Source organism: Myroides sp. WP-1 (genome assembly GCF_014145635.1).
Lineage (GTDB): Bacteria > Bacteroidota > Bacteroidia > Flavobacteriales > Flavobacteriaceae > Flavobacterium.
The window spans coordinates 1-57,671 of the sequence record NZ_JACHTC010000009.1 but is presented as its reverse complement, the minus strand read 5'-3'; the positions used below and the strand labels follow the sequence as shown (position 1 = coordinate 57,671).

49 protein-coding genes and 1 tRNA gene (1 of these 50 running past the window's edge) are annotated in these 57,671 nt (G+C 37.2%); 21 read left to right on the top strand and 29 right to left on the bottom strand.

Features of this window, described 5'->3' with window-relative positions:
• The 4 genes from H4K33_RS09950 to H4K33_RS09935 all read right to left on the bottom strand — a co-directional run.
• Positions 1-1,303: the 5' end (the start) of a PD-(D/E)XK nuclease family protein gene (locus tag H4K33_RS09950; RefSeq protein WP_182648457.1), read on the bottom strand. It extends 1,457 nt beyond the left edge of the window; only the first 1,303 of its 2,760 coding nucleotides appear in the window; it begins with the start codon at positions 1,301-1,303; its stop codon lies off the left edge, out of view.
• A gap of 72 nt (positions 1,304-1,375) precedes the next feature.
• A complete protein-coding gene (locus H4K33_RS09945; protein WP_182648455.1) occupies positions 1,376-2,767 on the bottom strand; it encodes a thrombospondin type 3 repeat-containing protein in 1,392 nt (463 codons plus the stop codon).
• 109 nt (positions 2,768-2,876) lie between these two features.
• Entirely contained in the window at positions 2,877-4,070 is a 1,194-nt protein-coding gene (kbl, locus tag H4K33_RS09940; RefSeq protein WP_182648453.1) for a glycine C-acetyltransferase, read from the bottom strand.
• Positions 4,071-4,102: 32 nt separating this feature from the next.
• Complete coding sequence (locus H4K33_RS09935) at positions 4,103-7,255, bottom strand: exodeoxyribonuclease V subunit beta (protein WP_182648451.1); 3,153 nt, start codon at positions 7,253-7,255, stop codon at positions 4,103-4,105.
• 103 nt (positions 7,256-7,358) lie between these two features.
• On the opposite strand from H4K33_RS09935, the gene H4K33_RS09930 reads away from it, so the two are divergent.
• The gene (locus H4K33_RS09930) at positions 7,359-7,964 is read left to right on the top strand and encodes a superoxide dismutase (RefSeq protein WP_182648449.1); all 606 of its coding nucleotides are present in this window, start codon (positions 7,359-7,361) and stop codon (positions 7,962-7,964) included.
• A 184-nt stretch (positions 7,965-8,148) separates the two neighbouring features.
• Entirely contained in the window at positions 8,149-9,549 is a 1,401-nt protein-coding gene (locus H4K33_RS09925) for a DASS family sodium-coupled anion symporter (RefSeq protein WP_182648447.1), read from the top strand.
• A 49-nt stretch (positions 9,550-9,598) separates the two neighbouring features.
• Here the strand turns inward: H4K33_RS09925 and H4K33_RS09920 are convergent, their stop codons facing one another.
• Complete coding sequence (locus H4K33_RS09920) at positions 9,599-11,497, bottom strand: amidophosphoribosyltransferase (protein ID WP_182648445.1); 1,899 nt, start codon at positions 11,495-11,497, stop codon at positions 9,599-9,601.
• Between the two features lie 64 nt (positions 11,498-11,561).
• Positions 11,562-12,488: a PfkB family carbohydrate kinase gene (locus tag H4K33_RS09915; protein ID WP_182648443.1), complete on the bottom strand. Its 927-nt coding sequence runs from the start codon at positions 12,486-12,488 to the stop codon at positions 11,562-11,564.
• A 320-nt stretch (positions 12,489-12,808) separates the two neighbouring features.
• Between H4K33_RS09915 and H4K33_RS09910 the strand changes: the two genes are divergently transcribed.
• The gene (locus tag H4K33_RS09910) at positions 12,809-16,282 is read left to right on the top strand and encodes a hypothetical protein (protein ID WP_182648442.1); all 3,474 of its coding nucleotides are present in this window, start codon (positions 12,809-12,811) and stop codon (positions 16,280-16,282) included.
• 145 nt (positions 16,283-16,427) lie between these two features.
• On the opposite strand, the gene rnhA is transcribed toward H4K33_RS09910, so the two are convergent.
• Together rnhA and H4K33_RS09900 are read right to left on the bottom strand one after the other, a co-directional pair.
• Positions 16,428-16,904 carry a ribonuclease HI gene (rnhA, locus tag H4K33_RS09905; protein WP_182648440.1) on the bottom strand — a complete coding sequence of 159 codons (477 nt, stop codon included), beginning with the start codon at positions 16,902-16,904 and terminating at the stop codon, positions 16,428-16,430.
• Positions 16,905-17,474: a phosphoribosylglycinamide formyltransferase gene (locus H4K33_RS09900; RefSeq protein WP_182648438.1), complete on the bottom strand. Its 570-nt coding sequence runs from the start codon at positions 17,472-17,474 to the stop codon at positions 16,905-16,907. It abuts the gene before it with no gap.
• A gap of 198 nt (positions 17,475-17,672) precedes the next feature.
• On the opposite strand from H4K33_RS09900, the gene H4K33_RS09895 reads away from it, so the two are divergent.
• The 5 genes from H4K33_RS09895 to pyk all read left to right on the top strand — a co-directional run bounded on the left by H4K33_RS09895 (position 17,673) and on the right by pyk (position 22,143).
• A complete protein-coding gene (locus H4K33_RS09895; protein ID WP_002988156.1) occupies positions 17,673-17,909 on the top strand; it encodes an acyl carrier protein in 237 nt (78 codons plus the stop codon).
• 197 nt (positions 17,910-18,106) lie between these two features.
• Complete coding sequence (fabF, locus tag H4K33_RS09890) at positions 18,107-19,360, top strand: beta-ketoacyl-ACP synthase II (protein ID WP_182648436.1); 1,254 nt, start codon at positions 18,107-18,109, stop codon at positions 19,358-19,360.
• Between the two features lie 13 nt (positions 19,361-19,373).
• On the top strand, positions 19,374-20,120 hold the full coding sequence (rnc, locus tag H4K33_RS09885; protein ID WP_182648434.1) for a ribonuclease III: 747 nt from the start codon (positions 19,374-19,376) through the stop codon (positions 20,118-20,120).
• Between the two features lie 98 nt (positions 20,121-20,218).
• Positions 20,219-20,707 (top strand): IPExxxVDY family protein, encoded by a 489-nt coding sequence (locus tag H4K33_RS09880; protein ID WP_182648432.1) that lies wholly within the window; start codon positions 20,219-20,221, stop codon positions 20,705-20,707.
• Positions 20,708-20,712: 5 nt separating this feature from the next.
• A complete protein-coding gene (gene pyk, locus H4K33_RS09875) occupies positions 20,713-22,143 on the top strand; it encodes a pyruvate kinase (RefSeq protein ID WP_182648430.1) in 1,431 nt (476 codons plus the stop codon).
• Between the two features lie 200 nt (positions 22,144-22,343).
• On the opposite strand, the gene H4K33_RS09870 is transcribed toward pyk, so the two are convergent.
• The 9 genes from H4K33_RS09870 to dinB all read right to left on the bottom strand — a co-directional run bounded on the left by H4K33_RS09870 (position 22,344) and on the right by dinB (position 31,628).
• Positions 22,344-22,994, bottom strand: coding sequence for an HD domain-containing protein (locus tag H4K33_RS09870; protein WP_182648427.1), 651 nt, complete (start codon positions 22,992-22,994; stop codon positions 22,344-22,346).
• A gap of 34 nt (positions 22,995-23,028) precedes the next feature.
• Positions 23,029-24,027, bottom strand: coding sequence for an acyl-ACP desaturase (locus tag H4K33_RS09865; protein ID WP_182648424.1), 999 nt, complete (start codon positions 24,025-24,027; stop codon positions 23,029-23,031).
• 79 nt (positions 24,028-24,106) lie between these two features.
• Positions 24,107-24,838 carry a 1-acyl-sn-glycerol-3-phosphate acyltransferase gene (locus H4K33_RS09860; RefSeq protein ID WP_182648422.1) on the bottom strand — a complete coding sequence of 244 codons (732 nt, stop codon included), beginning with the start codon at positions 24,836-24,838 and terminating at the stop codon, positions 24,107-24,109.
• Positions 24,839-24,907: 69 nt separating this feature from the next.
• Positions 24,908-25,318 carry a BrxA/BrxB family bacilliredoxin gene (locus tag H4K33_RS09855; protein ID WP_182648420.1) on the bottom strand — a complete coding sequence of 137 codons (411 nt, stop codon included), beginning with the start codon at positions 25,316-25,318 and terminating at the stop codon, positions 24,908-24,910.
• A gap of 90 nt (positions 25,319-25,408) precedes the next feature.
• The gene (locus H4K33_RS09850) at positions 25,409-26,524 is read right to left on the bottom strand and encodes a PepSY-associated TM helix domain-containing protein (protein ID WP_370576672.1); all 1,116 of its coding nucleotides are present in this window, start codon (positions 26,522-26,524) and stop codon (positions 25,409-25,411) included.
• A 127-nt stretch (positions 26,525-26,651) separates the two neighbouring features.
• On the bottom strand, positions 26,652-29,090 hold the full coding sequence (locus tag H4K33_RS09845) for a TonB-dependent receptor (RefSeq protein WP_182648416.1): 2,439 nt from the start codon (positions 29,088-29,090) through the stop codon (positions 26,652-26,654).
• 175 nt (positions 29,091-29,265) lie between these two features.
• A complete protein-coding gene (locus tag H4K33_RS09840; protein WP_182648414.1) occupies positions 29,266-29,625 on the bottom strand; it encodes a YraN family protein in 360 nt (119 codons plus the stop codon).
• A 9-nt stretch (positions 29,626-29,634) separates the two neighbouring features.
• Positions 29,635-30,537, bottom strand: a complete 903-nt coding sequence (locus H4K33_RS09835; RefSeq protein WP_182648412.1) for an LD-carboxypeptidase — start codon at positions 30,535-30,537, stop codon at positions 29,635-29,637.
• A 17-nt stretch (positions 30,538-30,554) separates the two neighbouring features.
• Positions 30,555-31,628, bottom strand: a complete 1,074-nt coding sequence (gene dinB, locus H4K33_RS09830; protein WP_182648409.1) for a DNA polymerase IV — start codon at positions 31,626-31,628, stop codon at positions 30,555-30,557.
• Between the two features lie 222 nt (positions 31,629-31,850).
• Between dinB and H4K33_RS09825 the strand changes: the two genes are divergently transcribed.
• Positions 31,851-33,710 carry a monovalent cation:proton antiporter-2 (CPA2) family protein gene (locus tag H4K33_RS09825; RefSeq protein ID WP_182648407.1) on the top strand — a complete coding sequence of 620 codons (1,860 nt, stop codon included), beginning with the start codon at positions 31,851-31,853 and terminating at the stop codon, positions 33,708-33,710.
• 43 nt (positions 33,711-33,753) lie between these two features.
• Here the strand turns inward: H4K33_RS09825 and H4K33_RS09820 are convergent, their stop codons facing one another.
• Complete coding sequence (locus tag H4K33_RS09820) at positions 33,754-35,829, bottom strand: site-specific recombinase (protein WP_182648405.1); 2,076 nt, start codon at positions 35,827-35,829, stop codon at positions 33,754-33,756.
• 80 nt (positions 35,830-35,909) lie between these two features.
• Between H4K33_RS09820 and H4K33_RS09815 the strand changes: the two genes are divergently transcribed.
• Entirely contained in the window at positions 35,910-36,377 is a 468-nt protein-coding gene (locus H4K33_RS09815) for a CYTH domain-containing protein (protein ID WP_182648403.1), read from the top strand.
• A gap of 276 nt (positions 36,378-36,653) precedes the next feature.
• On the opposite strand, the gene H4K33_RS09810 is transcribed toward H4K33_RS09815, so the two are convergent.
• Both H4K33_RS09810 and H4K33_RS09805 read right to left on the bottom strand, forming a co-directional pair.
• Positions 36,654-37,163 (bottom strand): septal ring lytic transglycosylase RlpA family protein, encoded by a 510-nt coding sequence (locus H4K33_RS09810; protein WP_255493647.1) that lies wholly within the window; start codon positions 37,161-37,163, stop codon positions 36,654-36,656.
• 101 nt (positions 37,164-37,264) lie between these two features.
• Positions 37,265-37,690, bottom strand: coding sequence for a hypothetical protein (locus H4K33_RS09805; protein ID WP_182648401.1), 426 nt, complete (start codon positions 37,688-37,690; stop codon positions 37,265-37,267).
• A 247-nt stretch (positions 37,691-37,937) separates the two neighbouring features.
• Between H4K33_RS09805 and H4K33_RS09800 the strand changes: the two genes are divergently transcribed.
• The 5 genes from H4K33_RS09800 (at position 37,938) to H4K33_RS09780 (ending at position 42,762) form a co-directional block, all read left to right on the top strand.
• The gene (locus H4K33_RS09800; protein ID WP_182648399.1) at positions 37,938-38,201 is read left to right on the top strand and encodes a hypothetical protein; all 264 of its coding nucleotides are present in this window, start codon (positions 37,938-37,940) and stop codon (positions 38,199-38,201) included.
• A gap of 2 nt (positions 38,202-38,203) precedes the next feature.
• Positions 38,204-38,797, top strand: a complete 594-nt coding sequence (locus H4K33_RS09795; RefSeq protein ID WP_182648396.1) for an ATP-binding cassette domain-containing protein — start codon at positions 38,204-38,206, stop codon at positions 38,795-38,797.
• A gap of 231 nt (positions 38,798-39,028) precedes the next feature.
• Positions 39,029-39,208, top strand: coding sequence for a hypothetical protein (locus tag H4K33_RS09790; protein ID WP_182648394.1), 180 nt, complete (start codon positions 39,029-39,031; stop codon positions 39,206-39,208).
• Between the two features lie 52 nt (positions 39,209-39,260).
• A complete protein-coding gene (locus H4K33_RS09785; RefSeq protein WP_182648392.1) occupies positions 39,261-40,052 on the top strand; it encodes a GLPGLI family protein in 792 nt (263 codons plus the stop codon).
• A 103-nt stretch (positions 40,053-40,155) separates the two neighbouring features.
• Positions 40,156-42,762: a carboxypeptidase regulatory-like domain-containing protein gene (locus tag H4K33_RS09780; protein WP_255493646.1), complete on the top strand. Its 2,607-nt coding sequence runs from the start codon at positions 40,156-40,158 to the stop codon at positions 42,760-42,762.
• Positions 42,763-42,830: 68 nt separating this feature from the next.
• Here H4K33_RS09780 and H4K33_RS09775 read toward each other — a convergent pair whose 3' ends face one another.
• The 4 genes from H4K33_RS09775 to H4K33_RS09760 all read right to left on the bottom strand — a co-directional run bounded on the left by H4K33_RS09775 (position 42,831) and on the right by H4K33_RS09760 (position 47,972).
• Positions 42,831-44,696, bottom strand: a complete 1,866-nt coding sequence (locus H4K33_RS09775; protein ID WP_182648388.1) for a M56 family metallopeptidase — start codon at positions 44,694-44,696, stop codon at positions 42,831-42,833.
• 25 nt (positions 44,697-44,721) lie between these two features.
• On the bottom strand, positions 44,722-45,084 hold the full coding sequence (locus tag H4K33_RS09770; RefSeq protein WP_182648386.1) for a BlaI/MecI/CopY family transcriptional regulator: 363 nt from the start codon (positions 45,082-45,084) through the stop codon (positions 44,722-44,724).
• Between the two features lie 155 nt (positions 45,085-45,239).
• Entirely contained in the window at positions 45,240-45,707 is a 468-nt protein-coding gene (locus H4K33_RS09765; RefSeq protein ID WP_182648384.1) for a thioredoxin family protein, read from the bottom strand.
• A gap of 12 nt (positions 45,708-45,719) precedes the next feature.
• Positions 45,720-47,972 (bottom strand): TonB-dependent receptor, encoded by a 2,253-nt coding sequence (locus H4K33_RS09760; protein ID WP_182648382.1) that lies wholly within the window; start codon positions 47,970-47,972, stop codon positions 45,720-45,722.
• Positions 47,973-48,074: 102 nt separating this feature from the next.
• On the opposite strand from H4K33_RS09760, the gene H4K33_RS09755 reads away from it, so the two are divergent.
• The 4 genes from H4K33_RS09755 to aspS all read left to right on the top strand — a co-directional run bounded on the left by H4K33_RS09755 (position 48,075) and on the right by aspS (position 52,877).
• A complete protein-coding gene (locus H4K33_RS09755) occupies positions 48,075-48,731 on the top strand; it encodes a metal-dependent transcriptional regulator (protein ID WP_182648380.1) in 657 nt (218 codons plus the stop codon).
• Positions 48,732-48,787: 56 nt separating this feature from the next.
• Positions 48,788-49,852 (top strand): NADH:flavin oxidoreductase/NADH oxidase, encoded by a 1,065-nt coding sequence (locus tag H4K33_RS09750; protein WP_182648378.1) that lies wholly within the window; start codon positions 48,788-48,790, stop codon positions 49,850-49,852.
• A gap of 22 nt (positions 49,853-49,874) precedes the next feature.
• On the top strand, positions 49,875-51,047 hold the full coding sequence (locus H4K33_RS09745; RefSeq protein ID WP_182648376.1) for an MFS transporter: 1,173 nt from the start codon (positions 49,875-49,877) through the stop codon (positions 51,045-51,047).
• A gap of 75 nt (positions 51,048-51,122) precedes the next feature.
• A complete protein-coding gene (gene aspS, locus H4K33_RS09740) occupies positions 51,123-52,877 on the top strand; it encodes an aspartate--tRNA ligase (protein ID WP_182648374.1) in 1,755 nt (584 codons plus the stop codon).
• Positions 52,878-52,908: 31 nt separating this feature from the next.
• On the opposite strand, the gene H4K33_RS09735 is transcribed toward aspS, so the two are convergent.
• The 4 genes from H4K33_RS09735 to H4K33_RS09720 form a co-directional block, all read right to left on the bottom strand.
• Positions 52,909-53,409, bottom strand: a complete 501-nt coding sequence (locus H4K33_RS09735) for a GNAT family N-acetyltransferase (RefSeq protein WP_182648372.1) — start codon at positions 53,407-53,409, stop codon at positions 52,909-52,911.
• 18 nt (positions 53,410-53,427) lie between these two features.
• A complete protein-coding gene (gene pth, locus H4K33_RS09730) occupies positions 53,428-53,994 on the bottom strand; it encodes an aminoacyl-tRNA hydrolase (RefSeq protein WP_182648370.1) in 567 nt (188 codons plus the stop codon).
• Between the two features lie 129 nt (positions 53,995-54,123).
• Positions 54,124-54,732 (bottom strand): 50S ribosomal protein L25/general stress protein Ctc, encoded by a 609-nt coding sequence (locus tag H4K33_RS09725; RefSeq protein ID WP_182648368.1) that lies wholly within the window; start codon positions 54,730-54,732, stop codon positions 54,124-54,126.
• 26 nt (positions 54,733-54,758) lie between these two features.
• Positions 54,759-55,700: a ribose-phosphate pyrophosphokinase gene (locus H4K33_RS09720; RefSeq protein ID WP_182648366.1), complete on the bottom strand. Its 942-nt coding sequence runs from the start codon at positions 55,698-55,700 to the stop codon at positions 54,759-54,761.
• A gap of 159 nt (positions 55,701-55,859) precedes the next feature.
• On the opposite strand from H4K33_RS09720, the gene H4K33_RS09715 reads away from it, so the two are divergent.
• Positions 55,860-55,939 (top strand) — tRNA-Leu (locus H4K33_RS09715).
• A 99-nt stretch (positions 55,940-56,038) separates the two neighbouring features.
• On the opposite strand, the gene H4K33_RS09710 is transcribed toward H4K33_RS09715, so the two are convergent.
• Entirely contained in the window at positions 56,039-56,533 is a 495-nt protein-coding gene (locus H4K33_RS09710) for a DinB family protein (protein ID WP_182648364.1), read from the bottom strand.
• 152 nt (positions 56,534-56,685) lie between these two features.
• Between H4K33_RS09710 and H4K33_RS09705 the strand changes: the two genes are divergently transcribed.
• Positions 56,686-57,168 (top strand): regulatory protein RecX, encoded by a 483-nt coding sequence (locus H4K33_RS09705; protein WP_182648362.1) that lies wholly within the window; start codon positions 56,686-56,688, stop codon positions 57,166-57,168.
• Positions 57,169-57,671: the final 503 nt, after the last annotated feature.

Here is a 57,671-nt window from a genome sequence, read left to right as displayed (position 1 = left end):
GCTTTAAAATCTCTGCTGGTTCCTCGTCTTTCCAAGCCGTAAAAACCAATTTCTTAGCTTCAGTATCACTCGACTTCACCCATGAATCGAAGCGATCGAAAGAGAAAAATGTAAGGTTTTTTTTCTGAATTTCAGTAACCACCTCATCTACCTCAAACAACCCTTCCATCACAGGACTAGTCAATACTTCTAAAACATCTCTATAATAAAACACATATTGCTTTCCTCCTCGGCGAACAGCCGCTAAATGCATCTTAAAAATTTTGTTCAAAAACAATTGTACAGGACTGCTGTTTCCACTATACCCCATTGTTATGTTCAAGCTACTCACGGAGTCAGGAAGACCGTATAAAACTGGTTGTAGTAGATTTTCATCGCCCAATACCACGGCAATTTGATCCAATGCTTGCCCTTCAGCCAAAGCTTGATCGATTACAGCACCAACAATTTTCGCTTGTCCAACACTTTTTGGGGTTTGAATAATTTCAATCTTTTTTTCCTCCGAAAAACGAGTAGAAATCCATTCAAATGGATGTTGTTGATAATAGGGCCAATTTTGTTTAATTCGCCTCAAAAACAAGCCAGCATCGTGATAAGGATCTAGAAGAAATACCTCATCAATATCCCAAAAAACACGCGCTCGTTTTTCCACTAAAAAGTGCTGAATAATCACTTCTTCCGCTGCATTTAACGCATTAAATCCTGCAAAATAATACTGCTTGGGATTGATCTTTAAAAACGCCTGGTGTTGAGCAACAGCCTCGCGATAGATCATCCCTTGATAGCCTATTTTTTTCTCTTTTAAATACGCGTAAAGCGCATTATAATAGATTGGTATCTGTTCCCAAAAATGCAAATAATTTTTGATCAAATCCGTGTGTTGATCAACATTTACTGCCCAGTGGTTGATATCTTCAATATCTTTTAAATAACTAAAGACATGCTGAGGATTCAACAGATAACGATCAACTTCATTAAAATCTTGCAGCAACATCCTTGCCCAATTAACAAAGTAATCAAAGTCTTCTGCTTTATCTCCTACTAGGTCTTTATAAACGTGGTAAAACTCAAACAAGAGTTCGATAGCATCAATCCCCCGAAGTTGGGCGATATCCTGAACTAGCTCTTCAACACTTATAATACTAGGTGCAAAGACACTGCGATCATAAAACTGTTTCAATTGTTCTAGCAAAAAGACCTTGGCTCTTTTATTGGGTAATACGACAACCAAATCATCCATAGAAGAAGGAAAATCCTTCTTTATTTCTTCACTTAACTGATGTAAAAAACGCTGTTGACTCATGTGACTAAAGGTAATAAAAAAAGGGCTTCGAATACTCGAAGCCCTTTTCTATCTTGTGAATATTTCGTTCAATTATTTTTGTAATTGAATTTCAACACGTCTGTTTAACTCACGTCCTTTAACAGTTTTGTTAGAAGCGATTGGGTTTTCAGAACCATAACCTTTAGAAGTTAATCTGTTCGCGTCAACACCTTTCTCGATTAAATAAACTTTAACTGCATTTGCTCTGTTGTCAGATAATGGAACGTTTACTTTGTCAGAACCTGTACTGTCAGTATATCCAGCAATGTGGAATTTAGCAGTTGGGAATTCTTTCATAATTTTCACGATGTTATCTAACACAGTGTAAGAAGCGTCTTGGAATGTAAACTTACCAGTGTGGAATAAGATTGTTTTTCCGTAGTCGTTAAGTTGTTTAACTTGTTCTTCTTTAATTTCAGGACATCCTTTGTTTGAAGCAGGACCAGGAACATCTGGACAGTTGTCTAAATGATCAGGCACTCCGTCTCCATCTCTATCTGGCCAAGGACAACCTTTGTTTTCTTTTGGACCAGGAACTTCTGGACATTCGTCTTTATGATCTGGCACACCATCTCCGTCTGTATCAGGACATCCGTTGAATTCAGCTAAACCAGGAACATCTGGACACTCATCTAAATGATCTGGAATACCATCTCCGTCTGTATCAGGACATCCGTTGAATTCAGCTAAACCAGGAACATCTGGACACTCATCTAAATGATCTGGAATACCATCTCCGTCTGTATCAGGACATCCGTTGAATTCTGGTAAACCTGGTACATCTGGACATTCGTCGTATTTGTCTAAGATTCCATCACCGTCAGTGTCTTTTCCACCAAATTGGAAACGTACACCCACGAAGTGTTGCATGTGTGATGCAACGTCAACATCTGGAGTTCTTGTATCGTCGAATGAATGTTTGTACGTAGATTGGAATGTCAATGCGATGTTTTTAGTAAACCAAAAGTTTAACCCTAAACCTCCATTAACAGTTCCTGTACTTGCATCACCCATAAAAGTGTATCCTCCACCCACTAACACGAATGGATCAACAACTTTTGAGTTTAAAATTTCTTTGAAGCTATACTTAACTTCTGCATCAATTCCGTAGTAAGATAAATCCCCAGGGTTGTACTTGAAGTATCCTTCAGACTCTTCAGAAATGAATTTATCAATTTTATTCACTGATCCTACAACACCTAATGAAAATCCATCACCTAAGTATCTTGATACATTTAAGTAAGAAATTGAAGGTAAAATATTCCAATCTGCTGTTTGGAAATAACCTCCCATTTTGTGTGAAAACCCTTTAGCTGAACTAACTTTAGTGTTTACAGCATTCGCACCAATAGTTACAGCCCACGGATGGTCAGCATCTTGCGCTTGAGTCGAAAGACCCGCACATAGAATTGCCGCTGCAATTAATTTGTTGAGATGTTTCATAACTTTATTTTTCTATTTATTGTAATGTTAAAACAAAAATACAATTATATGTGTAGTTAACAAATTTTATTCTTAACAATTATTGTGAATTACTAAAAAAAGTTAATTATTAAATGACTTTTAATTCCTTACCCACTTCAATAAACGCTTGAATAGCATGATCCAAATGCGCTTGTGTATGCGCTGCAGACAACTGCACGCGAATTCTCGCTTTTCCTTGAGGCACAACAGGATAGAAGAATCCAATCACGTAAACCCCCTTGGTTAATAAGCGATCTGCCATCTCTTGTGACAACTTCGCATCATACAACATCACAGGTACAATTGCCGAGTCTCCATCAACGATATCAAACCCTGCTTTTTTCATTCCTTCTTTGAAATAATTGGTATTCCACTCTAGTTGATCGCGTAATTTAGTGTCTTTTTTCAACAATTCGAACACTTTCAACGAAGCACCAACAATCATTGGAGCTAATGAGTTGGAGAACAAGTAAGGACGTGAACGTTGTCTTAACAACTCAATAATCTCTTTTTTACCTGTTGTATATCCTCCCATAGCACCTCCTAAAGCTTTTCCTAATGTACCTGTAATAATATCTACACGTCCCATTACGTTTTTCGCTTCCATCGTTCCTTTTCCTGTTGCTCCGATAAATCCAGCTGCATGACACTCGTCTACCATCACCAAAGCATCATATTTATCAGCTAAGTCACAAATTTTGTCTAATGGTGCAACTAATCCGTCCATAGAAAATACTCCGTCTGTAACGATAATCTTGAAACGGTGTCCTGCCTCATTAGCTTTTATCAGCTGTTGTTCTAAATCAGCCATATCATTATTTTCATAACGGTAACGAGCAGCTTTACACAAACGAACACCATCAATAATAGAGGCGTGATTTAAACTGTCTGAAATAATTGCATCTTCAGCACCTAATAAAGGTTCAAAAACTCCTCCATTCGCATCAAAAGCTGCTGCGTACAAAATAGTGTCTTCTGTACCGTAAAAATCTGCAATTGTAGCTTCTAATTGCTTGTGAATATCCTGTGTCCCACAAATGAAACGCACAGACGACATTCCAAAACCATGAGTATCCAAAGCGTCTTTTGCCGCTTGTATCACTTCTGGATGTGAGGATAATCCTAAATAGTTATTCGCACAAAAATTCAATACTTTTTCTCCTGTAGAAACTGTAATCTCTGCTCCTTGTGGCGAAGTAATAATTCTCTCTTTTTTAAATAAACCATTGTCTTCAATCGACTTCAACTCTTGTTGTAAATGGTCTTTAATTTTTCCGTACATACTTACTCTTTTTAAGCGTTAACTATACTCTTTTACAAATGTATTATATTTAAATCATCCACTCCCATGTATAAAATAACTTTTTTAACCACTTCATATCCCATGGCTACAAGTGAATCTTCATATTTTGCTAATTGTTTGACATATTTATCCTCTGGCTTCCCCGTTTTATAATCTAGCAAATACGCTTTTTGACCTTTGATAACCACGCGATCGGGAATTAGATTGTGCTGCGTTTTACCAATAATCATACGCTCATTGTATACGACACCATCCGTAAAGAAATCTCGCAAATCTGGGTGAGAAATAATTTGTTGTATCGCTCCCTTAAAGTTATCCTTCTCGCTCTCCACAATCAACCCTTCTTCTAATGCCCGTTCTATCGCTGCATCTACATCGGAATACGTTTGAATAAATGACATAATCTTATGGGTAATATTTCCATAGGCAATAGCTTCTCCTACTTGTGTATCCCACATCAATGCCTCCCGTTCTGCTATTTTAATCGCGTTAAAATCAAAAAGCTGCTCCACACTTCGGATCAACTTGTTCTGATCTACAGTAGATTCACTAGCTATTGACAAACGCTGAGGACTACCAAACTCATACACTTGTTGATCGTCCTGATAAATTCCTTGTTGACGTAAATAGTGAATAAAAAAACGGGACATATTATTTTTATATTCTCCATCTGTTTTCAGATCTCTTGTTGTAATGATATGCAACTGTTCTTCTGCTCTAGTCAAAGCAACATAGAGCACATTGATATTGTCTAGCAATTCTTCCTGTTCTTTCTGTGCATACAGTTCTTCTGCAAGCGCTCCATACTCTTTCACTTCTTTCTTTCCATCTACCAAAGCCTTAGGCAATTCAATTCCCACATCTAGCTCATCAAACTCTACCCATAATTTATCGCGATTCGAACGATCATAATCTTCTTCCGCAAAGGGAAAAATAACCACAGGAAACTCTAATCCTTTAGATTTGTGAATGGTCATCAGCTGAACGGCATTTTTACCTTCTGGCGTTGGAATACTAAACTTGTGGTTGTTGTCTTCCCAATACAAAATGAAATCACCTATCCCATATTGATTTTTTATCGTGCGCTCTAAAACGATATCCATAAAGTACAAGACGTATGAACTTGTCGCTTGTGTGGGAAAGAAAGCTCGAACAATAATTTCAACTGCTTCGTACAGCGATTTTTTTCTGCATTGGTCAAATGAAATGCAAATATCTTTTGTTGCTAACCACTGCTCTAATGCCGCATCTGACGTATAACTCAATCCCTCTTCAATAAAATCATGTACAGCTTCCTGTTTACGTTTATTGGCGATATAGTACAACAGCAGTGTTTTCGATTCTTTGTCTTCCTTATTTCGAATATAGCGCAACACATCCATAATCAGCCGAACTTCTGTTGCGTGACTAATCAAGAGTGAATCCGAAGACAAAATGGGTATTTCTTGTTCCGTTAAATAATTAGCTAACGCGATTCCATGGGCGCGTTTACGCGTTAAAACCACCATATCGCTATAGGAAAATCCCTGCGCCAAACCTGTTTCAATTACGTTTAGCGTCGCTTCGAGATACACTCGCTCCTTGTCAACTTCATTTTCTTTATCCAATAAACTTTCATCCAAAAATTGCAAATTAACATATCCTCCTTCTTTGCTGTTTATTTCTTGGTGACTTTGGTTTTCGTAAATATGCTTGTAATCTTCCTGTGTAAAAAAGCTTGAAATCCCTTTAAAAAAGCTATTGTTGAAGTGAATTACCTCAGCATAGCTTCTGTAGTTTTTACCTAAGACTACAACTTCTTTATCTGGATTAGAAAAGGGATTATCCGTTTTACTCAGTGCGATAAACTGTTCTGCTTTTCCTCCGCGCCAACGATAAATAGATTGTTTGGGATCTCCTACCAACATTAAAGTTCCTTTCACACCAAAATCTTCTCCCGCCAGTGCATTGTCAATCAATGGTACAAGGTTATCCCACTGCATAACAGAAGTATCTTGAAACTCGTCAATAAAGAAATGACGGTATCGTTCTCCTAATCGCTCATAGATAAAAGGAGCAGGTTGATGCTGAATTTCATTATGGATAATTGCATTAAACTGGCTAATAGATAGCATATTTTTTTCTTCTTGAATATGTTGCATTTCAATGCCTAAAATATTCAAGAGAGATAGCGGTGTAATATTTTTTAAAAACGCTTGATAAAACAAGCGCTTGGCAAATAGTTGATAAATAGTTGCTAATTGTTGCAAAACCTCTGGTAAAAGTGCCTCAATCGTATCGCGATCTTTGGCGGCTTTGAGTATAGCTACTTCGTCAAATTCAACGTATTTGCGTTGAGTACTCTTATCTGTATCGTTAATAATAGCCAAGAGGTGATTGGGAAACGTTCCTCGAGAGAAGGATTTCATATCCACCCCTTTACCAATCAACAAATCCCAAATTGCTTTCCCTTTTTCTTGCGTTTCTTTGGTTAGCTCTTCTATTTTTTTGCGCAAATAATCACGGGTAGACACAAAATCACGCAGCGATTTCTGATCAAAAAGAGCAATTTCATCGCGATTGTTTTCATTGAGCAACAAAGCGCCCATTTCTTTCAATTCGCGAGTAATATCCCAACTCTTATCGTTATCGGCTTTATCAATAGAGAAATCAATTAATACTTTCGTTAACTCTTCATCGGTACCTGCTTTAGCAATTACAGAATCAACGGCTTCTTGCAGTAATTCATCCGAATCCAGAGATACTTCAAAACTCATGGGCAGATTCAAATCAAAGGCAAAAGAGCGAATCACTTTATGCGTAAACTTGTCAATCGTCGAAATATCAAAGGAGGCATAATTGTGAATAATATGCTTCATAATACGCGCCGATTTCTCCTTCACTACATGCTCTTTCAACCCCGTTTCTTGCACAATTTGCTCTAGCATCGGTTGAAACTTCTTTTCGGTCTCTTTTTGCGCAAAAGCATATAGGCAAGACAAAATTCGATTTTTCATCTCAGCCACTGCTTTATTGGTAAAGGTAATCGCCAAAATTTTTCGATACGCATCATCTGATCGATCGGCTAGTACGATTTTCAAATATTCTTTTACTAATGTATGTGTTTTTCCTGAACCCGCAGAAGCGTTATATACTGAAAATGAAGCTCTTTCCGCTTTAATCATCGAATTATCCCTTAACGTTTATTAACCCTTAAGATTTTTTATATTCCATAGAAAATCCCTAAATTTGAATAAAAATAACACTAATCTTTAAATAATACGAATTATGGCTTTCGAATTACCACAATTACCTTATGCGTATGACGCATTAGAACCACATATTGACGCACGTACAATGGAAATCCACCATACGAAACACCACAATGCTTATACTACTAACTTAAATGCAGCTATTGCTGGTACTGCGTTAGAAGGAAAAACAATCGAGGAGATTTTAGCAAACCTTGATATGGCTAATGGTGCAGTTCGCAACAACGGTGGAGGTTTCTATAACCACAACTTATTCTGGACTGTAATGAGCCCGAATGGTGGTGGAGAACCTACAGGAGAATTAGCAGATGCTATCGCTAAAGATTTTGGTTCATTTGCAAACTTCAAAGAAGCTTTCGCAAAAGCAGGTGCTACTCAATTTGGTTCAGGTTGGGCATGGTTATGCGTTAAAAATGGTAAATTAGAAGTATGTGGTACACCAAACCAAGACAACCCGCTTATGCCAGGTGTTGCTTGTGGTGGAACTCCAATCTTAGGAATGGACGTTTGGGAACATGCTTACTACTTAAACTACCAAAACAGACGCCCTGACTATATTTCTGCTTTCTTCAGCGTAATCAACTGGGCTGAAGTTGCGAAGAGATATGCAGCAGCAAAATAAGACATAAAGAGTTCGCTCTTTAGATATCAAAAGGGAAGTATCGCGGATACTTCCCTTTTTTTAGTTGAAAACTTCACAAAATCAATAGATTTTCTTCTAATCTTCTACGTCTTTTTACATCCTATCTACTTTATTTTTTTGTATTTTCCCCTATCTATTATCTATTTCTAATACCAACTGTTACATGCAACTCGATTACGAACCAGAAAGCCTTAGACATAAGTCCAAACGAAACTATATCATCATCGGATTAAACGTATTGATGCTATTTGCTTTGATTCACTTTTTACCCTATGAACCGCAAGTAAACAAAGGGCTCGCTCTATTGGCTTTTGTTGCTGTTTTATGGTTAACCGAAGCGCTACACGTAACAACCACCGCAGTTTTTGTTCCTGTACTCGCCATCGGATTGGGTCTAACGGATGTTCAACCAGCACTTGTCTCTTTTGCAGACCCGAATATCTTTCTTTTTTTAGGTGGTTTTGTTTTGGCTGGAGCGTTACATGTACAAAAACTAGACTTAATCATCGCTAGTAAGATTATGTACTTGGCAAAAGGTCGGTTATCGCATGCTATTTTTTACTTGTTTCTCGCTACAGCTGTATTGTCTATGTGGATCAGCAATACGGCAACTGTAGCCATGATGCTCCCGCTGGTAACGGGTATATTAAGTCAATTGGATAAAACCAAACACCGCAACACCTATGTTTTTGCTCTATTGGGTATCGCTTATAGTGCGAGTATTGGCGGAATGGGAACCATTGTAGGGAGCCCTCCCAATGCGATCGTCGCTTCTCAACTCAACCTATCTTTTGCGGAATGGCTCAAAATGGGATTCCCAATGGTAATTATCCTCCTTCCTTTAATGATTGTAGTGATTTACTTTGTCTTTAAACCTAAACTCAACCTGAAGTTTGAACACCAAATGGAATCCATTCCCATGAATACGGATCGCTGGATTACCCTAGGGATTTTCTTATTAACGGCCATTTGCTGGATTTTGAGCAATCAAATCAATCCGCTATTTGCAGCTTTAGTTGGTTTTGAAGGCTCTTTTAAAAACTTTGATACCTTCATTGCTTTAGGTGCATTTATTCTCATTTGTGTAAGTCAGGTTTCTCGATGGAAAGAACTACAACACAATGTCGATTGGGGTGTTTTACTTTTGTTTGGTGGGGGATTAACGCTGAGTATGGTACTCAGAGACTCGGGAGCAAGTAAGGTTATGGCGGATGTGTTAGTTTCTATTATTCACGGTAGCTCTTTCTTTATCATTAGCTTAATTGTTGCTTTTTTTATTGTCTTTTTGACAGAATTCACCTCCAACACAGCTAGTGCAGCGTTGTTGGTTCCCATTTTCTTTTCGATTTCACAGGAATTAGGCATGCATCCCCTCGGACTATCGATGATTATCGGACTCGGTGCTTCTTGTGCGTTTATGCTTCCTGTAGCCACTCCTCCCAATGCCATCGTATTCGGTACAGGTGATATTCAACAAAAGGAAATGATGAAAGCGGGGTTTATCCTGAATATTTTCTGTGCGGTTATTATCGCAACTGTCGCTTACTTTTTTTGGTTGGGGTAATAAAAAAAGCACCGATCTCTCGGTGCTTCTATATAATGCTTAATTTCTATTAATACGGTTTCTCATCTCTACCTTCGTAGTAGTTGATGAAAGCGCGGTTAACTACGCGGTTTCCTCCTTTAGTAGGGTAGTCACCCGTGAAGTACCAATCCCCTAAGTTTTTCGGACAAGCTTTGTGTAAGTTGTCGATCGATTGGAAGACGATTTTGATTTCCGATTTGATCCCCTCTTCTGTTACCATTTGAGCAATTTTTGCTGAAATCTCCTCATCCGTAAAAGGTGCATAAATCTCTTTTACGTGGTTGATTACTTCGTCATCTTTCAAGCCTACTTGTGCTTTTGACTTTTGGTATACTTCTTCCACAATATGATACATATTGCGCTCTTTCAGCATCTCGATTACCGCTTGGAAAGCAATTAACCCTTCTAATTTGGCCATATCGATTCCGTAGCAATCTGGGTAACGCACTTGAGGTGCTGCAGAAACAACCACAATGCGCTTTGGATTCAAGCGATCCAACATGCGGATGATGCTTTTCTTCAAGGTTGTTCCACGTACGATACTGTCGTCGATAATCACCAAGTTATCCGTTGGTTTAATCACGCCATACGTTACGTCATATACGTGAGCAACTAAATCATCGCGACTGCTGTCGTCTGTGATAAACGTACGCAATTTCGCATCTTTAATTGCAATCTTCTCTGTACGCAATTTTACTGACAGGATTTCCTGTAGTTTCGCTTCAGACAATGCCTCTTTATTTTTCAAGATATCCGAAATCTTACGCTGATTCAAGAAATCTTGAGCCCCTTCAATCATTCCAAAGAAAGACGTTTCTGATGTATTGGGAATATAAGAAAATACCGAATTATCCGTATCGTTGTTAATCACGTCTAACACTTGAGGAAAGATTAACTTTCCTAAGTCTTTGCGTTCTTGGTAAATATCGGCGTCATTTCCTCTTGAGAAATACACGCGTTCGAATGAACAAGCTTTTAATGGAAGTGGTTCTAAGATTTGCTCAAAGTGTACACTTGCATCTTTCTTTACAATAATTGCTTGCCCTGGTGTTAGTTCTTTAATATCTTCAAAAGGCACATTCAACGCCGTTTGAATTACTGGACGCTCACTTGCTACTACGACAATTTCATCATTTTCATAGTAGAATGCTGGGCGAATTCCCGCTGGATCTCTAAACACAAAAGCATCTCCATGTCCTAACATTCCTGCCATAGTAAATCCACCGTCCCAGTTTTTAGAAGCTCTTCTCAAGATACGAGCAATATCTAAACGCTCGCCAATAATTGGTGAAGCCGTCTTTTTAGAAAATCCTTCTTGTTTTATTTTGTAGTATAAATCGTCGATTTCATCGTCCAAGAAATGACCGATTTTCTCCATTACCGTAATGGTATCTGACATTTCTTTAGGGTGTTGGCCCAAGCGCACTAAATCGTCGAATAATTCTCTAACATTCGTTAAGTTGAAGTTTCCAGCAACGATTAAATTGCGGTGCATCCAATTGTTTTGACGCAAAAAAGGATGAACACTCTCGATGCTATTCTTTCCAAAGGTTCCATAACGCACATGCCCTAAAAACACTTCACCCAAATACGGGATGTGTTTTTTCTGTAGATCAGCACTATCTGCATATTCAGGATGCTCTTCCATTTCAGCATTAATGCGCCCATTGATTTGAGCAAAAATATCTTGAATTGGTTGTGCTTTATTAGAACGCACACGACTAATATAGCGTTCACCTGGCTCCATATCAAGTTTAATACTTGCCAAACCAGCTCCATCTTGTCCTCTATTATGTTGCTTTTCTAATAGCAAGTACATTTTTTGAATGGGGTAAAATGCACTCCCATATTTTTCTTTATAATAGGATAGAGGCTTTTTTAGTCGTAAAAAAGCAATTCCACATTCGTGTTGTAGTGCGTCACTCATAGTTCGTTGTGTTGTGTGTTATCATTAAAAAAAGCCCCACGACGAGGCTTAGTATGTTGCATGTTTATGTGAGTTCAATGTCGAACTGTGTTAACATTTTAAATTGCATTAATCTTTTTTTCATTTCGGTTTCCTCTAGCTGCTCCATTCGCTGTGTTCCAAACTCTTCTACACAGAAGGAGGCTAAGTTAGAGCCAAAAATAATGGCGTTTTTCATACATTGAAAGGATACATTTCCTCTTTCTGTTAAATACCCGGCAAATCCCCCTGCAAAAGTATCACCTGCTCCGGTTGGATCAAATACTTCTTTTAGTGGTAATGCTGGTGCAAAGAAGACATCTTTACCTGAAAACAACAAGGCCCCATGTTCTCCTTTTTTAATTACAACGTATTGAGGTCCCATTTCGTGAATTACTTCAGCTGCCTTTACTAGAGAATACTCTCCAGATAATTGACGAGCCTCTTCATCGTTAATGGTAATCACATCTACGTGTTTCAATACCGATTTTAGCTCCTCTAATGCACAATTCATCCAAAAATTCATTGTATCAAGTACCACTAATTTTGGCTTTTGTTCCAATTGATTTAATACCGATTGCTGAATCGCTGGATGTAAATTCCCCAACATCACCACATCTGCGTTTTTAAAATCAGCAGGAACCACAGGATTGAAATTCTCTAATACATTTAATTGTGTATCTAAGGTATCTCTCGCGTTCAAATCGTTGTGGTATCTACCACTCCAAAAGAAGGTTTTACCGCCTGGAACAACTTCAATACCTGTTGTATTGATATTTTTACTTTCTAGTAATTCAATATATTCTTTCGGAAAGTCATCCCCTACTACAGAAACTATCGCTGATTCAACTTCAAAATGAGAAGCAGACAGTCCTATATATGTAGCAGCACCTCCTAATACTTTGTCCGTTTTCCCGAATGGTGTTTCTATGGTGTCAAACGCCACTGTTCCGACGATCAATAACTTGTTCATATTTTTGGAAAAGAAATAAGGTGCAAATATATAGCATTCCTTTTTTTCGAACAAAAATTAATCTCTTTTATTCGAAAATTAACTTATAGTCAAAGAGTTACCTCAAATCAACAACCCATTTTATTCAATAAATCAACAAAAACTACCTTTCGTCTTTGTGTTTTAAAAAAAGATCTCTTCCTTTTTTTAAACAAAAGTTAAAATACATTCAAAAAAAGGGAGATGCCAATACTCATACTAATTTGATCGCTGCCTTAACACTTCGTTTCCGAATTTTACAATTCCCAACCAAAGCCAATAGTAACTAAAATAGTATAGAAATGAAAAAAAAAACACTCATCCTATTTACTTTCTGTTCCATGAGCTATTTTGCTCAAGCGCAAGTAGGCATAGGAACAAAACAACCTAACCTCTCGGCAGAATTAACTGTTGTAGGCAATAACCGTGGTATATTAATACCGCAAATTGCTTTAAAAAGCACAACGGACAAAAATACCATCACCAATGGAAATGTCGAAAGCCTATTAGTGTATAATACAACCACTAACGAAGGACTAAAACCAGGATATTATTATTGGGGAGGCAGTCAATGGGAACGACTTAGCACATCAACTGATCTATCTAAAAACACCGTTGAGGGGAACCCCGGAGAAAGAGGAGAACCAGGACTACCTGGCACACCGGGAGCACCAGGAACAGGTATAACGATGGTGGTCAACCAAGATGGACTTTGGATTTTTAATGAGCAAACCCAACAGTGGACAAATGTTCAAGGATCGAATGGAATTGACGGTCAAGACGGACAATCGGCTTATGCGCTTTGGGTCGCACAACCGGCCAATGCCAATAAATCAGAAGCAGACTTCTTGGCTAGCTTAATTGGACCACAAGGTGCAAAAGGAGATAAAGGAGACAACGGTAAATCAGCGTATGAGCTCTGGAAGGAACAACCCGGTAACGAGAATAAAACCGAAATGGAGTTCGCCAACGGAATTGACGGTCAAGACGGACAATCGGCCTATGCGCTTTGGGCGGCACAACCGGCCAATGCTAATAAATCAGAAGCCGATTTCTTAGCTAGCTTAGTTGGACCACAAGGTGCAAAAGGAGATAAAGGAGACAACGGTAAATCAGCGTATGAGCTCTGGAAGGAACAACCCGGTAACGAGAATAAAACCGAAATGGAGTTCGCCAACGGAATCGACGGACAAGACGGACAATCGGCCTATGCGCTTTGGGCGGCACAACCGGCCAATGCCAATAAATCAGAAGCCGATTTCTTAGCTAGCTTAGTTGGACCACAAGGTGTAAAAGGAGATAACGGTAAATCAGCGTATGAGCTCTGGAAGGAACAACCTGGTAACGAGAATAAAACCGAAATGGAGTTCGCCAACGGAATCGACGGACAAGACGGACAATCGGCTTATGCGCTTTGGGCGGCACAACCGGCCAATGCCAATAAATCAGAAGCCGATTTCTTAGCTAGCTTAGTTGGACCACAAGGTGTAAAAGGAGATAACGGTAAATCAGCGTATGAGCTCTGGAAGGAACAACCCGGTAACGAGAATAAAACGGAAGCTGATTTCGCTACAGGAATTAACGGTCAAGACGGACAATCGGCTTATGCACTTTGGGCGGCACAACCGGCCAATGCCAATAAATCAGAAGCCGATTTCTTAGCTAGCTTAGTTGGACCACAAGGTGCAAAAGGAGATAACGGTAAATCCGCTTACGAGCTCTGGAAGGAACAACCCGGTAACGAGAATAAAACCGAAATGGAGTTCGCCAACGGAATCGACGGTCAAGACGGACAATCGGCTTATGCGCTTTGGGCGGCACAACCGGCCAACGCTAATAAATCAGAAGCAGACTTCTTAGCTAGCTTAATTGGACCACAAGGTGCAAAAGGAGATAACGGTAAATCAGCGTATGAACTCTGGAAGGAACAACCCGGTAACGAGAATAAAACCGAAATGGAGTTCGCCAACGGAATCGACGGACAAGACGGACAATCGGCTTATGCGCTTTGGGCGGCACAACCGGCCAATGCCAATAAATCAGAAGCAGACTTCTTAGCTAGCTTAGTTGGACCACAAGGTGTAAAAGGAGATAAAGGAGACAACGGTAAATCCGCGTATGAGCTCTGGAAGGAACAACCCGGTAACGAGAATAAAACCGAAATGGAGTTCGCTACAGGAATTAACGGACAAGACGGACAATCGGCTTATGCGCTTTGGGTCGCACAACCGGCCAATGCCAATAAATCAGAAGCAGACTTCTTAGCTAGCTTAATTGGACCACAAGGTGCAAAAGGAGATAAAGGAGACAACGGTAAATCCGCTTACGAGTTGTGGAAGGAACAACCCGGTAACGAGAATAAAACCGAAATGGAGTTCGCCAACGGAATCGACGGACAAGACGGACAATCGGCCTATGCGCTTTGGGCGGCACAACCGGCCAACGCTAATAAATCAGAAGCCGATTTCTTAGCTAGCTTAGTTGGACCACAAGGTGCAAAAGGAGATAAAGGAGACAACGGTAAATCCGCGTATGAGCTCTGGAAGGAACAACCCGGTAACGAAAATAAAACGGAAGCTGATTTCGCTACAGGAATTAAAGGAGAAGATGGAATTGATGGAGCTGCAGGACAATCTGCTTATGCACTTTGGGTGGCACAACCGGCCAATGCTAATAAATCAGAAGCCGATTTCTTAGCGAGTTTAAAAGGTACAGATGGGATTAACGGTAAATCTGCCTACCAACTGTGGGCCGAACAACCAGGCAACGAAAATAAAACGGAAGCTGATTTCGCTACGGGAATCAAAGGAGAAGATGGAATTGATGGAGCTGCAGGACAATCTGCTTATGCACTTTGGGCGGCACAACCGGCCAATGCTAATAAATCAGAAGCCGATTTCTTAGCCAGTTTAGTTGGTCCACAAGGTAATACCGGAAAATCTGTCTATGATCTTTGGGCAGAACAACCTGGAAACGAAAACAAAACCGAAGTTGATTTTCTTGCTAGTTCAAAAGGTCCAAAAGGAGACAAAGGCCTATCCAATTACGAAATATGGACCAGTCTTCCAGGAAATGAGAACAAAACAGAACAAGAATTCATTACCGCCCAAAGAACTCCGCCAATCACTACAAGGTTAGTTGATAACCAAAACGATACGTTTACCTACTTTAACGAAAGTGAGATAGATGAAGCTGGTGTTCCTATAGCTGGAACTGGAGTGACTATATCGCCACGTAAAGGGTATTATCTCACAGATGTAATTATTTTACCCGCTACTCCATCTGTATCTTACACTTACAACGATATCGCGTCTACTACTATGCAATATAAACCTATAGAATCAATTACATTTAATGTACAAGAAAACCTAAACAATCAAAAGTTCTTGATCTATAATATGGAAATGTATTCTAATCTACAATTGAACGGTGCAACCATACCAAATAAGACTGTTAGTGCAACCTACTATTTGCGTTTCTACGTCAATAACATAAAAATAGGTTCAGATATGGCGTATTATCGTAATTTTACAGCTAATACCTCTTCTAATTTTCGACAACAACTCACATTTCCTATCCTTATCCCCTTAGGAACTACCCCTTTAACTGCTACCAACAATACCTTAAGAGTCGAAGTAGCAGTGGCTGGTAATTCTGCACAACCACATTTCTCAAGTAATACAGGAACAACCTCAGGAACCTTTGGAACAGGAACCACTCGGGTACTCGGTATCACAACTTTAGCGGGTGGCGCCTTACAAGTATATGAAAAGTAAAAATTCATCCCGTCTCATCTTCAACAATGCGGGTTACTATTCATTTATCAAGAGCGAACCAAAAAGAACCCAAACAATAACCCAAACAGCGGCTCGTCATTATATGACAAGCCGCTGTTTATTTTTAATTTCCTGTCTGAGCCCCTTACGCATTATTTTGCTCATAATACTCATCCACCAATAACTCTTTTTGTTTCCCTGCCTGAACCGCTAATACGTCACAGCGTTCGTTCATCGGGTGATTGTTGTGTCCTTTTACCCATTGAAAAGACACTTGATGTTGTCGGTAGATGCGTAAGAAACGCATCCACAAATCTGGATTTTTTTTGTCTTTAAAATTTTTCTTTTCCCAACCGAATACCCAACCTTTGGTTACGGCATCAACAACATATTTAGAATCTGACACGACTAATACCCGGGTTTGGGAGTTTTTTAGTTTTTCTAATCCCACAATCACTGCTAGTAATTCCATGCGGTTATTGGTTGTGAGTCGATACCCTTGGGAAAATTCTTTATATACCTGATGACCGGCCCACTCGAGAATTAATCCATACCCTCCAGGTCCGGGATTACCTTGTGCGGAACCATCGGTATATAAAATAACTTGATAAGCTTGACTCATTTATTTTTCTTTAAACAGCAATTGTTCAATGACAATTGGAAAGTGTTTGTACTCTAAAGCCTGTACAGCTTTGGCGATATCTTCAGCGGTAAAATTTGGCTCTACAGCAGTTTTAGCTTGTAGAATTATGGCACCTTCATCGTAGTTTTCATTGACAAAGTGAATCGTAATTCCCGTTTCTTTCTCTTTATTGGCTAAAACAGCCTCATGTACAAAATGTCCATACATTCCTTTTCCTCCGTATTGAGGTAATAATGCTGGATGGATATTGATAACTTGGTTGTGGTATTTTTTTACCAAATCTTCAGGAAACTTCCACAAGAAGCCCGCCAAAACGATCAAATCCGGATCAAATGCTGCTAATTTTTCCGCTAACTCGCCGTTATTCAACTGGTTTTTGTCAAAAATATAAACCGGAACATTTCTTTTTTCAGCTTTTTCTATTACTTTAGCATGAGGGTTATTGACCAAAACTAGGTATTGGTTCACAATTGAATTATTCTCAAAGTAATTGATAATATTCTCCACATTAGTCCCTGAACCAGAAGCGAATAGCACTATTTTTCTCATGATATAAACCGAATTTAAGGTTAAAAAACACTTTATTGAAGTACAAAAAAAAGAATAATTACTGACAATAAACAGAAAAATAGTATTAAGTATTAATTATTTTTATAATTTCGCACTGACAATTAACATGTATAATCAGGATATAAAATAAAGTTTTTTATTTTTGCCCTAGGAAATTAAATTTTAAAATTAAAGATTATGTCAGACATTGCATCAAGAGTAAAAGCGATTATCGTTGACAAATTAGGAGTTGACGAGAACGAAGTTGTAGCAGAAGCAAGCTTCACTAATGATTTAGGAGCTGATTCACTAGACACTGTTGAGCTTATCATGGAGTTCGAAAAAGAATTCGATATTCAAATTCCAGACGATCAAGCAGAAAACATTGCTACAGTTGGTCAAGCTATCTCTTACATCGAAGAAGCTAAGAAGTAATAACTAATAACCCACGTGTTGTTCACAGCACGTGGGCGTTATTATTTTTTTGACATACCCACTTATTTTTAGAATAGAAAAAGGACAGATTCACTGGCATAGTGATCTGATAAACAAATATAAAGCTACCCAATGTTTCCTTTTACAAAAGTGAAAAATTGGGTTTTTTTAACTTATTAAACCATAATATTTACTTTATGAAATTAAGGCGAGTTGTTGTAACAGGTTTAGGTGCTCTTACCCCCATAGGGAATAACATCCAAGAGTATTGGAACGGTCTTATTAATGGCGTAAGTGGAGCAGCTCCGATTACACATTTTGATGCTACCAATTTCAAAACCCAATTTGCGTGCGAAGTAAAGAATTTCAATGTAGAAGATTTTATTGATCGTAAAGAGGCACGTAAAATGGATCGATACGCTCAATTAGCCATGGTTAGTGCTGATGAGGCCGTTGTTGATTCAAAATTAGACTTAGAGAAAATAGATAAAGATAGAGCTGGAGTTATTTGGGGTTCAGGTATCGGTGGATTAGAGACCTTCCAAAACGAAGTAACTGATTTCGTTAATGGAAATGGCACACCTCGATTCAATCCTTTCTTCATTCCAAAAATGATTGCAGATATCGCTGGAGGTCATATTTCAATTAAGTATGGCTTAAGAGGACCAAACTTCACTACAGTATCGGCATGTGCTTCTTCTACCAATGCGATTATTGATGCCTTCAACTACATTCGTTTAGGTATGGCAGACATCATGGTAACAGGAGGTTCTGAAGCAGCAGTAACGATTGCAGGTGTGGGAGGTTTTAACGCTATGCACGCTTTATCAACAAGAAATGACAGTCCGGAAACAGCTTCTAGACCCATGGACAAAGACCGTGATGGTTTTGTACTTGGCGAAGGTGCTGGGGCATTAGTATTGGAAGAATACGAACATGCTGTTGCACGTGGAGCTAAAATCTACTGTGAAATTGGCGGTGGAGGTATGTCTGCAGATGCACATCACTTAACTGCACCACATCCAGAAGGATTAGGCGCTACAAACGTAATGAAAAACTGTCTGAGAGATGCTGGTCTTGAACCATCTGATGTAGACGTTGTAAACTTACACGGAACATCAACTCCTCTTGGTGATATCGCAGAATCAAAAGCTATTTTAAATGTTTTTGGTGATCACGCGTATTCAATGAACTTAAACTCTACCAAATCTATGACAGGTCACCTTTTGGGAGCTGCTGGAGTGATAGAGGCAATCTCGGTAATTTTATCTATCGAACATGGTATTGTACCTCCAACGATCAACCATTTTACTGATGATGATCAAATCGATGCTAAATTAAACTTTACCTTTAACAAAGCTCAAAAAAGAGAAGTGAAAGTAGGTATGAGTAATACATTTGGTTTCGGAGGACACAACGCTTGTGTACTCGTCAAGAAATTAGACATTTAAGCACAGCAACGTAATGTTGAGTAATGTATTAAATAAAATATTTAAAAATTCCCGTCCAAGTCAAAAGGACGGGAATTTTTGTCGTAAGATATCTCAGATCACCAAAGCAAAGCCTTTAGACATCAACTATTACAAATTGGCGTTCACTCACCGCTCAATGAATATTGTTGATTCTCAAGGAAATCCCATTAATTACGAGCGATTAGAGTTTTTAGGTGACGCAATGTTAAATGCTGTAGTTGCTTCCCACCTTTATTTAGAAGTGCCTAGCGGTGACGAAGGATACTTAACAAAAATGCGATCCAAAATTGTAAGTCGAGAAAACTTAAATTCCATCGGTAAGAGTTTAGATTTAATCGATATCGTGGAAAGCAAAATGGGAAACCAACAATTTGGAGAAAACATTCACGGTAATATTCTAGAAGCCTTAATCGGAGCCATCTACTTGGACCAAGGTTATCCTGCTTGTGAAAAATTTATCCACCAACGCCTAATTTCTACCATTACGGATATACACGTCTTAGAGACCAAGATCACGAGTTACAAAAGTTTACTTATCGAATGGTGTCAAAAGACAAAACATACATTTAAATTTGATGCTTACGAAGACACTTCAAATGAAGATGTGAAATATTTTGGAGTTAAACTATTTATAGACAACAAGTTAGTTTCTAAAGGAAGAGCAACCTCCAAGAAAAAAGCGGAGGAAAAAGCTTCGCAACGTGCGTATTTTGCGTTGCAGGAAAAAATAAACCATTAATTTGGGGAATCAATTAACATTTACTTAATGTTTCTTCTAAATAACTACATATTGTTTGAATTATAAAAGTCGTATCTTTGTATCTAACGAATAAACAAATGGGACCAGTAGTTCTAAGATTAGAAGATTTTGAAGCTGAAAACTATAGTCTGATAGCGATCCATTCTTCGCGCAAGGAAGATTTTAAAGTTACCTATCTTATTAATACTATTCTAGGTCTTTATTTAGAACGCACCACACATGATGTTGAAATTGAAACGGATCAAGGCTTAGCTTCCTTTTCCTTATTTGAATACGACGATCCAGATTATCATGTTTTGTGGAAACTTGTATCGAATAAAGCTTTTATACTTCCTGAGTCTCAAATGGCTTCTCCCCTTTTTCAATATGTTGTTTCAACCATTAGCAAACAAGGGTATCTCCTGCCGGAACACAAAACGGTGGACTACTTTCTAAAAGTTGAAAATACAGATGAACAATTTGAAATTGGCGCAGTCATTGAAAAGTTAAAATCAATAAAAGTAATTTCTACTGCATACGAAATTCGAGTAGAAGCGATTAAATCGAAAAACAACCTAATTTTTTAAAAAATATGGTAGCAAAAAAAAGAACAAAAATTGTAGCAACACTAGGTCCTGCATCAGGAACAAAAGAAGTGTTACACAACATGATTAAAGCCGGAGTCAATGTATTTAGAATTAACTTCTCACATGCTGACTACGCCGATGTACAAGAGAAAATCGATATTATCCGAGAATTAAATAAAGAATACGGTTATACAACTTCTATTTTAGGAGATCTTCAAGGACCAAAATTGCGCGTAGGAATTATGGCAGAAGATGTAGTTGTAAATCCGGGCGACACAATTACCTTTTCTACAAAAGAAGAGTTTAAAGGAGACGCAAAACGCGTTTACATGAACTACAAACAGTTTCCTAATGATGTAAATGCAGGAGAAACTATTTTGTTAGATGACGGTAAACTAATTTTCGAAGTTGTTTCTACAAACAATACAGATGAAGTGGTTGCCAAAGTGATTCAAGGAGGTCCTTTAAAATCTAAAAAAGGAGTAAACCTACCAATGACAAAGGTATCTTTACCTGCTTTAACGGAGAAAGACATCAATGATGCTATTTTTGCTATTAAAGCACAGGTAGATTGGTTGGCTTTGTCTTTTGTTAGAACTCCAGAAGATTTATTGGACTTACAAGAGATCATCAAACAACATTCAGAACACAAAATTCCGATTATTGCAAAGATTGAAAAGCCAGAAGCGGTAAAAAACATTAATAAATTAGTTGCTTACTGTGATGGTTTAATGGTTGCTCGTGGAGATTTAGGTGTGGAAATTCCAGCACAAGAAGTTCCCTTGATCCAAAAGCAATTGGTTCAAGTAGCGAAAAACGCTCGAATCCCTGTTATCATTGCCACGCAGATGATGGAAACAATGATTTCAAGCTTAACTCCAACAAGAGCGGAAGTAAACGACGTAGCAAACTCTGTTATGGATGGTGCTGATGCAGTAATGTTATCTGGAGAAACTTCTGTAGGTAGTTACCCTGTACAAGTAATTGAGAAAATGACACAAATTATCCAAAGTGTTGAAAATTCTCCTTTAATCAATGTACCGCAAAGTCCGCCTACAATTAAAACGAATCGCTATATCACGAAAAACATTTGTTATCACGCAGCATTAATGGCTAATGATATCGAAGCAAAAGCAATTTGTACCTTAACAAATAGTGGATATACCGCTTTTCAAATTTCTGCTTGGCGTCCAAACAGTGACATTCTTGTTTTTACTTCAAATAAGCGCATTTTAACGCAGTTAAACTTGCTTTGGGGAGTACAGGCTTACTACTATGACAAATACGTAAGTACAGACGAAACCATTGAAGATATCAATAACATGGTTGTAGAAAAGAAACACGCTGTAAAGGGAGATATGGTTATCAACCTAGCTGCTATGCCTATTGTTGAAAAAGGAATGGTAAATACGCTGAGAATTTCAGAGATTAAATAGTGATCGGTGATCAGTTATGAGAAATCAGTTATGAGAAATCAGAATTGAAAAGCACTCATCCAAAATAAACGAAAAAAGGAAATCAATTCGAATTGATTTCCTTTTTTTATGACCTATTTTGCTTTTTCAACTTTTTCGATTAAGGAGCTCTTGAACTAGTCTGTAGATTTAACTGCTAAACGTTAACAGACAACCCTTAACTATCTATCTCCTTGCCATTCCGCATAAAATTGGGCTAAAAAACCTTCCATATACCGGTGTCTTTCTGCAGCCATTCTCTTACCTTCGGTCGTATGCATTAAATCCTTTAAAAGTAGTAATTTCTCGTAAAAATGATTAATTGACGTTCCTTTGTGCGCTTTGTATTCTTCTTTGGTCATCCCAAAGCGAGGTGCTTGTTCTGGATCGTGAATTGCATTGTTCTTAAAACCTCCGTAATTAAATACACGAGTAATTCCGATGGCCCCTATTGCGTCTAAGCGATCGGCATCTTGAACGATTTCCAACTCCTTAGAAGTGAACTTTTGATTGAAATTCCCCCCTTTGTAAGAGATATTTTCGATTCCCTTCACAACATGATCCACTACCTTAGCATCACAGCCCAACGATTCCAACCATTCTTTTGCTTTACGAGGCCCAACAGTTTCATCACCTTGGTGAAATTTACTATCAGCAATGTCGTGTAACAAAGCAATTAATTGCACCACTTCGGCGTCAGCATCGGGTTCAAATTTTAAAATATTGAGCGCATTATTGTACACACGTTGGATGTGAAACCAGTCGTGTCCTCCTTCAGCATGCTTTAGCTCTTCCTTAACAAAGGCAATAGTTGCTTCAATTTTTTTATTCATGTTTTACTGTAAACTGTTCACCGTCAACTGTAAACTATTTAATAATAGCGGGTTGTACCCATTTAAAAATATGCTCTTCCTTACCAACGTTCATTCTTTCAGCAATACGCAACATACGAGCAGGTAATTTCATCAAATATTCTCTTGCTTTTTCTGCTTCATCATTTAATCCAGTAAGTTTTGCAACTTCCCAACGATCTATTAATTTCTGCATGATTTCGACATAATCAATAGCTGTATATACACCTATACGCTGTGCGGAATCTGAAAACTGTTCAAAAGCGTCTCCCATCTTTCCTCCTGATTCGCGAATCAAGTTTGCAGGCATGGTAATCTTGCGTTTCATCATATCGACAAAAGCCAACAACATTTCACTTGGGTCCACTTTAAAAATGCGATCTACAAATTCTGAATAAGCATGGTGGTGACGCATTTCATCTCCCGCAATCAAACGACAAATTTTAGCTAATTTGTGATCCCCATATTGTTTTGCTAATTTCCCTACTCTATTGTGTGAAATATAGGTTGCTAACTCTTGAAAACTCGTAAACACGAAGTTTTTATACGGATCTCTATCTGTTCCTGGATCGAAACCGTCATTTAATAAATATTGTGTTGTAATTTCTACTTCACGCATGTTTACACGCCCAGACAAATACAAGTATTTGTTAAGTAAATCTCCGTGTCTATTTTCTTCTCCTGTCCAGTGACGGATCCATTTCGCCCATCCATTTCCATTTTCACCTTCGCGTTGATTAACTCCATCAACATCCATCAACCATGATTCATAGGTAGGTAAAGCTTCTTCTGTAATGGTATCACCCACTAAGACCACCCAAAAATCATAGGGCAATTCCTTAGCGTATTCTCTCAATTCTCTGACATCCTCTAAAAATGTTTCACTTTCCGAGTTGGGCAGTAAATCAGAAGGTTGCCAAATTTTCTCCACAGGTATTAGATAATCATCAACGAAGCTATCTATATTTTTTTCCAAGAAGTGCATCACTTCTAGACGAACATTGTGTGTTGACATTTCAATTTGTTTTTGCTTCGCAACTAGCTCTTGGGTTTGGTTTAGTTTGTTTGGGAGTAACTGCGAGAATTAGTATTCATTATTCTATTTTAGACTTCACTAACTCCTCTGTTCTAGCGAACAATTCTTCAAAAGAGTAGTCGCTAATTTTCATTGGTTTATGTGCGTAAAGACTAATATTGGCTCCTAATCCTAAAGGAAATTTTCCAAATCGAAATAATTTCCAAGAGTTATTAATCGTCAAGGGAACAAGATAAGCATCTGGCGAAAACTTACATAACATTTTAACCCCATTTTCGGAAAAACGCTTTGGATGTCCATCGCGACTTCTCGTCCCTTCAGGGAAAATAACGGCGGCCCTATTGTATTTTGTAATATATTGGCCTAATCCACGAATAACGGTTAGTGCTTGTTTAGCATCTTTTCGATCAATGAGAACGGATCCTCCGTGTTTTAGATTATAGGACACGCTAGGGATTCCTTGGCCCAGTTCTTTTTTACTTACAAATTTGGGATGATTTTGTTTAAAAAACCAAATGATCATCGGTATATCAAACATACTTTGATGATTGGCAACGAAGATAATCGGTTTATCAGTAGGTAACTCTTCCTCTTTTGAAACGCGGTAAGAAGTTCCTAGAATACCCGTACACAACATGATCCACCATACCATACAATCTACCACTTTTTTATGTGCTTTATACCCAAAAAGGTTAAAAGCTAACCACTGTACACCGTGAAAGAATAGGAGTACAAGTAACAAACAGATAACGAATAGTACTGATAAAGGATATGAAATTATTTTTTGCATTAGCTCAATGTATATCTTGAGCAAATATACACTTTAAAAAAAAACCACCTTATAGAAGGTGGTCTCTTTTTAGCAATATTCTTTGTATGCGTCGATCAAATTCTCCGCGATCATCTCTGCAGGATGTCCTTCAATATGATGTCTCTCTAACATGTGAACTAATTCACCGTCTTTAAACAAAGCCATCGAAGGTGATGATGGTGGGAAAGGAAACATATGTTGACGAGCTGCATCAACAGCATCTTTATCAACACCTGCAAATACAGTTACGATCTGCGCTGGTTTTTTTTCACCGTTTAAACTCATGATTGCTCCTGGACGTGCATTACGCGCCGCACAACCACAAACTGAATTTACAACTACTAATGTAGTTCCTTCTTTACTTAAAGCAGCTTCTACTTCTTCTGCTGTATATAATGCTGAAAATCCTGCATCAACTAACTCTTGACGCATTGGTTTTACTATTTCTTCTGGATACATACTATTACCTTTAATTAAAATTGCAATAACAAAGTTACACTTTTTCTCTTATTTTGTCCACTTTCAATGCTAAAGTATTCCCAAGATATCCTATGCTTTCTTTTTTGGTTTCTTTTTCATTTTATTCAACCAAATGAAGATACCTGTAATTGGTAAGGATGTTGCTATCAAACACGTTATAAAATAGATCACTTTTGAAAATGAGCCATAAATATCTCCAAAATGCAACGCTCTAATTGAACCAGCGATCTTCTCTCCGACAGATTTATCGGCAAAAATTTCTTTCTTGATAACAGCACCTGAGTATTGATCAATAAACACGCGATCATTTACGGTTTCATTCCATCGCGCCAATTCATTTTTATTGATTTCATACGTTCCAAGAGAATCTTTTGGTATACTTACGGCTAAAGTGCGATACTCGTAAGCCATTTCTTTATTGGCAATAGCCATTGCTTCTTCTAAACTAATGGTTTTTTTATCTTGTACGACTGATTCTGGTTTTACTTCATCACGTCCGCCAAAAACCTTAGCTCCTAATACACTACTTAATCCATTTCTATACCATTCAAAAGACCAACACAATCCAGTCAAGGACATGATCAACACAAGCAATAAGGTATAAAACCCAAGTGTATTGTGTAAGTCGTGATTGATGCGTTTCCAGTTTGCACTAAACTTAATTTTGAATCCAGGTTTAATACTTTTCCATCCTTTAATTTTCTTGGGAAACCACAAGATTAATCCTGAAATAGAAAGGAAACAGAAAATGATCGTTGCAATTCCCACGATAGGGCGCCCAATAGAAGAATCGAGCAACAGCCAACGGTGCAATTTAAAAACCGTCATGAAAAACTCATCTGCAGGTCCTTTTCCTGTACCTAGGATCTCTCCTGTAAAGGGATTAACATGTACGGCCTCACCTCTTTTTCCTTCTTCACCTTTGCTCACGGTAAAAACAAAAGGTTTACCCTCTTTGCTTACTAAAGTAACGCGCTGTACTTTTCCTTGCGTTGATGTTTCAACAAGTTGCACTAATTCTGCCACGGGTTTAACCTGACTATCGCTTGGAGCAACAAATGCATAGCGATTTGGCTCAAGCCATTCTTGAATTTCTGTCTTAAACGTGTAAATGGTCCCTGTTAAACAAACCACAAATAATATAAGAGAACTTGCAATACCTAACCAAAGGTGTAGGTCATTCATCAGTTTTCGAAAGGGTGATGTCTTTTTTGTCTTCATGAGGATTTAAAACGAACAAACACGATTTTACTAATAAAACCGTGTTTGTAATTATTATTTCAATTATAATGACACTAATTAAAGGATAACACTAGAATCTATACGTCAATTGCGCAGCAAAGTTTCTTGGTGCAATTTCATTGATATATCCACCTCTGAAGTAAGAAGTATATCCTCTTTCATTGAATAGATTATTCATGAAAACACTTAACGTAGCGTTTTTGTAAGTATAAGCCGCTTGTGCATTCACTGTTGTATAGCTTGGCATGTCAAATGGTCTTACGTTTACGTTTGTATTGTGGCTATTATCTAAGGTTCTGCTGTATTCATTAACCGGACGTTTGCCTACAAAGTAAACTCCAGCACTTACTGACAATCCGTTTAAAGTACCTTGATCAAACTTGTAGCTTACCCATCCATTCGCTGTGTGTTCTGGTGCATTCATTGGCGCAGAACCATCCACATATTGAGGGCTATCTTGATATCTAGCGTATAGGTTAGCATATCCTAACATTACTTCTAAATTATTCGTGATTTTACCGTTGATTTCCAACTCAAACCCGTTGCGTTTTAGATCTCCTGCTAAGATACTTTCTGTTTTCGATTGTTCGTTTGTTTCAGGATTGATATAAGGCGCTACTAAATTACTTTGATTGATGAAAAAGTAAGTAAAGTTTACCCCTAAGTGATCGTTATACCAGTTTGATTTAAAACCAAACTCAAATTGTTTAATATCTGATGCTCCAGCATATCCACCTCCGTGTAACAATTTATTTGATTGTCTCAAGCTACTTGTCGTAGTATAAGAAGCGAATGTACTGATATTTTCTTGTGGTTTGAAAATTAATCCCAACATTGGATTCCAACGATCCACTGTAGCATTTTCTGTTGTATTCCCGTTTAAACGACTATAACGAAGACCTAACATTGCGCTTAATTTATCTCCAATAGCAATGTAATCTTGTGCCATGAAACCAATTGTTGGCGACATCGTTCTTGTTGTTGCAATATCTCCGTAGATAATATTGTCAGGTAGCATATTATCGATAGGTCCTAACACGTTAATATCACTTCTAAAATCAATTAAAGCGTCATTTCCGTCTTTATCTTTTCCCCAAACTTTACCTGCTGCAGATCCTCCAATCGTTTTGGTTTGTCTGTAATCAAAACCAATTTGGAACGTGTGTTTTAGGATTCCTGTAAAGATATCTTTTCCGATTAAATCTGCCTGAAACACAGAGTTATAATCATCTGATTGTCCCATAGAAACCGTGCGTTTGATATCGCCATATTGGCTCCAATCATCCCCTATTTCTTTTTTAGGTTTTACCGTGGTTACGTTAGTAGAACGACCATATTCATTGTAAATTGATGCAGTATACGAAGTTCTAAAGCTCAATTTTTCAGTCAATTGTCTTTCGAAACGCGCTACATAATTTTGCATTGTAATCTTTTTAGAGTCTCCTTTGAAACCTAAAAATTTATTATGAGGCATTTTATACAATTCGTTTGCATAATCTGGTCCTAGATTTACCGTTCCCTTATCATATACATAATCACCATTTAGGTAATCCATTTCAACCGTTAACTTAGTTTTGTTATCGATTTTCCATGTTAATGAAGGGTTGATATAAAAGTGTTCGTTATTTACAAAGGTTCTCCATCCATCATTTCTTTCATAAGCTCCGTTGAAGCGGAAAGAAACCGTTTCTTTTTTATCTAATACTTGTTCAAAGTCAACAGTTGGTCTTACTTGACCGTAGCTTCCAACTCTAAATCCAACTTCTCTGTGGTTTTTGAAGTTTGGCGTTTTAGTTACCATATTGATTACTCCACCAGCAGCACCAAGACCATTTCCAATTCCTTGCAATACTGCAGCAGAACCTTTGATTACCTCAACGCTTTCAACACCTTGCATATCCGCAATTGCAGAAGCTGTTCTAAAGTCAGAGTCCATTCCAACTCCATTTCTCAATACGGGTGTTCCTCTAAATCCGCGCATTGACATACTTTCTGATGGTCCTCCATAGGTAGAAAACTGAGTTACCCCCGCAACGTTACGCGCTGCATCAGTAATTGTCAAGGCTCCTTGTTCTTTAATTACGTGTTCAGAAACAATACTAATCGACTGAACCTGATCTTGTAATCCAAGTGGTAAACGCGTAATATACTGAAGATTTTTTACGTTTTTATTACTTCTACCATACACTGTAATATTTTCCAATTGGCTATCTGCCACCAATAGAAAGTTCACAATTTCTTCGTTTTTTGCTAGAGTAATTTCTCTTTGGGAGGTTGAATATCCAACAAAAGAAGCTTTCATTACATGTTTTCCTTTTTGAACATTATTCAACTTAAACTCTCCATTTTCGTTGGTTTGAACAGCAGTTTGTCCTTCACCAAGAACAACAGTAGCAAAAGGCAAAGGTTTATTCACCTCATCTACAACTCTTCCTTTAATTGTGATGTCTTGAGCGAAACTTACCATCACTCCACAAATGGTAACTAACAAGGTAGTATACGTCTTCATTCTGAAATTGTGTTATTTAGACTTATTAAAAACGCTACAAATGTAAAGTGATTCTAAATAATCCACAAACTTTATTTAGACTTTTTTTATATAAGAAAATTACAGTAAATACATCAAAAGTCATTAGTTACTTACAAAAACATAAAATACCCTTTAAATACCTCGTATATTCTACTCAAAACCAATAAAAAGCCCGTTCAATATGCTCAATTTTAGGTTTAGACTTTCTTATACCTATAGCTACTATATCGAATCGAACTTCTTCTTTTCTGTTAAATTTTGTTGTGAAAGCATTTGCAGCGGTGATTAAGCGTTTGATTTGAGGTGCTTTTAAAAAATCCTGAGGACGTCCAAAATCAGTTGAACTTCTCGTTTTTACTTCCACAAATACTAAAAAAGAATCTACTTCTGCAATGATATCTACTTCTGCTTTTTTATAGATCCAATTTCTCTCTATGATGCGATAGCCTTTATCTTGTAAAAAATCGACAGCTAAATTTTCCCCTAGTTTTCCTAATTCTTTAGATTTACTCATCCTTTTGTTTTAACTAAAAGCGACAGTCACCTGATTGTCATCTGCTTTTAGTTCAACAATAGTGCCCATTTTCAAAGCCCAATTGGAAGCGCCGTGTCCGGCAGGAAAATTAAATACTACAGGGTAATCATAGTCTTTTACTACATCGAGAATAATTTCTTGTGCATTATAGCCAAAGGGAATGGAGTTATCGTGCATATCCGTCATTCCACCAACAACAAGACCTGCTAAGTCTTTTAACATGCCATTTCGCTTGAGATTTTGCATCATGCGATCGACGTGATATAAGTATTCATCCAGATCTTCAATGAACAAAATTTTTCCTTTGGTATCCATACTAGAAGCCGAGCCGAGTAAGCTATATAGGATAGATAAATTTCCTCCAACTAGCTGACCTGAGGCTTGTCCGTTACGGTTTTTAGTATTGCGATCTATAACATAGTGCAATGATTCACCAAACAATGCGCTGTGCAGTGAATTTTTCGATTCTTCTTTTGCTAAGGGAACACTAAAGGCCATGATTGCGTGAAGTGTAGTCACGCCTAGATTATGTACATGACTGTGTAAAGTAGTGGCATCACTAAATCCTATAATCCACTTCGGATGTTGTAGAAATGACGTAAAATCAATAGCATCTATGATACGAACTGTCCCATATCCGCCACGTGCACACCAAATCGCTTTAATTGTTGGATCGTTTAGTTGCACATTAAAATCGTCAACTCTTTCCTGATCCGTTCCACCAAGTTGAAAATTATCCAATCCGATTGTTGTTCCCAACACTACTTGTAAACCCCAAGATTGGAGTAATTCAATAGCAGGTTGAGCTTCTTCTACAGCAAACTTTCTAGCCGTGCAAACGATGGCTACTTTGTCGCCTTTTTTTAAATAAGGAGGTGTGGTATATTTCATAACAGGGGTTTTTACACTTAAAAATCAAAACGCAACTGTACAGCTACAGGTTTTTTAGCTACTTTTTTATTGTTTAAGTTCGTCAAAGATACGCCAATCAACCGGACTGAGTTTTGCAATTTTTCTTGGTACAGCAATTCTTTGGCACAAGCAAGAATAATTCCCGCATCCGCAACGAAGTAAGGAAATGTCATACTTCTGGTTTGTTGTACAAAATCGGCATATTTTATTTTTAACGTAATCGTTTTTCCTGCGAGACCTTGTTTTTTCAGTCGCAGGCTTAATTCTTCGACTATATGGGTCAATTTACTTTCAAGATAAACTTCAGAACTTAGATTTTCATCAAAGGTACGTTCTGTTCCTACAGATTTGACGAGTCGATCTGGGCTAACGGGTGAATTGTGTATTCCTCTGACAATAAAATAATACGCTTTACCTGCTTTTCCAAAGTGTTCTTCTAGAAACTCGAGTGATTTTGCTTTCAAATCTCTTCCGGTGAAAATACCAAAATGATACATGCGATCAGCTGTTTTCTTGCCTATTCCGAAAAACTTTTTTATTTCTAAAGCTTCCAAAAAAGCTTCAACCTCTTCGGGATTAATGGTCTTTTGCCCGTTAGGTTTATTGTAATCACTAGCGACTTTGGCTAGAAATTTATTAATTGAAATCCCTGCCGAAGCAGTAAGTTGTGTACGTTCGAATATTTTTTGTCGGATTTCTTGAGCAATTAAAGTCGCACTCGGACAGCCGATTTTGTTTTCTGTAACATCCAAAAAAGCCTCATCTAAAGCTAGAGGTTCTACTAAATCCGTGTATTCATAAAATACGGCGCGGATTTGTCTGGAAATTTCTTTGTAACGATCAAAACGGGGAGGGACAAAAATCAAGTGAGGGCATTTTTTGTGAGCCAAAACTCCGCTCATCGCACTACGCACACCATATTGACGAGCTTCATAACTAGCAGCAGCAACAACTCCTCGTTCACTACTTCCGCCAACAACAAGAGCTTTTCCCCTCAATTCGGGATTATCCAACTGTTCTACCGAAGCGTAAAACGCATCTATATCAATATGTATTATCTTTCGACTCATCTTCCCAATTAATATGTCAAAATAACCGAAAAAAAACAGTTTTTACAACCGTAAAAAAGCGAGTTTTTTTTTACTTTTTTCTGTTTATATCCAAGTGCTATTCCTTAAATTTGTATATATTTCAAATATTTATCGAGCAAGCATACCTTATTTATGCTAAAAAATGTTAGTTGCTCTTTTAGATTTGATTTTGTTGTTTTAATGTAAAAATTACAGCGTAAAATGAATGAATTTTTAGTACAAGCCTTTATTTTTCTATTTGCTGCAGTAATCTGTGTGCTTATCTCAAAAAAACTGGGAATGGGTTCCGTCTTAGGATATCTTTTTGCAGGAGTTTTAATTGGCCCGTTTGTTCTGGGGTTTGTCGGAAAAGATGGAGCAGATATTATGCATGCCACAGAGTTTGGTGTAGTCATGATGTTATTTCTTGTAGGATTGGAACTAGATCCTAAAGAGTTTTGGAAAATTCGAAAAGAAATAATCGGATTGGGAACTGCTCAGGCCTTGGGTACTACACTCATCACAACCGCAGTTTGCTATTTTGCTATTGGACTTACTATAGGAACCTCCATTACCATCGGATTTGTTGTGACCATGTCGTCAACAGCGATTATCCTTCAAACTATCTCAGAAAAAGGACTAAACAAATCCAATGTAGGAAAATCGAGTTTTGCTGTGCTACTCTTTCAAGATATCATGGTAATCCCGGTTATGGCGTTAATTCCATTATTGGCTGTATCTAAAAAAATACCCATTTCGACAACGAATAGCAGTATGCTTGATGGTCAACCGGTTTTGATGAAAACCATGGCTATTTTAGGAGCAATTACAGTTATTTTCTTGGTAGGAAATTACATTGTTAATCCTCTTTTTAAATCGGTAGGTCGCTTACAAATACGCGAAATTTACACTGCTTCTGCCTTATTATTGGTTATAGGAGTATCTCTTTTAATGCAAGAAGTAGGGTTAAGTCCGGCGTTAGGAGCATTTATTGCAGGTGTAGTTTTGGCAAACAACCCCTATAAACATCAATTGGAAAGTGATATTGAACCCTTTAAAGCCTTGTTACTCGGTATTTTCTTCATCGCTGTAGGATCAACCATTAACTTCGAAATTATTACAAAAGAACCCCTAATTATCCTTTCTCTGTTGCTAGGATCAATGGCTATAAAAGCGATTGTGTTATTTGCGATCGGAAAATGGAAGAAATTCCCTAAAGATCAATCTTTCCTGTTCGCTATTTTACTATCGCAAATTGGTGAATTCGCCTTTGTAATTTTAGCTTTGGGAAAAACCATCAATATCATCGATCAAACTTGGTATGATTATTTATTGGCAACGACAGCCTTATCTATGGTGGTCACTCCGATCCTAATGTTGTTAAATGAAAAGTGGATTAGTCCTTACCTCGGCCTAACCTCATCTCCTACTCATAATCAACCTTATGACGATCTATCACATATTAGCGCCGACAAAAAAATCATTATCGCTGGATTTGGAGATTTTGGAAATACCATCGGTCGTTTATTACAAGCAAACGATATTCCGATCTTGGTCTTAGACAATGATGCAGAACGCGTGGATCACTTGAGAAAATTAGGTTTTAATGTTTATTATGGAGATGCGACCTCAATCAATATTTTAAAATCAATTGGGGTTGAAAAAGCAGATTACGTGATTGCAGCAATGGATCCGCCAGATGTCAACCAGCACTTAGTTGAAGTTCTACACAAAAATTTCCCTGATGTTGAAGTGATCATTCGAGCAAAAAACAGAAAGAATGCATACGAATACCTGCAAGATGGCTTTACAGAAGTATACCGAGAAAATTTCTTTACTGCGGTTTATGTGGGAACTATTATGCTAGAGAAACTAGGATTAAGTCATGAAGAAGCTAGAACGCAAAGTGAACTATTTATTAGTAGTGACCGTGCTTCGTTGAGAAAATTAGCAAAAAACATCCATAATTTAGAAGATTATATCACTGTATCTCGACTTGAATTTGAACAGCAATCTAACTTATTAAAGGACAGTTTACGCCACAAAAGAGAAGCAAAAGACACGACAACGTCTACAGAATAAAAAAAAGGAGGTTTTTTCAAACCTCCTTTTTCTTTGCTATTATTTATTTTTTATCCTGTGTTTTATCTGTTGTTTGTTCCACAACAGTACCTCCTGTAGGTATAAAGAATTCCATCGGAAAACTTTTGAAGTATTTCAGAACTGCCCAAGCAAGCTCTCTGGTTTCTTTGAAAGGAATATTTCTCGATCGGAAGGCAAGTAAAATAGACAAACCAAAACTTACAATAAAGTTCATAAAACCGATCAACCACATTCCGATAAATGCCCAAACTAACAACGACGTTGGCGCTTCAAATCCAGAACCATAAAACCCAATAGCAATATTTCCACTCACAAAGGTAATATGTCGAATATCAATATCTAACCCTATAAATGTACCAATTGCACCACAAGTTCCCATAAATAAACCGAAACAGATATTCGATGCTATTCCAGGCCATTTTGTATCTACCCAATTGGCGATTTTTGTAGAACGCTGAATACCAAAATTGTGTTTTAACCAAGGATGTTCTTGAATGCGATAAAACACGCGATTGTGTTTATTTCTGTTCGATACATTACCAGAAATAATTCCAGACAAAAACAAGAAAACACCAGCAATACCTGCGTGAAACAAGGCTTTAGACTCAATAGGATCAGCGTCTATTAACATGCCTTTCCACTCTTTCTGCGCTAAATTGATATCAAAAGCAGAGTCAAATCCCCACATCAATAAGAGTGCTATGGGAAACGCTAAGATTACGTTTCCGATGAAAGCAATAAATTGAGAACGCACCAATCGAGCAAAAAGCTTGGCAAATCCAATGTGCTTATCAGCACTGTCCACATTTTGTTTCTGACCATCTTCAATGGCTTTAATAATCGCCGCTGCGGTCATAGCGGGTTGTTTTGTTGCTAGGGTAAAACCCAACAAATAAATTAAACAGAATCCCAGAGCATAATTCAAACTATACAACATGGCATGACCAAAGATACTCGCATCCAATTTATGTGCCAGCAACTTGAGTATACACATAAATCCAACCACTATACCTGCGCCCATTGATCCTCTAAACATATGCCAGTATTCACCCGCTGTTTTGGTAATATAGTGTTCACCCGTTTTAGCCGTGTGTTGAGTGATTTCATAGGAAATCAATTGCGTACTCTCCTTGATTAATCCCGAGACATTGTATTTATAACAGTTGTAATCGATCAACTTTCGAGCTAATCGAATCGTTTTCGATTTTTTTTCAACCTCAATATCTTCTCCTTCAATGATAATCAGCGACAATAGTACATCTATACGTTGTAGCTGCTGTCTTAAACGAAGCAAGCTTTGATTGACCTTAATAGAGATTCCATACTTGGAACTATTTTTAAATGCCTGATTTACAAAATCAAGACATTGCTTGTGAAAGATCTTAATCTGCTTACAATTAATATCACTAGGCGTTAGGTATTTTGTATTCCCTTTTAAGATACTAGAGGCTACTTCCATAAACTCCTTTTCTAAAGCCAAAAAAGGGCTTTCAAAATGAGAATATTCCGGTACCATACTGATGATGGAGCTTTCCATTGCTCTTCCACTCATGCGCTGCGTGATCAAACCAATAGAGTTCAAAAGTTCTCCCATGACAGATTCATCGGATACTTTAGCGAAAATATCTTGAAAATTGAGCTGATCAAAAAGCTCGAGCAATTGCTCCTCGGGAATTAAATCTACCCAAGCGGCATCCGTATGCTTATAAAACACTTGATTTAACACATACTCATAGGTATCCTTTTCTGGTTGATAGGGAAGAACCTTTGCCCACAACCTTTTTTTTACCTCATAGAAAAAATCCGAATCTTGTAAAATACCCGCATCAGAAATCATTCGACTAAAGCGTCTATTCGAAAGTATATCCTTCAAATACTCAACTAGAGCCAAGCGTTCAACTTCGTGTGTTTTTAAATATGACGTAAAAGAATCTATGGAAACTCGGTTAATTTTCTTTATATTTCGAGGTCGAAAAATGTGTACAAGGTCGACTAAAAACGAAATATCTTCACTTGTATATATTTTACCGTCAACTACATATTTATTAAAAAGCTCTTCAATTCCCTGAGGGGATTGTAGTATATATCTTAATTTCATTTAAAAATATATTTTTTTCTTAACAGTTAGGATGAAATGAGACTAACTTGGCATAAATTTACGCCTTTATTTTATATCCTATGATTGAAATCGAAAGAAAATTTCTTACCAAAAGTACAAACTTCGAAACCTTAGCACATTCAAAAAATACAATTGCGCAAGGTTACCTCAACAGTCATGCAGATCGAACTGTACGAATTCGCATAAAAAATGACAAAGGCTACCTGACAATTAAAGGGAAAAGCAATGCTTCTGGTACCTCTCGATTTGAGTGGGAAAAAGAGATCGATTTAAAAGAAGCGGAAGCGCTGCTGCATTTATGTGAAGAGCATATCATCGCTAAAACAAGATATGTCATTCCTGTCGGACCACATCATTTTGAGGTCGATGTTTTTCACGGTCAAAACGAAGGTCTTATTCTGGCAGAAATAGAACTTCAAGACGAAAATGAACCTTTTGAAAAACCAGAATGGTTAGGAGAAGAGGTGACAGGTAAAATTGAGTATTACAACTCTTATTTATCTAATCATCCTTTTACAACCTGGTAAAAGAAATACCCTTTTAGAACAGTTTCACTTGGGTGTAGTGCTATAAGCATCATTTTGCAAACAAAAAAACGTCCTCCATAAACTCAGTGTCTATGGAGGACGTTTTCGATTAAAAAATATTTTTTATTTTTTTTTCTTCTTGTAAGAAGTGTGTCAAAAGTAGTTGTTTCTTGTGCGGTTCACATCCTCGAATTGTAGAAAATTTCCCCAACCTGCGCCACACATTTAATTAATAACTGAATAACAAATAGTTGCATTCAAGGTTTACCTTACTACTTAAATTTCCTCCACTATACGTTCAATCTTAACATCTAAAACTCCGCGACCAATATTGTCCGTTAGATCCATGAAAGCGCGTTTAGAAACGTCTACTGTTCTACCTTTTACGAAAGGTCCACGATCCGTTACAGTAAGCACTACAGAGCGCTTATTTTTCAAATTAGTTACCTTGATTTTAGTTCCAAAAGGCAGTGATTTATGCGCTGCTGTATACTTTGTATTATCAAAGATTGCTCCGCTAGCCGTCTTTTTACCAGAGAATTTATCGTGGTAGTATGAGGCTTTTGTTTCATCACTAACTACTTCATAGCTGTCTTCCTCTACTTCTGCCATAACGATCGAATCTGTCTCGTCAACAACAGGTAAATCCAACATAGCTACTGTATCTATAACTTGGGCCAATTGCATCGCAACAGGTCTCGATTTTTCTTTTAATTTACCCGCTTCTTCAAAACTTGATAGCGTGAAGATCACTAGGGCAAAAATGAGGTATTGAATGTATTTCATAATCTTCCTATTTAAAAAATAGACAGTATAGTTAAACAAGAAGTATACCAAAACAAAAAAGAGAGCTTGAAGCTCTCTTTTTTAAATTATATGTGTTTTGATTATGCAAACCAAACTTTCCAAGGAATTCTAGATAAGATTAAAACTAATCCGATGGTATAGAAAACAGCGAACATTTTGAATTTTTTGTTGCTCTCTGTTGCTTTTTTGTGTTTAGACCATCCAATCGTAATCAACGCAATTGCAATGATATTAATTAATGGGTGTTCTAACGCATACAATCTCAATGTTGAGTCTTTCATGGCTACACCAAAACTTTGTACTAATGGTGAAACGAAATATAGGATTAAACCTAACAATAATTGGATATGAGAGAAGATTAACCCAATCAAACCTAATTTGCGGTCTTTATCTGTAAACTCTTTTTTAGAGCTTAAACCTACAAAAGCATTAATCACTACGATTACTAAGAAAATCAATGCTAAATATGCAACGCCTGAATGCGCTGGTTGTAACATCTTATACATATTGTTGTTATTAGTTTATAGACAAATATAAATAAAACAATTGAAACTAAGCGCTGTACTTTTTGAATTACATTCTACCGTCTCAATTGCTTTTTTCGCTAAATAAACCTCAGCATATTCCGTTAATCTAGGAAATATTATACACGTGTAAGGTGTACATGCATTGAATTCCCACAATGCGTATTATATCCATACCTAGTTATTATTTCAGTAAAAACAAGTATCTTAGGCTATTATAATCTACTTTATGCGAAAAGTTATTTCCCTTTTCTATCCCTATTATCTGCTGTCTTTTACAGTAACGACACTTCTAACTTGGACCACTGTTGTTTGGTGGTTCATTCCTTCGTTGTTAGGAACTTTTCTGGCATTAATCTATTTTGGGACGTTTCGCCAATATGAGTTGTACTTTTTCAAAAACAAAGGATGGCAACCACACAACCTAGTTTTCACCTTATTGGGAAGCAATTTAATACTCGCTTTTCTAATTTCTATAGTCAAAATTAGTTAACCATGTCTACCCTGTATTTAGATAGTCTTGTTTACCAAGTCAATAGCAAGACCATACTCAACAATATTTACTTCCAGATGCAAACGGGAGAGCTAATTGAGTTAATTGGTTCAAACGGTGCAGGAAAATCCACTTTTCTCGAAGTGTTGTTTGGTACCAAGAAACCACAGCATATACATATTAAAATCGATCAAAAGCTCATTCGAAATTCCAATCGACTACAGCGCTATTTTGCATTAAAACCTCAATTTAGTTTTTTTCCAAAACAACTACGTCTCAAAGATGTATTACCCCAATCATATTGGAACTGGGTTGATTTTGAAGCTCATCTAAATCAACCCATCTCTTCCTTTTCAACAGGTATTCAACAGCTTATACAAACGCTATTTGTACTTGAGTTACCTCAACCATTTATTTTATTAGATGAACCTTTCGCTGGCTTATCACCCCTACTGCAAGAACAGCTTCTTACTGTCTTACAACAAAAAATCAAAACGAAAGGAATTCTAATTGTCAATCACATCCCCCATCTCTTGACTCCCATCCGAACAAGACAAATACAGTTGCAAAATGGAAATTTAGTACAGCTAACCTAAGCCATTTTTCGGCATTCTTTCCCAAGTCCTCTTTCCTAAAAAAATTAGCAAAGGTTTTCAAACTGTAGTTGAAAGCCTTTTTTTTATTCTCGAAATTCACAATTCAAACAGCTAACAACTAATGCATTAAACATTCAACTAGTTCTTTTGACCTCTTCTTTTTCTCACTTAAATTCACCCTAAAATCAAACAAAAACTGGGAACAGGGAGAAAATACTGAACAACTAGAAGATGAAAAAGACAGTGTTAACCTTATCGCTTTTTGCGTTATCTACAGTAAGTTTTGCAGGTTGTTTTACTCTAAACTATTCTTGTGGAGGTGGAACAACGTATTGCCCTCAAGAGCATGATACAATAACAGACATAATGGAGGATATTGACCATATCGAGGCATACGTTTGTGGAGCATAAAAATTGGGAGCATTTATTTAAAAAATGCTCCTATTAACTTAAAAATTAAAATATGAAAAAATTATTATTTTATTTACTAATCATAAACGGCTATATTAATTTATACGCCCAAGAGCAAACGGTCATGCGCTATAACTACTTAGGCAAACTCATTCTAGACAAGACACAGCCTGAGAAAATAGAGGAATATCTATTTGTTCTAGATATTGATTCTAACCAATCTTCCCGTTTTATCGAACTGGCTTTATTAGAGCGAAAACAAGCAATCGCTGAAATAAAATCGCAAGACGAACTCATGCAAACTCTTCGTACTTATCGCTCAAAAACAAACTTCACGATTTTTTATTCCAACGGAATCTTGACTACCTTTTCTAAGATCAATAAAACAATTTTTACATATGACGAACCTAAAAACACCTTGATTTGGAAAATAGAACCTGGTAATGAACAATGGCAGAACTATACCGTACAAAAAGCGACTACTTTTTTTGAAGGCCGCCATTGGAATGTCCTCTTTACCACAGCGATTCCCCTAATTGAAGGTCCTTATAAATTTAAAAACCTACCCGGTTTTGTAGTCAAAGCTTGGGACGATGAACATCACTATGAATTTGAATTCGCAAACAGCAAAAAAATAACTATCAAGAATTGGAACCTGAGTAATCCAAAAGACCTCATCACTCCTATTACGGTGAAACAATACGAAAAAGCATTAAAAGTATATCAAAATAAATCCTATAGAGATCTCTTAATTGAAATGAATCCTAAAAATGCAGAAACAGTACCTGCCGAATTTGCAGAAAAAGTAGGACTTCGTTCAAATCCTATTTTTAAAGTGGAATAACCTTGAAGCACACTATTTCATTCCTTTATTTTTCTATAGTATGCCAGATTCTTTTCGAAACACTTTTATCTTTTGCTTGTTTTACTGCATAAGCGGATCCCTTATGGGACAACAACGCATTCAAGGCAGAATTGCAAATACATCCAATACACCTATTGAAGGAGCCATCATCTCCCTTGTAAAAGCAGAAACAGAGGAGATAATTCAATATACACAGTCTAATACAGCAGGTGTCTTTGAAATGTCGTTACCTACATCAAATTCAAACCTCAACCTACGCATTCAACATCTTGATTATGCGCTATATCACCATGCTTTAGTCTTTCCTGTTCCTTATCTCAATCTCACCTTAAAAGAACAGGAAACCGTATTAGAAGAAATCTTCATTAAACCTTCTCCTATTACACAACGCCATGACACACTAAGCTATCGCGTAGAATCTTTTACATCAAAAACCGATCGCGTATTAGAAGATGTCTTGAAACGACTTCCTGGTATAGAAGTTAGCGCATCAGGTCAAATCAAATATCAAGGAGAAAATATTCATCGCTTTTACGTAGAAGGGTTGGATTTGATGAAAGGACGCTATGCTGCAATAACCAAAGCTATTTCTCCGGATGATATTAGTCGGGTAGAGGTGTATGAGGATCATCAACCAATAAAAATGTTAGCGGGGGCAGTTTCAACAGGCAAACCTGCTTTAAATATTCGATTAAAGAATAAAATAAGCCGTACAGGTACGGCTAAAATTGGAGGAGGATTTAGTCCTTTTATTTGGGATGTAACGCTTTCTCCTATGTTCTTTAGTCGTTTGTTTCAAGCCTTAGGAAGCTATGAAACCAACAACACAGGATCAACTTTAGTGACTAAAATGACCAATCTTTACTCCTTTGAAAAATACGATACTTTTTTATATTCCCCTACCAACATGTCTTTTCTGCAAATAGCCACTAATCCGGATCCTTCGATCAAGCAGAACCGCTATTGGTTTAATCAAGGTCACCTAGGTAATTTGAATGTCATACAAAAACTCAAACAAGAGTGGGAGTTTGCCGCAACAGTATACTATCTAAACGAAAAGAATACGGCAGATGATCGAATGCAAGCCACAACAATACACGATTTTAGTTCAGACACTCCAATAGTTTATAAAAGAACGACCTCAAGTCTTGCTACCCAAGAGACCTTTCTTTCTACTTTTACTTTCACACAAAACAAAAAGAAAAACTATACAAAAAACAAAACAACTCTCCATGTTTCTAGAACGAAAGCAAAGGGAAATTTAACCTTACATACACCCAAAAATCTCATTCAACAGCAAACGAATGCACCAGCAGTTCAATTGCAAAATACAGCAAGCACAATTATTCCTCTAACAGAAAAACATTGGATAAATTTTCGCTCTCTTGTTGATTTTTCAAAAAACAGGGAAGCATATTACACCACTCCAACGGCTCTATTTAGCATGAATACTCTAGACTTAACTCCTTATAACAGTTTGAATCAGCAAGTCGAAAACCAATCATTTTACACGCGAAATGCACTATCTTATGTATGGAGAAAGAACAACTGGACGCTTTCGGAAGAATATAACTTTACCTTTCAACGGACGGATTTTACTTCGAATTTGTATGGTGAAATGGACGGTATCTTGTTTCCAACTTCTGATACCTATCGCAATGATTTAAGTTATCAAATGAGCAGCCATGTTTTACATTCCAAGATTAGCTTTAGATCCAAACGCTGGTCGTTCAACCTCAACCTTCCTTTAGATTGGAATGTTGTGTCATTAACTAACAAAGTAAACAAACAGGAAGACAACAACCGCAAATTGTTTTTTTCCCCTACGCTTTATGCCCAATATACTGCCTCTTTACGTTGGACCTTTAGAGGAAATATAGCTTATAACAGTGTTTCTACCCCGCTCAATCAATTGTATGCCTCTCCTATTTTTAATGCGCTAAATTTTACGTCTTATACCAATCAAATTTTACCGAGTCATCGTTTTACAACGAAGGTAGAAACGAGTTTTAAAGATCCTTTCACAGGATGGTTCTCCTATATGAACTTGGAGTATACGCAGCAAGATCGACCAATTTTATTTACCAAAGAAATTAGCGATAATGGGCAACAGCTAATTCAAGCTGTAGAGCAAAGAAATACAAAAACAACCAAACAAGTAGCATTTAATATAAACAAGCTCATTGAACCTATCAGCACAACTGTAAAAGCAAATTTAAGCTATAGTAGCAGTAAAGATCCCCAATTGATTAATCACATTTACAATACCGTAAAAACAAATCAAAACATCTACCGATTCAGTTTGAGCAATACTTCTTACTCTTGGTTGAATGTAGACTATTCCTTTACGTATCAACAGCGCAAAAACAGCGCTATCTCCTCCTATCAAACTTCTAAAAAAACACATGATGCAACTATAGGTATTCTCCCTTTTTCTCAGCATACTTTACTTGCGACTCTATCTTATCAGGAAGATCACATCCAACAGCACTCATTTACTAGTACTTTTTTAGACTTGACCTATCGTTATACCTTCTCCAAGCGAAAAATAGACGTCGAATTCGCATGGACGAATCTCTTAAATACAGTGCAATACAACCAAGTTATCTTGGAAGATATGATGAGCAGTGTTACACAAACGCCTATAAGACCTAGACAACTCTTAGTCTCCATTCGCTTTTCTTTCTAGCTAAAAAGGCTCTCAACTACAGTTGAAAGCCTTCTCTAACTAACGTATTCTATTTCAAAAGTAATAATCTATTTCTTTTTGGTTGTTACAAGGATTACTCCATTTTTTGCATCTTCTCCATATTCTTTCACTGCCTTTTCTCCTTTGATAACATGTACTTGCTCAATATCATTCGGATCTAAAGAATTAATGATCGTATTATCCTTTACGTGTACTCCATCGATAATATATTTCTGCCAGGCTGATTCTTCATTTCTCATTGTACCACCAACTACAGTCCATTTTTTATACTGTTGCTCTTGTTTTCTAGCCTCAACTGCCGCTTCTATCGCCTGCTTCCTCGCTTCTTTAGATTCTTCCATTGCCTTACGCGATTCAGCCAATGCCTGTTCTCTTACCTCTCGCGTTTCAGCTAGTGCTTTTTTTGCATCTTTTATTGCTCTTGCTCTCGCCTCTTTAGACTCTTCCATTACTTTGCGAGATTCTAACATTGCTTTCTTTGACTCCTCAATTTGTCTTTTAGAACTTTCAATAGCTCTTTTAGCCTCCTCCTGACTTTTCTTTGCCTCTTCTATCGCTTTTTTTACTTCCTCAGATAATTCCTCTCCTTTATTCGTGTGAAAATATGTTGTGCTTGTTTCAGCTGCTTGTTGGCTTTCCTTCAGCAATTCATCAATCGAATAATCTTTACCATTGATGTAAATACGACTATGCCTAGAACCATTTTCCGATGTAACAATTTTAAACTGTTTTAGAGCTCCCTTACCATCATCCACTCGAACTATATTGTACTTGGCCAATTGTTCATCTGTAGCATCATCTGTTTGATACACAATGTTACCATCTTCATCTCTAGTTATAATTTGAACAGATCCCGCTTTTTTCTCAGCAGATTTTTCTCCTTGAGATTTGTTCTCTTCTTTCTTTTTTACCGCTGCCGTTTCTTGTTGTTCCATAGGGAGACTTCCCTCACTCTCTCCTGTTACTTCAGCAGTATGCTTTCTTTTTTCTGACTCCTGTTCTGTATTACTGCCAATTTGCTCTTGCTCCACAAAAACAACTTCTGCTTTTGTTTTCACTTGAAAAAGCAAAAAGAATCCCACCACTAAGGGTAGACATAAAACAAATTTTGATTTTTTCATATTTTTAGATTTGGGTTGGTTGAGTTTAATGATTCTTTTTTTGAGATCAGAAGATCCAAAAGAATTAACCAAAGACATCGCAGATCCTTTCGTTTGTTCAAAACGCACTAAAGTCATTTGATACTCATAGCTATTTTGTACAGCAGAGACCTTTTGATCTACAATATATTCAAGGTTTAATCGAATGACTTGTTCCAACAAAATCAACAGTGGATTAAACCAAAAAATGCATCTTAAACCAGAAATCAAAAGAAGATCTATGGAGTGCTTTTCCTGTACATGCACTTGTTCATGTTGAATAATAGTTGATAGTGTTTCACTTTCTCTATCTTGAGTGGGTAAAACAATCCACTTCCAAAAAGAATAAGCCTCTTGTGTGGTTCCATCTATTTTTACCATTGCGTGATTAGCCCAAAGAGGTAATTGCTTGACATAACGCGTTAATCGAATCACTTTTGCGACGAATAGAAATCCTAATACACTACTTATGGTTAATACTAAATAGGTAAGAATTGTTTGCCAGTCTAAGGCGTTTATCCAACTCAATTGCTCTTCCACCAATAGATCTTCATTCCCCTGTTGTAGCAATGCCGACCAATCGATGTGCTGCTCTACATATACTGTTTGGGTAAAACGCAATAGCGGTAGTATAAAACTCAATCCAATTCCCACTAAAAAATAGTAGCGAATTGCAGAAAAGAACGTTTCTTTTCTCAAAACCAAATAATAAAAAGCTAAGACTATAACGAGCAAGCCATTTACTTTCAATAGATATTCAACAAATGAATGCATAAACTACAGGTTTTGGGGTTGATACTTACTTTTTATTGCGCTCAATGATTGAAAGAATTTCATCCAATTCTTTTTGTGAGACCTGTTTATCCTTGACAAAAAAGTTAACCAAATTACTAAATGAATTGTCAAAATACTTGTGCATTGTTTCTTCCATAAACATGGAGCGATACGCTTCCATCGTTACAACAGGATAATACTGATGTGATTTGCCGTAGGCATGATGAGCCACTACTCCTTTTTCTTCCAAAATACGCACTAACGTAGATAAGGTATTATAATGAGGCTTGGGTTCTGGCATTTCTGCCAATATATCGTTGATAAAACCTTTTTGCAACTTCCAAAGGATGTGCATGATCTCTTCTTCCTTGTTGGTTAATTTTTCCATTTCTTTTTCTTTTGACTAAAACAAACATATAACTAAAAATTTAGTTATCAAACTAAATTTTTAGTTTTCAATAAAAAAAGTTGATTTACATAAAAAAAGGCACTATAAATCATGTTGATTTACAGTGCCTTTAAAGAAAAATAACACGTAGTCTCCTACAATGCATTCAGTAATTGAAGCATTTCTTTTGGACCAACATAAGCATACTGTTGGTATATAATTTCATAGTTTTCATTTAGAAATACCAAGGCGGGATAAGCATTTTGAGACGTTAAGGCCTCCGCTAATTCATGCACACCAGCTTGGAGTCCTTTCTTCTTAAAAACAAAATCTTTGTTCCTAAAGCGAATACTTTCCTTTGATTCGGCATCAAACGAAATAAAGTACACATTTTCTTCTAAGGTTTGTTGCACTTTCTCATTAGCAAAAGTTTTCTTTTTCATCAACGCACAATAGTTACACCAATTCGTATGTAAAAACACGACGATAGGCTTTGCTTTTGCTTCCATATTCTTCTCCAAAGAAGAGAATGTCACTTCTTGCGCTTTTACTTTCATCCCACTGGTGAGTAACAAAATCAACCAAGTTAAAACAAGAATTCCTTTTCTGCTTATCCCTTTCATGGACTAACTAATTTAAAAAATACTATATCTCACACCGATAAAACCTCTGATTCCCTGTAAAGCTGTATAGCTATAATCATTCGGTTCAAAAATAACATCTGTTCTTCCTGGAGGCGGGGTAACGCCATTACCAGGTTCTCCAAATGGATCCCACCATCTTGCAATGGTGTCTTCTTTCGGAAGTGTATTGAAAATATTTTTCACACCACCATATACTTGGAAATTATTTCCAAATTTCTTCGTTACTTGAATATTGGCGATCACCGTCCAGGGTGAATATTCAGGGCGATAATCATCTTCTACTCTCGGTAAGCGCATAGGTCCTTTCCAATCACCTGTTAAATCTGCAGTAAAACCACTACCAAAATTATAGCTCGCCAAAACATTCCCTGACCACTTTGGTGAATGATAAATTTGCTCGCGCTGACCATCCTCTTTTCGATACACATCCATATACGTAACTCCAGCCATCAATTTCAATGGAAAGTCAAAAGCAACATCCATATTCAAAGAAACCCCCTTTGAAATCGCATGTCCGTCTAAGTTCGCGTAGATAATTTTATATTGATCGGTATCCGTATCTGCGTCAATCTTATTAGTAAAATAGGTATAGAACCCATTGATATCAAAATTAAAAGCCCCAAAATTAGTTGGTACCTTAACCGTATAATTCAAATTGACATTATATGATTTTTCAGGATCTAAGGCTTCCGCGAATACAACTTCTCTTGCTCCTGTTAAGGCGCGGTGATCTTCTGTAAATACATTCACCACTCTAAATCCTGTTCCAAAACTAGCGCGCAAGGCGTGGTTGGTGTTTGGTGCAAATTTGTATCCTAAGCGAGGCGAATGGATACCGCCATGTGTTTTATCATAATCAAAGCGATAACCAAGTAACAATTTATTCTGTTTATTCAATGACCACTCATCTTGAACAAATAATCCTGGTATTGGCGTTTCTTGAGGTTGGTTTTTGACTAAACCATTTTCATCGTAAATTCCCGTTGCACGTGTATTGTCATCGTAATAGGTATACTTAAATGATCCTCCAATCAACAAACTGTGATCGCCTATGGTTTTATCCCAATAGGCCTGAGCAAAAGCAACTTGTTGCTTGGCATCATAAGATTCTGGTCCATACATCGAATTTTGATTGTGATAGATATACGAAAACTGCGTATAGATGTTTTCCGTTGTCGGCAATTGATACATTCCGATAGCTTCAAAGCGATTGGTAAAAATACTCTCTGCATATACCTCTTCTCCACCTCTGTGTTTCTTGCGATTCCAATGCGTTTCACCCCCCCAACGATCTTCGTATACATAACGTAAAGCCAAACTTGCAACGCGATTTTCAGGACGTTTCAAACTAAACTTATTAAACAAAGAAACGCGTTCTTGTTGTGTTACATCAGTAAATCCATCGCCATTTTTATCTTTTCGCTCGCCAAATTTAAAGTAGTTTCCTCCAAATAATCCATTCACTTTTTTTCCCAATTTATAGCCAGCTCCTAAGTCGAGGTTATTTTCCAGCCAGGTTGTACTAAAGGCATCTACACTTAATTTAGCAGCATGTTCAGGGTCTTTGGTAATAACATTAATAATTCCTCCCATAGCTTCAGTTCCATATAGCGAAGAGGCAGGACCCTTCACCACTTCAACGCGTTCGATCATATTGGTGGGAATCCCAAACAATCCATAAACGGTAGAAAGTGAAGACACAATTGGCATTCCATCTATTAAGATCATCGTATATGGACCTTCCATTCCATTGATGTGGATATCTCCTGTATTACATACGTTGCAATTCAACTGAGGTTGTACCCCATTAATCATTTGCACAGCATCAAATAAATTTGACGTTGGATTTTTCTCAAAAAAAGCAGGTGTATAAATCTCCACTGGAGTAACCGCATCAGATTTCAAAACTGGTTTTAACGATCCTGAAATTACAATTTCATCCAAACTCGAATCTTCTTCTAAGTCAAAATTCACCGTTAGTGTTTGATTTTCTTTCACTGTAACGCGCTTTGACATTTTTTTAAAACCAACGAATTCAGCTTGCACAAGATAGGATCCCACTTGTACTTTTTCGATTTTATATTTTCCATCCTCATCAGAGGTTGTCCCTTTAGCGGAATTTGCAATAGACACACTCGCATAAGACAACACCTCCCCTTTTGAGGTAATCTTTCCTTGGATAGTTTGAGCTTCAGCTGCGCTAGCGAAAACCAGAAGAAACAAAAAACTTATTACTACACGCATAAAAAAATATTTACTGTTATATTGAATTAAAATTTAGGCAAAGCTAAAAATATAATTTAAATAAAAAAAATCGTAAATTTGTATTTTATAAAAAACTACTCCATGCTTACGTATTCAGAAGAAAACTATTTGAAAACCATTTTTCATTTATCACAGGGCGAAGAAAACGGAATTTCTACGAATGCAATTGCTGCACGAATAGAGACCAAAGCCTCTTCGGTAACGGATATGATCAAGAAATTAAATGATAAAAAACTAGTTACTTATCAAAAGTATCAAGGAGTTCGCTTGACATCAGAAGGGCTTTTAGCGGCAAAAATGATTGTGAGAAAGCACCGTTTATGGGAGGTTTTTTTAGTTGATAAATTAGGATTTAGTTGGGATGAAGTCCACGACGTTGCGGAAGAGTTAGAGCACATTAAGTCAGAAAAGTTAATCAACAAATTAGAAGCCTATCTTGGATTTCCGACGGAAGATCCACATGGTGATCCCATTCCTAACGCAAAAGGGGAAATAAAACAAATCAAGAAAAAGATATTAGCAGAAATAAAAGTTCAACAAGCAGTAATTTGCGTAGGAGTAAAAGATTCCTCAGCTGAATTTTTGCAATATTTAGACAAACAAAAAATCGCCTTAGGCAGTGAGATCGTAATTTTGGAAATTGAGCCGTTTGATCAATCGTATTTAATTGAAATTAATGGTACAAAAATTACGATAACCAAAAAGATAGCAAACAATCTTTTTGTTCAACTGAAATAACTATAAGGCTTACTAATCAGTAAGCTTTTTTTATTCAACCACTCAAAAACAACCGTATGAGTTTATTATTTAGTTCACTTCGATTAAAGAATCACACCTTAAAAAATAGAATTATTGTTTCGCCCATGTGCCAATATTCTGCCACGGATGGTTTTGCAACCGATTGGCATCTAGTTCATTTAGGTCAATTTGCAACGGGTCAAGTAGCTGCAATCATCCAAGAAGCAACAGCTGTTGTTCCCGAAGGGCGCATTACATATGGAGATTTGGGGATTTGGTCTGATGAACACATAGAAAAGCTACAACAGATTACAAAATTTATTAAAGCGCAAAACTGTATTCCAGGTATTCAATTAGCGCATGCAGGACGAAAAGCGAGTTGCGAAAAGCCGTGGATTACGAGAGATCAAATTGCACCCAATCAACACAATGGTTGGCAAACTGTTGCTCCTTCAACAATACCATTTAACGACAACGATCACCCTCCTCTTGCCTTGACCAAAGAGGAAATCAAACAAACGATTGATGCATTTAAACAAGCTACCGTTCGTTCGATACAAGCAGGGTATGAAATAATTGAGCTCCATGGTGCCCATGGTTATTTAATTCATCAATTCTTTTCTCCTCTAATAAACAATAGAACAGATGAATACGGAGGAAGCTTTGCGAATAGAATTCGATTTTTATTAGAAATTATAGAGGCTGTTCAACCTGTGTTAACTACACAGAGTTTATGGGTTCGAATCTCCGCTACAGATTGGGCCGAAGGCGGATGGACCCTTGAAGAAAGCGTTGCGCTAGCTCAAATTTTACAAGAAAAAGGCGTAGAAGTGATTGATGTGAGTACAGGAGGTGGTGTGAGACATCAAAAAATCACAACAGGTCCAAATTATCAAGTGCCTTATGCGGCACAAATCAAAGCCAACACAACATTGCCTGTTGGGGCTGTTGGAGAAATTAAAACAGGTCCACAAGCGGAAGCTATTTTACAACAAAACGAAGCCGATCTAATTTTTATTGCACGAGAGTTACTAAGGGATCCTCATTTTGCCATGACAGCGGCTCAACAATTGGGGGAGGAAATTCCGTGGGCTCCACAATATGAAAGAGGAAAAGAATAATTTAAATTTTACACTATATTCAATGAATAAAAGCTTATTAGCACTTGCTGTTGGTGGATTAGCCATCGGTATGACCGAATTTTCGATGATGGGTTTATTACCTGAAATCGCAAAAGACTTACAAATATCTATTCCAAAAGCAGGAAATTTTATATCAACGTATGCCCTTGGTGTAGTAGTTGGGGCACCCTTATTGGTAATGTCTTCCAACAAATTTGCTCCACACAAGGTTTTAATGGCATTAATGCTGCTATTTTCCGTTTTTCACGTTCTTTTTGTACTATCCCCTTCTTATCCAACCTTAATTGCAACGCGATTTATGTCGGGATTACCTCATGGTGCTTTCTTTGGAGTAGGATCTGTAGTAGCAACTCAATTAGCACAAAAGGGAAAAGAAGCTCAAGCCGTTTCTATTATGTTTGCGGGATTAACCACAGCCAACTTAGCAGGAGTCCCTCTAAGTACATGGATTGGTCAACATTATTCTTGGCGTGAAGCGTATACCCTAATTGCCTCTTTAGGAGTATTAACAACCTTAGCGATTTACTTTTGGATTCCCAAATTACAAGCAGATACGACAACCAATACCAAAAAACAAATGGCCTTTTTCAAAACGCCTATTGCGTGGATTTTAGTTGCGCTTATTTCCATTGGAACAGGAGGGTTATTTGCCTGGATCAGTTACATAGCTCCCATGATGACAAATATCGCTTTGATTCCCGAGGCGAACATACCTATTATCATGACTTTAGTCGGACTAGGAATGTTTCTGGGTAATTTTGTAGGAGGAAAAATTGCAGATACCTTTTCACCTGCGAAGGCCGTTATTTTTTCTTTCTCACTAATGGCCGTATGTTTATTAGTAGTATACTATACCGTACACATCCAATGGATGGCTTATACCATGTCTTTAGTAACGGGGTTAGTAGCCTTTACTATCGGATCACCCTTACAAATGCTGTTAATCAAAAACGCAAAAGGATCAGAAATGTTAGCTGCATCAGCAGGACAAGCGTGTTTCAACATTGGCAATGCATTAGGTGCATTCTTGGGAGGTATTCCCATTACAATGGGATTGGGTTATAATTCGCCAGAATGGGTAGGTGCTGGGATGGCACTCTGTGGTGCGATGTTAGCCTATCTATTTATTCAATTCAAAAAAAGAGAGGAATCTTTGCCACAAGAAATTCAATAGTTTACACCTACATTCTTCAAGCAAAAGACGTCCTATTCACAATAAGTTTATAAATTTGCAGAAATAATTTTTACCATGTATAGAACTCATACTTGTGGAGCTTTAAGTGCTTCAGATATAAATACAACAGTTACCCTTTCAGGTTGGGTGAGTAAACACCGTGATAAAGGTTTTATGATTTGGGTTGATTTACGTGATCGTTATGGTATTACACAATTAATCTTTGATGCGGAAAGAACAGATAAAACTGTTTTCGAAACAGCGAAAAACTTAGGTCGTGAATATGTAATCCAAGTAACGGGAACTGTAATAGAACGCGCATCTAAAAATCCAAATATGCCAACTGGGGATATTGAAATTTTAGTTGAGTCACTAACAATTTTAAACGAATCAAGTGTTCCACCTTTTACAATTGAAGATGAAACTGATGGAGGAGAAGATATTCGAATGAAATATCGCTACTTAGATATTCGTAGAAATCCTGTAAAAAACAGTTTACTTTTCAGACATAAAGTTGCACAAGAGGTGAGAAATTATCTTTCTGCACAAGATTTCTGTGAAGTAGAAACACCATACTTAATCAGTTCTACACCTGAAGGAGCGCGTGATTTTATCGTACCTTCTCGTATGAACCCTGGTCAATTTTATGCCTTACCGCAATCACCACAAACCTTCAAACAATTGTTGATGGTAGGAGGTATGGATCGCTACTTCCAAATCGTGAGATGTTTCCGCGATGAGGATTTACGTGCAGATAGACAACCTGAATTTACACAAATCGACTGTGAAATGGCTTTTGTTGATCAAGAAGATGTCATGGACACATTCGAAGGGATGACGAAACACTTATTGAAATCTATTCACGGTGTTGAAATTGATAAATTCCCTCGCATGACATTCGAAGAAGCCATGCGTACTTACGGAAATGACAAACCAGATATCCGTTTCGGGATGAAGTTTGGAGAGTTAAACGCTGTAGCGCAACACAAAGATTTTGGTGTTTTCAACAGCGCTGAATTAGTAGTGGGTATTGCTGTTCCTGGTGGAGCGGCGTATACTAGAAAAGAAATCGATGCTTTAATTGATTGGGTAAAACGCCCACAAGTTGGAGCTTCGGGAATGGTATATTGTAAATGTGAGGCTGATGGTTCATTCAAATCTTCTGTTGATAAATTTTATGACCAGGAAGATTTAAAACAATGGGCAAGTATCACAGGAGCAACAACAGGAGATATTATCTTAGTTCTTTCAGGTCCTGCAAATAAAACAAGAGCACAATTAAGTGCATTGCGCATGGAGTTAGGAAATCGTTTAGGATTGAGAAAATCAGACGAGTTTGCTCCATTATGGGTAATCGATTTTCCTTTATTTGAATGGGACGAAGAATCAGGACGTTATTTCGCCATGCACCACCCATTTACTTCACCCAAGAAAGAAGATATCGCTTTACTAGATACAGATCCAGGAAAAGTTCGCGCAAATGCTTACGACATGGTTTTAAATGGAAACGAAATTGGAGGGGGGTCTATTCGTATTCACGATAAAACAACCCAAGAATTGATGTTTAAACACTTAGGTTTCTCTAAAGAAGAAGCAGAAAAGCAATTCGGATTCTTGATGAATGCCTTCCAATATGGGGCACCACCACATGGAGGGTTGGCTTTTGGACTAGACCGCCTGGTAGCTATTTTAGGAGGACAAGAGACCATTCGCGATTTCATTGCTTTCCCTAAAAACAATTCAGGAAGAGACGTGATGATTGACGCACCAAGTATGATTCGCCCAGAACAATTAGAAGAATTACACATTGCTATCAAAGCGGAAAAATAACAAAAAACGGGAACTTGAAAGTTCCCGTTTTTTATTTCTTTATTTTATACAAAACAGCTTCTTCACCATCAAGTATAATATCTTGTTCATACGTAAGTCCCAGCTTTTCTAAAACGCATATAGAAGCGATATTAGCTTTCATCGCCCGACCAATGATATGAGATAATTGAAATTGATTAAATCCCACTTGTAAACAAGCTTGTGCGCTTTCAGTCGCATATCCCTTCCCCCATTCTTCTTCAAAGAAACGAAAACCGATATCTGTTTGTTGGGTATCTGCATCGAACTTTAATCCACACCAGCCGATAAATTGTCCTGTATCCTTTAAAACTACCGCCCATCTGCCATAACCCTTCTCGCGATAATCGCTGTAATTTTCTAGAAATATCCTGGCTTCCTCTACATCTGTAAAAGCAGTATTCCCCGTGTAGCGAATCACATTGGGATTGGCATTCAATTCAAAAAAAGAACTTGCATCACTTGGATGTAGCTCTCTTAGAACTAAGCGAGAAGTTTCTAGAATCTTTTTCATTTCATCAAGGGCTATCTCCTATTTCGCGTTATACATATTCATGGCATTATTCAACCCTCCTAAAGCAAATTCCTGAATAGCCTTAGAAGACGTTTCCAGACGTTCTACAAGTTTTTCTTTCTCTTCTTCAGACCATTCCCCTAACACGTAATCTACTTGCTGACCTTTCTTAAATTCATCGCTAATACCGAATCGAAAACGCGGGTAATTTGTATTGTTTAAAACCGCCTGAATATTCTTTAATCCATTGTGACCACCATCTGATCCTTTGGCTTTGATGCGAATCGTTCCGAAGGGAATATTCAAGTCATCCGTTACCACCAAAACATTCTCTAGGGGAATGTTTTCTTTCTGCATCCAATATTGAACAGCTTTACCACTTAAATTCATAAAAGTATTAGGCTTCAACAATAACAGCGTTCTACCTTTTACTTTTACTTCTGCTAAACTTCCCAATTTTACCGTTTGCCAATCTCCCCCTAAATCACGGGCTACTTGTTCTACAACTTTAAATCCAATATTATGACGTGTATGAATATATTCAACACCTATATTTCCCAATCCTACAATTAAAAACTTCTTCATGGTATTATGTTACTAATTTTCAGGGTACAAAAATAAAGCAAACCCGAGACATTCCATAAGTTATTTAACCAAATAAAAAAAGCGCCTGTAAAAATACAGGCGCTTTCCAATAATGTATATAAGCTATAATTATTTTTTCTTTGAAGGAGCTTTTGCTGCTTTCGCTGCTTCTTGAGCTGCTTTCATAGCTGCACGAGAAATTCTCACTTGACAAACTACAGTGTTATCTGGGTGTAATAATTTATAGTTATCAGTTGCGATATCTGTAACGTATAATTTATTACCCATTTCTAAGTCAGAAATGTTTACTTCTACGAAGTCAGGTAAGTTAGCTGGTAAAGCTCTTACTTTTAATTTACGGTTGTTGATGTTTAATACACCTCCAGCCATAACTCCTTTAGAGTTACCTGAAATTTTGATAGGCACTTCTAAAGTGATTTCTTTATCGTCGAATAATTGGTAGAAATCGATGTGTAAGATTTTGTCAGATACCGGGTGGAACTGAATATCTTGTAAAATAGCATTGATTTTTTTACCACCTTCTAATTCAATCACAACAGTGTGTACATTAGGAGTGTAAACTAAACTTTTAAATGCTTTCTCTTCTGCTGTGAAGTGGATTGCTGATTGTTCTCCTCCGTATACTACGCAAGGAACCATTCCAGCATTACGTAAGGCTTTAGTAGAAACTTTACCTACGCTTTCTCTTTCTGATCCTTTAATTGTAATTGATTTCATTACTTTAAATATTTAGTATTAATAATTTACATTACGAATGTTTTGCTAATCGATAAATTCGATTGCACATTGTGCATTGTTTCTGCAAACAATGGAGCACAACTAAGTACTTTAATTTTGTCACATGGTTTTTTCAACGGAATTGAATCTGTAACGATTAATTCTGTTAATGAAGATTCTTCAATCTTCTCATAAGCACTTCCTGATAAGATTGCATGAGTACAAATAGCACGTACACTCAACGCTCCTCTTTCTAACATCATATCCGCTGCTTTTGCCAACGTACCACCTGTATCGATCATATCGTCAACCAAAATAACGTTACGTCCTTTTACGTCGCCAATAAGTTCCATCTTCTCGATTACGTTTGCTTCTTTTCTTTGTTTGTAACAGATTACTACATCTGAATTTAAAAACTTAGAATAAGCATAAGCTCTTTTTGAACCTCCCATATCTGGTGATGCAATCGTAAGATTTTCAATATTTAAACTCTTAACATAAGGTAAAAATATTGTTGATGCATAAAGATGATCTACTGGTTTTTCGAAGAATCCTTGGATTTGATCTGCGTGTAGATCCATGGTCATAATTCTCGTTGCACCAGCTGATTCTAATAATTTTGCAACTAACTTCGCTCCAATTGGAACTCTTGGTTTATCTTTTCTATCCTGTCTAGCCCATCCGAAATAAGGGATTACCGCAGTAATGTGGCGTGCTGACGCTCTCTTAGCTGCATCACACATCAACAATAATTCCATTAGGTTATCTGATGATGGAAATGTAGAACAAACAAGGAAAACTCGTCTTCCTCGAATTGATTCTTCAAAAGAGGGTTGAAATTCCCCATCACTGTAATGTGATAAGGTCGCTTTACCCAATTCTATACCATATTCCTTTGCTATCTTCTCCGCTAATTCAATACTTTGCGAACAAGCAAAAATTTTTGCTTCTGATTCAGGATTTAACATTTTTTCTAATTAGTTGTTATGTTGTTAGTTAGTGCCTCCTTATTGTAATTCAGCGATGCAAATTTATAAAATATTAATTGACTAGAACGATTTTTTTGCTTTTTTTCTTTGATAGCATATTTTTTTCTGTAAATTTGCACTCACAATTCAACACCAAATGCCCGGATGGCGGAATTGGTAGACGCGCACGACTCAAACTCGTGTTCCTAGGAGTGTGGGTTCGATTCCCACTCCGGGTACGAAAAAAGCCTAACTTTTTAGTTAGGCTTTTTTATTTTCAATACTTTTCTATTCTAAATTTAACAGCAGGTTATAAACAGTAACCTGCATATCAAAATCTATTTCGCATCGTCAGCAGAAGGTCCATACATACCAGGAATCGGAATATCTAGCAAGCGTAAATAAACAGACAATTGTCCTCTGTGGTGGTAGATATGATTATTTACAACAAATCGATTAGCTCCAACTTTGGGCATTTCCATAATTGTATGTTCTCCAGCTTTCAATGTCCAAGGTTGCATCCATTGTTCCTCTGACATTGATTCTACAGCCTTTACAACACGTTTCTCATAATTGTCGATCACCTGCAACAACTCCTCTGTTGTTTTAGCCTCTAATGGCTTATAATCTGTATGAAAGTTTAAGCTCTCTTGTTGCGTAATAATTTCTGTCCAGATGATCAATTCAACAATGTGTCTTGATAGGTCACCTAAACTCATAGATTTTGCATGTGGTTTCCAATCCCATTTATCCGTCGGTACACAAGCAATAATCTTTCTTGTACTACCTAACTCGTGTTGTAGTTCTACTAAAAAACTTCTGTTAATACTCATAATCTTCGTTGTTATTTTTCTAAGAGGAAAACTACAAAATGAAACGCATATATTCAATTTATTTGATAAATATAATTTTATCTTTACTCAAACAATATAAGTTCACTGCCAACTTTCCTTTGGGTTGATTATCTTTGTAAAAAACTACAATCTTGAATCAAGAATCCAACTATCTTTCCTTTGATGACGCTAAACGCAAATTAGAGCACTATTGTGCATACCAAGACCGTTGTCACTCAGAAGTAGTCAACAAATTATTTTCGCTGCGTATAACACCCCAAATACACGATGAAATCATCGTACATCTAATCGAACACAACTTCCTGAATGAAGAGCGATTTGCAAAGAGCTTTGTAAGAGGTAAGCACAGATTAAGTGCTTGGGGGAAAAACAGAATTACTTCAGAATTAAAATTGAGAAATATCAACAGTCGGCTAATTACAATTGCACTAACCGAAATAAACGATGAGGAATACTATCAAACGTTTGATCGTATCAGTGAAAATAAATGGATTCAACTAACAGATTCAGATATACAAAAGAAAAAACAAAAATTCCAAGCTTATTTATTCCGCAAGGGATATGCGATGAATGACATTATTGAAAAGACAAACGAACTGGAAAAAGAAAGTTAATAGAGCCTGCTTGTTCACTATCCAGTATACGTAGAGACCGCAGAACTCTTACCCTAGTCAATTACTTGACGTTTAAAGCAACAAAAAGCACGTAAATACATTTGTGTATAAGAAATAATTAAAGCCCTTCTAAGGGCTTTTTTTGTGCGTTGTTTGTCGTTTGTCGTTTGTTGTGCGACTCACCATCTATCTCACCTAGTTTATATTTGTTTTGGTGTTCGATGAATATATCTCACCTAGTTTATATTTGTTTTGGTGTTCGATGAATCTACACTGCGTTTCGATTTTCACTGCGTTTCGATTTCACCACCTATCTCACCTAGTTTATATTGGTTTTAGTGTTCGATGAATCTACACTGCGTTCCGATTTCACCATCTCACCACCTCACCACCTCACCAAACAAAAAAAGCGAACTCTCGTTCGCCACTGATCCCAGTTAACAGTTCACTGATAATCAAAAACAAAAAAGCCTGACTACTTACGTAATCAGGCTTTTCAAAAG

What these genes read in the sequence shown, in the direction of transcription:
- H4K33_RS09920 (WP_182648445.1), bottom strand. Translation starts at nt 11,497, where the DNA reads ATGAGTGACGCACTACAACACGAATGTGGAATTGCTTTTTTACGACTA.
- H4K33_RS09855 (WP_182648420.1), bottom strand. Translation starts at nt 25,318, where the DNA reads ATGTATCCAGAAGAAATAGTAAAACCAATGCGTCAAGAGTTAGTTGAT.
- pyk (WP_182648430.1), top strand. Translation starts at nt 20,713, where the DNA reads ATGGTAGCAAAAAAAAGAACAAAAATTGTAGCAACACTAGGTCCTGCA.
- H4K33_RS09930 (WP_182648449.1), top strand. Translation starts at nt 7,359, where the DNA reads ATGGCTTTCGAATTACCACAATTACCTTATGCGTATGACGCATTAGAA.
- H4K33_RS09795 (WP_182648396.1), top strand. Translation starts at nt 38,204, where the DNA reads ATGTCTACCCTGTATTTAGATAGTCTTGTTTACCAAGTCAATAGCAAG.
- H4K33_RS09900 (WP_182648438.1), bottom strand. Translation starts at nt 17,474, where the DNA reads ATGAGAAAAATAGTGCTATTCGCTTCTGGTTCAGGGACTAATGTGGAG.
- H4K33_RS09870 (WP_182648427.1), bottom strand. Translation starts at nt 22,994, where the DNA reads ATGAATAAAAAAATTGAAGCAACTATTGCCTTTGTTAAGGAAGAGCTA.
- rnc (WP_182648434.1), top strand. Translation starts at nt 19,374, where the DNA reads ATGTTGAGTAATGTATTAAATAAAATATTTAAAAATTCCCGTCCAAGT.
- H4K33_RS09710 (WP_182648364.1), bottom strand. Translation starts at nt 56,533, where the DNA reads ATGAGTATTAACAGAAGTTTTTTAGTAGAACTACAACACGAGTTAGGT.
- H4K33_RS09935 (WP_182648451.1), bottom strand. Translation starts at nt 7,255, where the DNA reads ATGATTAAAGCGGAAAGAGCTTCATTTTCAGTATATAACGCTTCTGCG.
- H4K33_RS09850 (WP_370576672.1), bottom strand. Translation starts at nt 26,524, where the DNA reads ATGAATGACCTACACCTTTGGTTAGGTATTGCAAGTTCTCTTATATTA.
- pth (WP_182648370.1), bottom strand. Translation starts at nt 53,994, where the DNA reads ATGAAGAAGTTTTTAATTGTAGGATTGGGAAATATAGGTGTTGAATAT.
- H4K33_RS09750 (WP_182648378.1), top strand. Translation starts at nt 48,788, where the DNA reads ATGAGTTTATTATTTAGTTCACTTCGATTAAAGAATCACACCTTAAAA.
- H4K33_RS09785 (WP_182648392.1), top strand. Translation starts at nt 39,261, where the DNA reads ATGAAAAAATTATTATTTTATTTACTAATCATAAACGGCTATATTAAT.
- H4K33_RS09860 (WP_182648422.1), bottom strand. Translation starts at nt 24,838, where the DNA reads ATGCAAAAAATAATTTCATATCCTTTATCAGTACTATTCGTTATCTGT.
- H4K33_RS09845 (WP_182648416.1), bottom strand. Translation starts at nt 29,090, where the DNA reads ATGAAGACGTATACTACCTTGTTAGTTACCATTTGTGGAGTGATGGTA.
- fabF (WP_182648436.1), top strand. Translation starts at nt 18,107, where the DNA reads ATGAAATTAAGGCGAGTTGTTGTAACAGGTTTAGGTGCTCTTACCCCC.
- H4K33_RS09720 (WP_182648366.1), bottom strand. Translation starts at nt 55,700, where the DNA reads ATGTTAAATCCTGAATCAGAAGCAAAAATTTTTGCTTGTTCGCAAAGT.
- H4K33_RS09800 (WP_182648399.1), top strand. Translation starts at nt 37,938, where the DNA reads ATGCGAAAAGTTATTTCCCTTTTCTATCCCTATTATCTGCTGTCTTTT.
- H4K33_RS09910 (WP_182648442.1), top strand. Translation starts at nt 12,809, where the DNA reads ATGAAAAAAAAAACACTCATCCTATTTACTTTCTGTTCCATGAGCTAT.
- H4K33_RS09790 (WP_182648394.1), top strand. Translation starts at nt 39,029, where the DNA reads ATGAAAAAGACAGTGTTAACCTTATCGCTTTTTGCGTTATCTACAGTA.
- H4K33_RS09745 (WP_182648376.1), top strand. Translation starts at nt 49,875, where the DNA reads ATGAATAAAAGCTTATTAGCACTTGCTGTTGGTGGATTAGCCATCGGT.
- H4K33_RS09725 (WP_182648368.1), bottom strand. Translation starts at nt 54,732, where the DNA reads ATGAAATCAATTACAATTAAAGGATCAGAAAGAGAAAGCGTAGGTAAA.
- H4K33_RS09880 (WP_182648432.1), top strand. Translation starts at nt 20,219, where the DNA reads ATGGGACCAGTAGTTCTAAGATTAGAAGATTTTGAAGCTGAAAACTAT.
- H4K33_RS09820 (WP_182648405.1), bottom strand. Translation starts at nt 35,829, where the DNA reads ATGAAATTAAGATATATACTACAATCCCCTCAGGGAATTGAAGAGCTT.
- H4K33_RS09735 (WP_182648372.1), bottom strand. Translation starts at nt 53,409, where the DNA reads ATGAAAAAGATTCTAGAAACTTCTCGCTTAGTTCTAAGAGAGCTACAT.
- H4K33_RS09865 (WP_182648424.1), bottom strand. Translation starts at nt 24,027, where the DNA reads ATGTCAACACACAATGTTCGTCTAGAAGTGATGCACTTCTTGGAAAAA.
- H4K33_RS09780 (WP_255493646.1), top strand. Translation starts at nt 40,156, where the DNA reads ATGGGACAACAACGCATTCAAGGCAGAATTGCAAATACATCCAATACA.
- H4K33_RS09760 (WP_182648382.1), bottom strand. Translation starts at nt 47,972, where the DNA reads ATGCGTGTAGTAATAAGTTTTTTGTTTCTTCTGGTTTTCGCTAGCGCA.
- H4K33_RS09805 (WP_182648401.1), bottom strand. Translation starts at nt 37,690, where the DNA reads ATGTATAAGATGTTACAACCAGCGCATTCAGGCGTTGCATATTTAGCA.
- H4K33_RS09895 (WP_002988156.1), top strand. Translation starts at nt 17,673, where the DNA reads ATGTCAGACATTGCATCAAGAGTAAAAGCGATTATCGTTGACAAATTA.
- H4K33_RS09925 (WP_182648447.1), top strand. Translation starts at nt 8,149, where the DNA reads ATGCAACTCGATTACGAACCAGAAAGCCTTAGACATAAGTCCAAACGA.
- rnhA (WP_182648440.1), bottom strand. Translation starts at nt 16,904, where the DNA reads ATGAGTCAAGCTTATCAAGTTATTTTATATACCGATGGTTCCGCACAA.
- aspS (WP_182648374.1), top strand. Translation starts at nt 51,123, where the DNA reads ATGTATAGAACTCATACTTGTGGAGCTTTAAGTGCTTCAGATATAAAT.
- H4K33_RS09825 (WP_182648407.1), top strand. Translation starts at nt 31,851, where the DNA reads ATGAATGAATTTTTAGTACAAGCCTTTATTTTTCTATTTGCTGCAGTA.
- H4K33_RS09915 (WP_182648443.1), bottom strand. Translation starts at nt 12,488, where the DNA reads ATGAACAAGTTATTGATCGTCGGAACAGTGGCGTTTGACACCATAGAA.
- dinB (WP_182648409.1), bottom strand. Translation starts at nt 31,628, where the DNA reads ATGAGTCGAAAGATAATACATATTGATATAGATGCGTTTTACGCTTCG.
- kbl (WP_182648453.1), bottom strand. Translation starts at nt 4,070, where the DNA reads ATGTACGGAAAAATTAAAGACCATTTACAACAAGAGTTGAAGTCGATT.
- H4K33_RS09815 (WP_182648403.1), top strand. Translation starts at nt 35,910, where the DNA reads ATGATTGAAATCGAAAGAAAATTTCTTACCAAAAGTACAAACTTCGAA.
- H4K33_RS09840 (WP_182648414.1), bottom strand. Translation starts at nt 29,625, where the DNA reads ATGAGTAAATCTAAAGAATTAGGAAAACTAGGGGAAAATTTAGCTGTC.
- H4K33_RS09755 (WP_182648380.1), top strand. Translation starts at nt 48,075, where the DNA reads ATGCTTACGTATTCAGAAGAAAACTATTTGAAAACCATTTTTCATTTA.
- H4K33_RS09945 (WP_182648455.1), bottom strand. Translation starts at nt 2,767, where the DNA reads ATGAAACATCTCAACAAATTAATTGCAGCGGCAATTCTATGTGCGGGT.
- H4K33_RS09835 (WP_182648412.1), bottom strand. Translation starts at nt 30,537, where the DNA reads ATGAAATATACCACACCTCCTTATTTAAAAAAAGGCGACAAAGTAGCC.
- H4K33_RS09765 (WP_182648384.1), bottom strand. Translation starts at nt 45,707, where the DNA reads ATGAAAGGGATAAGCAGAAAAGGAATTCTTGTTTTAACTTGGTTGATT.
- H4K33_RS09770 (WP_182648386.1), bottom strand. Translation starts at nt 45,084, where the DNA reads ATGGAAAAATTAACCAACAAGGAAGAAGAGATCATGCACATCCTTTGG.
- H4K33_RS09775 (WP_182648388.1), bottom strand. Translation starts at nt 44,696, where the DNA reads ATGCATTCATTTGTTGAATATCTATTGAAAGTAAATGGCTTGCTCGTT.
- H4K33_RS09810 (WP_255493647.1), bottom strand. Translation starts at nt 37,163, where the DNA reads ATGAAATACATTCAATACCTCATTTTTGCCCTAGTGATCTTCACGCTA.